The sequence below is a fragment of the Sphingopyxis sp. FD7 genome, assembly GCF_003609835.1.
GTDB lineage: Bacteria > Pseudomonadota > Alphaproteobacteria > Sphingomonadales > Sphingomonadaceae > Sphingopyxis.
Genome location: NZ_AP017898.1, coordinates 2,652,876 through 2,708,582 on the forward strand (window position 1 = coordinate 2,652,876; position 55,707 = coordinate 2,708,582).

Below are 55,707 nucleotides of genomic sequence, written 5' to 3' on the forward strand. Positions count from 1 at the left end.
CTGGGCGAGCGCCGGGTCGCGCCCGGTGTCGAGCGCGAGCAGCCGGTCGATCCACGCCTTTGCATATCCCGTTCGCGCATAGGCCGTGTCATATTTGATCGCCTTCAGCCGCGCTTCGTCGATCCGGCCCGACGCCTCGAACAGCTCGATCAGCCGCACCGCGCGGTTGGTCATATCGTCCTCGATGCCGAGCAAGGGCGAAAAGGCCGCCGCGTCGAGTTCGTCGCCCGGCCCCGCCGCGACCCATGGCGTGTTGTTCGCGTTCATCACATAGCCCGAACGCGGATTGACGAGCGCGGGCACGCGGTCGAACGGCAATGTCCGGGTCCACAGCGCCGCCGAGGTGTCGCCGGGCAGCACGCCGCGCCAGTCGAACCCCGCGGGCCGGTCGGGGAACATGGCGTTATAGAAGAGGCCGATATTGCCCCTGGCATCGGCGTAGACAAAATTGGTCGCGGGAACGCCCTGCCCCGCCATCGCCGCACGCCATTCGGCAAAGGACTTCGCCTTGTTCAACCGGTAATATTGGGTGACCATCGCCGCCTGATCCTGCCCCGCATAGCGGATCGCAAAGGCGCCCTCGTCATTCTTCACGACCGGCCCGTGCACCGAACGATAGATGGTGCGCGGCACGGGCAGGACGAAGGGACCGACCTTGATTTTCAGCCAGATGCGCTTTTCCTCGAGCGCGCGCCATTGGCCGTCGAAGCGGTATTTCCCGCCATTTTCGTCGAGCACGAGCCTGTAGACGTCGATCAGGTCGGGCCGGTTCACCGTGTTGGTCCAGCCGAGATATTGATTGTGGCCGAGGAAGGGATAGGGCGAGCCGGGGAAGGTCGCCCCGGCGAAATCCCACCCTTCTTCCGAATGGACGACCAGCTCGTACCAGGCAACGCCGCCGGTCCACGGCTGGTGCGAATTGGAGACGAGCCGCGTTGCGCCGTCGGTGGAGCGCGCGGGGGCGACCGCCATGCCGTTCGATCCATTGTCGGCCGGGTCACGGCCGACGGGCGTCAAACGATCGGCCGGGTCACGGCCGACCGGCGTCAAACGATCGGCCGGGTCACGGCCGACGGGCGTCAGCGCGCGCGGGACGAGCTTGCCGGTGGCATCGAGCGCGGGGCCGCCTTCGCGCCCGATCGGTTTGCCCTCGACGAGCGATCCCAGCACCGAATCGAGCCCGAAGAAAAAGGGCGAGCGGAGGACAAAGCCCGCGACGACATCCTCGCCCGTCACCGGGAACAGCCCCGACAAGCGCACCTCGTCGGGGTGCTTCTCGGCATAATGGTTGAGCCCCGCGGCATAGGCGGTGAACAGCGCGCGCACGTCGGCGGGCAGGCGCGGCCAGTCGCGCTTCGCGGTCGCGCGCACGCCGAGCAGCGCCGCGGCATAATCGACCTTCGCGCCTTCCTGTCCCAGCATCGCCCCGGCGCGGCCGCGCGTCATCGCCAGCACTTCCTGCAGGGTCGAAAAATCATCCTCGGCATGGGCGTAGGCGACGCCATAGGCGACGTCGGCGTCGGTCTTGCCGAAGATGTGCGGAACGCCGAAGCTGTCGCGCGCGATGCGCACGTCGGTCGGCTTGAAGGCGGGCGCCGCAGGCGCTTCTGCCGTCAACGGTTCCCAGATGGCCAGCGAGGCGGCGATCAACGCCAACAGCAACAGAAATCCCAGAAAAATCCGGCGCAGCATCGCTGGTCCTCTTCGCTTCGGCTCCCGCGCATCTGTGGCGACCATGTCGTTGGATGGCAAGCCGCTGTCGTTCGTCGAGCCGGATTTGCCGACGAGCGGGACGCGGTTATGCAGGAGACAGGCCATAAAATCGGGGAAAATCACATCATGCGCATGAAATCACTGCTTCTTTCCGCCTGTCTGTCGCTCGCCGTCGCGCCCGGCGCGATGGCGCAGGGCGTCATGGGATCGGGGGTGGTCCCGGCGAGCGCGGCGAACAGCGCCGAACGCGCGATCGGCTTCGCTTCGCGCGCGCCCGCGGGCGCCGCGCTCGTCATCGTGACGACCGACGCCGCGCTGCCGCCGCTCGATGGCGTCGCGCTCTCCGCGCCCGAGCGGCAGGCGGTCGAGGCCGCGATCGCCGCCGCCAGCTTCGACGGCAAGGCGGGATCGACGCTGTCGCTGCGCGGCATCGGCGCGCACCCGCGCATCCTGCTTGTCGGCGCAGGGGCGGTGCCCTCGTCGCTCGCGCTCGCCGAAGCGGGCGGCAAGGCGGCGCAGGAGCTGAAGGGCGAGGCGCATCCCGTCGCGATCGCCGGCGCCTTTGGCGACACCTCCGCCGCCGAAGTCGCTTATGGCTTCGCGCTCGGCCAATATCGCTTCGACCGCTACAAGACCGTCGACCGCAAGGCCCCGCCCGCCGCGCCCGTCACGCTCGTCGGCGCCAATTCCTCGGCCGCCGAAGCCGCCTTTGCGGCGCGCTGGCAGCCGCTCGTCGACGGCGTGCGCCTGTCGCGCGACCTCGCCAACGAGCCCGCGAACGTCATCTATCCCGAAAGCTTCGTCGCGCGGGTGCGCGAGGCCTTTGCGGGCGTTCCCGGCGTCAGCATCGAGGTGCTTGACGAAGCGGCGATGCGGCGGCTCGGCATGGGCACGCTCGTCGGCGTGGGCCAGGGCAGCCCGCGCGGGTCGCGGCTGCTCGCGGTGCGTTATCGCGGCGTCGGCGCCCCCGCCGCGCCAATGGCCTTCGTCGGCAAGGGCATCACTTTCGATTCGGGCGGCATTTCGCTGAAACCCGGCACGGGCATGTGGAACATGAAGGGTGACATGTCGGGCGCCGCATCGGTCGTCGGCGCGGCGCTGTCGCTCGCGAAGTCGCGCGCGCCGGTGCACGTCGTCGCGGTCGCCGCGCTCGCCGAGAATATGCCCGACGGCAATGCCCAGCGGCCCGGCGACGTTGTGCGCACGCTGTCGGGCAAGACGATCGAGATGCTCAACAGCGACGCCGAGGGTCGCCTCGTCCTCGCCGACGCCAATGAATATGTCGCGCGCGAATACAAACCCCGCGCGATCGTCAATATCGCGACGCTCACCGGTGCGATCGTCGGCGCGCTCGACGACCAATATGCGGGTCTCTTCGCGCGCGACGAAAAGCTCGCCGCCGCACTGCTCGCCGCGGGCGCCGCCAGCGGCGAAGAGCTGTGGCGGATGCCGCTGCACGAGGATTATGCCGACAAGCTCAAATCCGACATCGCCGACATCCGCAACATCGCATCGGGCCAGGGGCCGGGCGCGAGCATCGGCGCGCATTTCATCGGCTTCTTCGTCGATGAGGACATGCCGTGGGCGCATCTCGACATCGCGGGCGTCAACCGCAGCGAATCGGCGAGCCCGCTCGTCCCCAAGGGGATGACCGGCTTCGGCGTTCGCCTGCTCGACCAGCTGGCGCGCAGCGGGGAGTAGGCCTGGTCGTCGGGAAAGGCCCAGCCGCTGTTACGACAGGGACTGGGCCTTTCAGTCGCTCGGGATCGGCGTGGGGAGCGCGGCGAACAGACGGTTCATGCGCTGCACGAGTTCGCTGGAAAGCCCCTTTCGATAGCGCCGCGCCTGAATGGCGAAATGGTGGAGCAAGACCAGCAACAGCGTCACGCCTTCGATCGCATAGGGATAGGTGAACAGGTCAGTCATTTCGCTCGCCCTCCATCGCTGGACAGTTCCTTTGCGACCTCGGCTATCTGACGCAATATCTCGATTTCGCGCGAGGCGTGGTTGCTGTCGGCAACCGATCTCCAACCAATATAGGCAGCCCCGACCATCGGGATCAGAAGCACTGGCGATGCCGCGATGGAAAAAGCTCCGACCAGGGCCGATCCGAAAACGCCGACACTCAGGCCGATGCCGCCGATCCGGAACATGTCGCGCGAGTTTATCCGTTTTGCGCCTAGACTCTCCGCGCGCCGTTGCAATTTGCGCAGCGCGTCCTGGACCTGCCCTATCTGTTCCGGGTCATTGACGCCTCGCAGCGCGACGCGAACATTCTGCCGAAACTTATAGGAATCGATCTTGTCGCGAATATCTTCCAGCTCCTCTGGCGTCGCCTCGCCGTTCAACGCTTCGGTGAATTGCGCGATGAGGCTGAGAAGGTCTTCGCTCATGTCGCCTTTATCGCTACATCACCCTGCGAAGTAAAGCATCGCCCGCCCTTGTGTTGCCAAAAAGCAACACTATCTTCGCCGTCGAGAAAGGGGCTTATCCTTTATGAACCTCGAAAAATTCACCGACCGCGCCAAGGGCTTTTTGCAGGCGGCGCAGACGATCGCGATCCGCATGAATCACCAGCGGATCGCGCCCGAACATATCGCCAAGGCGCTGCTCGACGACAATCAGGGCATGGCGGCGGGGCTGATCGCGGGCAGCGGCGGCGATACCGCGCGCGCCGTGCAGGGCATCGACGCGCTGCTCGCCAAGATTCCCGCCGTGTCGGGATCGGGCGCGCAGGCGACGCCGGGGCTCGACAATGACGCCGTGCGCCTGCTCGACCAGGCCGAACAGGTCGCCGCCAAGGCCGGCAGCGAATATGTCGCCGTCCAGAATATCCTGCTCGCGATGGTGCTGGCGCCCGGCACGCCGGTGGGCAAGGTCTTTGCCGACGCGGGCGTCGCGCCCGAGGCGCTCAATGCCGCGATCGCCAAGCTGACCGGCGGGCGCACCGCCGACACCGCCTCGGCCGAGGATCGCTACGATGCGCTCCAGAAATTCGCGCGCGACCTTACCCAGGTCGCGCGCGAGGGCAGGCTCGACCCCGTGATCGGCCGCGATGAGGAAATTCGCCGCACCGTGCAGATCCTCGCGCGCCGCACCAAGAACAACCCCGTGCTCATCGGCGAACCCGGCGTCGGCAAGACCGCGATCGCCGAGGGCCTTGCGCTGCGCATCGTCAATGGCGACGTGCCCGACAGTCTGAAGGACCGCCGCCTGCTCGCGCTGGACATGGGCGCGCTGATCGCGGGCGCCAAATATCGCGGCGAGTTCGAGGAGCGCCTCAAGGGCGTGCTCGACGATGTGAAAGCCGCCGAGGGCGAAATCATCCTTTTCATCGACGAGATGCACACGCTGGTCGGCGCGGGCAAATCCGAAGGCGCGATGGACGCCTCGAACCTTTTGAAGCCGGCGCTCGCGCGCGGTGAACTGCACTGCATCGGTGCAACCACGCTCGACGAATATCGCAAGCATGTCGAAAAAGACCCCGCGCTTCAGCGGCGCTTCCAGCCCGTTTTCGTCGGCGAGCCGACGGTCGAGGATTCGATCTCGATCCTGCGCGGGATCAAGGAGAAGTACGAGCTGCACCACGGCGTGCGCATCACCGATGGCGCGATCGTCGCCGCGGCGACGCTGTCGAACCGCTATATTTCCGACCGCTTCCTGCCCGACAAGGCGATCGACCTGATGGACGAGGCCGCGAGCCGCATCCGCATGGAGGTCGAATCGAAACCCGAGGAAATCGAGAACCTCGACCGCCGCATCATCCAGATGAAGATCGAGGAAGCCGCGCTCGGCAAGGAGAGCGACGCGGCATCGAAGGATCGGCTCGCCGCGCTCCAGGCCGAGCTCGCCAACCTCGAACAGCAGTCCGCCGAACTCACGCAGAAATGGCAGGCCGAAAAGGACAAGATCCACGCCGAGGCCAGGATCAAGGAAGAACTCGACGCGGCGCGCTCGGCGCTCGAACAGGCGCAGCGCGCGGGCGACCTCGGACGCGCGGGCGAGCTGAGCTATGGCACGATCCCCGCGCTCGAAAAGAGGCTCGCCGAGGCCGAGGCCATATCGGGCAATGCGATGCTGCGCGAGGAAGTCACCGCCGACGACATCGCCGCCGTGGTGAGCCGCTGGACCGGCATCCCCGTCGACCGGATGATGGAGGGCGAGCGCGAAAAATTGCTCGGCATGGAAGAGGCGCTGGGCAGGCGCGTCATCGGCCAGGACGAAGCGGTGCGCGCCGTCTCAACCGCGGTGCGCCGCGCACGCGCGGGGCTGCAAGACCCCAATCGTCCGCTCGGCAGCTTCCTCTTTCTCGGCCCCACGGGCGTCGGCAAGACGGAGCTTACCAAGGCGCTGGCGCGTTTCCTGTTCGACGACGACAATGCGATGGTGCGCATCGACATGTCCGAATATATGGAAAAGCACAGCGTCGCGCGGCTCGTCGGCGCGCCGCCGGGCTATGTCGGCTATGAAGAGGGCGGGACGCTCACCGAAGCGGTGCGCCGCCGCCCCTATCAGGTCGTCCTCTTCGACGAGGTCGAAAAGGCGCATGGCGACGTGTTCAACATCTTGCTTCAGGTGCTCGACGACGGGCGCCTGACCGACGGGCAGGGGCGAACGGTCGATTTCACCAACACGCTCATCATCCTGACCTCGAACCTCGGCAGCCAGGCGATCGCCGCGCTTCCCGACGACGCGCCGGTCGAACAGGCCGAGCCCGCGGTCATGGAGGTGGTGCGCGCGCATTTCCGGCCCGAGTTCCTGAACCGGCTCGACGAGATCGTGCTGTTCCACCGCCTGGGGCAGCAGCATATGGGCGGGATCGTCGACATTCAGGTCGCGCGCGTGCAGAAACTGCTCGCCGACCGCAAGGTGACGCTCGATCTCACCGACGCCGCGCGCGCGTGGCTCGGCCGCGTCGGTTACGATCCGGTCTATGGCGCGCGGCCGCTGAAGCGCGCGGTGCAGAAATATCTGCAAGACCCGCTCGCCGACCTGATCCTGAAGGGCGAGGTCAAGGACGGATCGACGGTGCGGGTCGATGAGGGCGACGGCGGGCTGGCGCTGACCGCGGCCTGAAGCGGCGTCAGCCGCCGTCTTCGATGATCGTCAGTTGCTGCTGTTGACGGGTGCGCGCGTCATCGCCTCGGCGGTGTCGCGCGCATTCTGGTTGCCCTGCGCCCACGCCTGTTTCCACTGCTCGTTCGTCCGGCACACGCGGGCCTTTTTGACCCACGAGCCGATCTCCTCGATCTTGCGGCACTTGATATAATGGGGATGGGTCATCGCCAGCCCGTCATTATAGGCCTTGATCTCGGCATTGGTCATCTCCGACGGCGCCCGCGCCGGGGGTGCCCGGTCGGCGTTCGCTTCGGCCGCGGGTGCGGCGGCGAACAGCATAATGGCGACGAAGTTCATCATCGGAATATCCCTTCCCTGCTCGATCCCGGGTGGCGGATCAGTTCGAGTTACCCGCCTTGCTCGTCATCGCCTCGGCGGTGTCGCGCGCGTTCTGATTGCCTTTTGCGCTGACTTCCTTCCACTGTTCGTTGGTGTGGCAAACGCGGTTCTTCTTTACCAGCGATCCGATCTCGAGCGTCTTGCGGCATTTGATATAGGCGGGATCGGTGGGGGTCAGCCCCTCGTTATGCGCCTTGATCTCGGTGGGCGTCATCGCCGATGGCGCCTTGGCAAGCGCGGCCTGATCGGCGGCAAGGGCGGCGGAAGCCGACAGCAGGCCGACCGTGGCGAAAAAAGCAGCTGTAGTTCGGGTCATGCGATATCTCCTGTCGCGGCTATTTCCGCAGGATCATGCTCGCTATCTTATTGGCGATGCGTTCTTTCGCAAGGCCGAATCGATCTTCGCAAGCGCCTGGGGCCGATCGACATTCGGAAGCTGGCGAGTCGAAAAGGGTGGTTTTCCGCGATCCGGAGCGCAGCGTGCTTTTTGCACGCGAGCAGCGGAAGCGCACAAGGCCGCCATTTGCAGACCGCCAGAGCCGAAGGTCGATTGGTCCTAGCGCGGCACCGCATAACCCGACGCATCGGCCGACGCGAAATAGCGCAGCAGCAGTTCGCGTTCGCCCGCGGTCATGTGCGGATTCCATACGTCGAAAATCAGAACCGCACGCAGCTCGTCGCTGTCGTTCCATGCTTCATGTTCGATCGTATCGTCAAAGGCAAAGGCGACACCCTCCTGCCACTCGCGCGTCTCTCCCCCTACCCGAAAGCCGCAACCCGGCGGCACGATCAGCGGCAGATGCACGATCGCGCGCGTGTTCGTGACGCCGGTGTGCGGCGGAATGCGCGTGTGCGGTTTCAGCATCGAGAAGAAGGCGCTCGGCGCCCGGCCTGGAATGCTTGCACCCGGAACGGCGGCGAGCGCCGCCGCCGTCGCCGGGCAGCGATCGAGCACCGGCTGGTTGGGTTCGCCATATTCCCACAGAAAGCAGGCGCCCCAGTCGAGCCGGTTGTCGAGCGGCGACCAGATCGTATCCGGCGCCCCCGCCTCCATCCGCACATAGGGCCGGAGCGCGTCGCCCGGATCGGCAAGCAACGCCCGTAGTTCGGCCCGAATCGCGTCGGTTTGCGCCTCGATCTCGGCGAACCAGGGAAAATGGCCCCGATCGAAAAACTCGTCGGCGGGCAGGAAGGGATAATAGACCCCGGCGCATTCGTTGCGATAGATGCGACGGCGTCCAAGCGCGCTCGCGACAAATGCTTCACCGCGCCGCGCCTCGGTTTCGGTCAGGTCGCCGCGCATGTCTTCAAACGCCGCCGATGCGGCGGCGAACATCGCGCCCGTCGCCCGGGTGACGAAATCCTCTCCATGCGCAAGCAGCGGCGCGAGCGGCGGCGGCACCGGATCGAGCTGTGCGCCAAGGGCGACGGCGGCGCTCCACGCGGCCAGCGCCGGCCCCATCTCGCCGCGCGCTTCATGTCGTTCGCCCTTGCGTATCCATGCGATCAGATCGCGACGATCGATCGCCAGCGCTGCATCAAGCGCAGCGAGTTCCCCCGCATCGTCGCCGAGCGCACGCCACGCCGACGCCAGATTGCGCTGCAACGCGCCCGAATGCGGGTCGGCGGCGATGGCGGCGGCAAAATGCTGCGCGGCCGCTGCATGATCCCCGGCCTGCAAGGCTGCAATGCCTCGACGGTTCGCTTCGACGGCAGGGACGGGAGGAGTTGCGCTGGCCATACCCATGCTTGCCATCGGCCGGATCGATCGGCAAGGTCGATCAATGCCCGCCGCGCCATCCGTGTCCGCCGTAATCGACGACGCCGCATGGCTCGCGCATCGCTATGATCCCGACCACGACGCCTTTCACTTCCGCCGCGTCGCACGGACCGTGCGCGCGGCAACCCCCTTTCTCACCGATCAACATCTGGGCGAAGAAACTTCGCCGCTGGTGCTGCGCCGTTCCGATTGCGCCGCCGTGGCGCCGGACCAGCGGGCACCGGTCCATTTTCTGTTCCATTCGGCCTATTGCGCCTCGACAATGCTTGCGCATGCGCTCGATCAGCCGGGCGTTGCGACGGCGCTTTCCGAACCGGTCCTGCTCAATGACATGATCGGGTGGCGGCGACGTGGCGCCGATCCGCGGATGCACGGCCGCGTCATGGACGATGCGCTCGCCATGCTCGGGCGCGGTTTCGCGAGCGGCGAGGCGGTGGTCGTCAAACCGTCGAACATCTTCAACCCGCTCGCGCGCGGCGCGCTGACGCTGCGACCGCAGGCGCGCGCGATCCTGCTTCACGCGCCGCTGCGCGCTTTCCTGCTCTCGGTGGCGCGCAAGGGACTTTGGTGTCGTCTGTGGTGCCGCGAGCTTCTCGAAAATTATCTCGCCGACGGGTTCGTCCGACTGGCCTTCGAGCCGCGAGACTATTTTCGCCAATCCGACCTGCAAGTCGCGGCGGTCGGCTGGCTCGCGCAGCAACAGGCCTTCGCCACGCTGCTGGGCTGGGCGCCCGAACGAATCGCATCGCTCGACAGCGAGACGTTGACGCAGGATCCGGCTGCGGCGGTCGCGGCGGCGATGGATCATCTGCGCCTCGCGTGCGATCGCGCTGCGATCGCCGGTCATCCGGCGCTGGCACGCAACAGCAAATCGGGCGCGGCATTCGCTCCGGGCGAACGGCAGCGCGATCTCGCGGCGGCCGAGGCAGCCTATGGCGAGGAGATTTCGCAGGTCGTCGGCTGGGCCGAAGCCGTCGCCGCACAGGCGGGGATTCCGCTGACGCTGCCCGGAGCACTGGCGATACGCTGACACGCCCCGAAAGGCCGTTGCAGCCGATGGCCGCGATTGTTGGAAGGACGTGCAGAACAGACTTCGCGCCGAGTCCGCAAAGCGCGCCGACAGTCGGGACATTGTTCACACGAAGACGTGGAAATGACGAGGATGGAGCGGCAGAGCCGCTCATTACGCCGACTGTGGTCGCCGGATTATCCGATGGTCAGCCGGATTATCCGATGGTCAATCGTCCCGCGAACGCCTTACTCTCCGCATCTCCGCACGAGCCCCATTCATCGCCTCTGCGCGCTCTGCGGCCCTCTGCGCGAGTTTCATCCTGTCTCACGGGGCTCCACCCCAGCGCGGCATCGACCCGCCTCGCCGTCCGCATAGAAACTCGCCGTCCGCATAGAAAAAGGGGCGGACATTGCTGTCCGCCCCCAATTCTTGCCGAAGCTTGAGTTCGACTAGAACTTCAGCTTCGCCGACACCGCGTAGCGGCGGCCCAGCGCGTCGTAGGTCGACGGATAGGTGTTGCCGCTGTTGTAGGTGGTCGAACCGATCGTGTTGCCAAGCAGCGGCGGCTTGTTGTCGAGCAGGTTCTGCACCGTCGCGGTGAACACCAGATTCTCGCTGACGTTGAAACGCGCCGTCAGGTCGAAATAGTGCTGCGCCTTGACCGAGCGGAACTGCGGATCGACGACGCAGCCGTTCGGATCGGTCCCCGTCGGATCCGGGCAACCGGTGGTCGGGCTCGTGCCGGCAGCAACCGCCGCGGCGATGTCGTCGGCCAGCTGCTGAGGTTCGAAATCGACCCGGTCGATCCAGCGCCACAGCAGCGACAGGTCAACCTTGTCGAAGCCCAGCGTGAAGCGGTTCGAGAACTGGAACTCCGGCTGGATCGAGCCGGTGAACGAGCAGTTCACGCTGTAATAGCCGACGCATTCGCGGTTGAGCGAATCCGGGCTGGCGACATTGGCGTTGAACTTCGAGCTGTTCGTCCAGTTGCCGACGAACGACCAGTCGAGGCTGGCGAAGCCAAGGTCGGTGCTGTAGTTCATCAACAGGTCGATACCGTCGGTGAACAGGCGGCCCTGGTTGTTCGTCAGGCCAAGCAGGCCCGGCGTGATCGACGGGTCGCCGTCGAGACCGCCGGTGATCGGGTCGCGGCGGATCGACGTACAGGCGGGGTCGCTTGCGCTCGCCGCCGTGATATTGTCGAAACAGGCGGCGATGATGTCGCCCGGCAGCGGGGTGCCCAACACGTCGTTGATCTTGATGTTGTAATAGTCGATCGACATGTTGAAGCGCGGCAGGAAGTCCGGCTGCCAGACCAGACCAATCGTCCAGGTGTCCGCCTTTTCGGGCTGCAGGTTCAGGTTACCGCCGACCGTGATATTGGCCTGCGCCGCGGTCGGGTTGGTGATCGAACCGATGGTTCCGACTGGAGCGCCCTGCGCGATACAGACCGCGCGCAGGTTGGCGTCACCCGTCGGCGCCGCTCCGGCGCAGGGGTCGATGCCGAGGTTGGTGAGGCCAACCGTCTGCGGAGTGAACAGCTCGCCGATGTTCGGCGCGCGAACCGCGCGGCTGTAGTTACCGCGGAACTTGACACCCGCGCCCGGTTCCCAGCTGCCGCCGGCTTTCCAGGTCCAGGTGTCATAGCCACCGGCGCCGCGGATGCTGTAATCCGAATAGCGCACACCGGCTTCGAGGGTCAGGCTTTCAAAGAAAGGCTTGTCCTCGATCAGCGGCGCGACGATTTCGGCATAGGCTTCATAGACGTCATAGGCGCCGTCGATGTCCGGAGCCGCACCGCCGGCGCCGCCGAGTTCGCCCGGCGTCTTGGCGAGCAGGTCCGACGCCTGCTGCGCGGTATATTTGCGATATTCGCCGCCCAGCGCGAAGCCGATCGGCTGAACCGCGCCCGGCGAGGCGAAGCCGAGGTCGCCCGAGACGATCGCACGAACCTGCGCCAGCGAGGTGCGGTTGGTCGTCGTGCTGTTTTCCGACAGATAATCGGCCATTTCGGGCGTGATCGAGCCTTCGGGGCCGAACAGATTGACCGGAACGCACGCGGCATTGCCGCTCTGACAGGTCACACCGTCGTTTGAAAGCGAGGCTTCGCGGAACCGCGACTGCAGCGTATAGTTCTGAATCGTCTGGATATTTTCCGACTCACCATAAGCGCCTTCGATGCTCCAGTCGATCGAGTCGGTGATGCCGCCGCGGGCGCCGACGCGATAGTCGAAGAAGGTCGTCTGATAGTCGCTGATACGCGGACCGACTTCGGGCGTACGACGGTTCAGCGTGACGGCAGGATTGCGGTTGTAGCCTTCACCGGCCGAGATCACGCCGTCGTTGTTGACGTCGAACGCGACGAAACCGCCCTGTCCAATCTCACGATAGTTCGGATCCGAGCGCCCCGTCGCGGTCGCCGCCGCGGCGCACTCAGCCGGCGTGAAGCGTGGCGTGTAAATGTCCGGACGCGGATTGACGTCGAATGCACAGAACTGGTCGCGCAGCGTCGCCGGCAGGAAGGGGTTGTTCAGGTTGATCGGCACCGTGCCGCCGAACGAACCCGAGGGGGCGATGATCGTCGAAACGGTGTTCTTCGAGAACATGCCGCGCGTATAGACTTCAACCGAGTCCGACACTTCATAATTGGCCTGAGCGTAGATGTTGAAGCGCTCGAACGGCGTCTGGAAGATGTTGAACGGGTTGAAGTTATAGGTCGCGAAAGTACCGACGCCCGCACCCGCCGCATTGACCTGGCGCAGACCGCCGTTGGTGGCGCCACCGGGGTTCGCGACGTAGATGGGGTTGCCGTTTGCGTCATAGTTGCCCGTGAAGATCGATTCGGGCAGCGTGTTCGGCGTACCAGCCGCGGTCAGCGGACGGGTGCCGGCGAAACGCGACGGAACCGAGGTGCCCGAACCGATGAAGCTGTTCGAATAGCTGTCGAGCGTGTTCTCCGAGAAGGGACGCGCGCCTTGATAGACGGGGTCGGCCTGCTGGTAACCGATGCTCAGCACCGCGTTGCCGCGACCGTCGTCGAAGTTCGCGCCGATCGTGGCGTCGACGCGGAAGATATGGCCATCGCCGCGTTCGGTGATCTGGTTCGACGCAGTGACTTCCAGGCCCGCGAAGTCGCGCTTGGTGACGAAGTTGACAACGCCGGTGATCGCGTCGGCGCCATAGGTGGTCACCGCCGCGCCGGTCAGCGCATCGACGCGCTCGATCAGCGCGAGCGGGATGTTGTTGAGGTCGACGCGGCCGTTGACGTCCGACGGCGCAACGCGGTTGCCGTTCAGCAGCACGATGTTGCGGATCGAACCGAGACCGCGAAGGTCGACGTACGACGCACCGCCGTTACCGTTGTTGACCGCCGAACCGATGTTGGCGACGACACCCGGCAGTTCGCGCAGAACCTCTTCGGCGACGTTCGACTGCTTCAGCTCGATCGTGTCGGCGGTCGTGACGTTGACCGGCGTCGACTGTTCGAGGTTCGGGTTGCGGATCAGCGTGCCGGTGACAACGATTTCGCTGCTGCCGGTAGCGCCTTCCTCGGCGTCCTGCGCATAGGCAGGAGCCGAAACCAGGGCGACGCTCAGCACGAGCGGCGCAGCACCCAGTTTCAGCTTGGAATAGTGGGTTTTCTTCACAGTGCAGTCCCTTGCTACTGGTGGATTGAACTACCCGGACCCTGTTGCGGCGGACCAAAGCCGACGCGTGCAGATGCCCCGATAGGGTGCGGGATGACCCCTCGTTCAGTTCGAGTAAAGGAAATTTGCCCAGCTAACCGCGGTTTCGCGGCGCATTGTGACGTATTTGCAACATCCGCCGAAAGCCGCGACACACAAGATGCCACGCGGCCGTATTTCGCGACATATTGTTTCAATGGTTACGATTTCACGGCGCGGTCGCCGCGATCGGGGGTCAATCGCCGATCGGTCCCGCGAGCTTGCCGGGGTCGAGCCGCTTGCCCCGCCACGTCAGCCCCCAGTGCATGTGCGGCCCCGTCGCGCGCCCGGTGCGGCCGACGGTGCCCAGCCTTTGCCCCTGCACGACACGATCGCCGACCTTCACGTCGAGCCGCTGGCAATGGAGGAAGGCGCTCGACAGCCCCATGCCGTGATCGACGATCAGCAGATGGCCCTCCAGCGTGAAGGGCGTCTCGGCGGCGAGCGTGACCACCCCGTCGGCCGGCGCGACGAAGGGCGTTCCCGCGGGGACCGCGATGTCGGTGCCGCTGTGATAGGCGCCCGCCTTGCCCCGATAGATGCGCTGCGCCCCGAAAAAGCCCGACAATCGCCCCGTCACCGGCCAGCGGAACGCCTGCCGCCAGCCGTCCGATTCGACCGCCTTCGCACGCGCCGCCGCGATCGCCGCCAGTTCGGCGGGGCGGCGGCGCGCGAAATCGGCGTCGCTCGTTGCGCCGCCGCGCCAGGGCGCATCCACATGCTCGATTCGCCAGCGTCCCGCGGCGACCGCGATCGGCCGCACGATACGCTGCCCGTCGGCAAAGGTCGCGACCAGCTCGGCCTCGGTCCCCGCATCGCGATCGAAGCCGAGCAGGAAAGCCCCGTCGCGCGCCACCGGGACCGGCGCGCCGTCCAAGGTCAGGCTGCGCACGCCGGGCGACGCGCGCCCGGTGATGACGGCGCCCTGTTCGGCGGCGCCCGTCAGGACGAGATCATGGCGCACCCGCTGGGGCGGCGGCGGTGCGGGAACGGGCGGCGCAGCGGGCGGCGGCGCGGGACGGCTTTCGCGCTCCGCCACGGGAACGCAGGCTGCCGTCGCCAACAGCGCGACGACCGCACCGCGGCGCCAGTGCGTCCACAAGCTCATTCCGTGCGCGCGGCGTCCAGTTCCGCCTGCACCGATATCGCCGCGCTCGCATAGGCTTCCTGCCGCGCCACCGACCAGTAGCGAAGCTCGTCGAGCCCGATCGGCACGCCGGTCACCGCGCACAGCACATGGTCGCCGGGCGCCAGCACGCGAAAGCCGTTCGGCCCATAGTGGAGGCGGGCAAGGCGGTTACGGCTGGCGATCAACATGGCGCATATATCCGGTGAGCGGGGGAGGGTTGGCGGCGACTATAGCAGGATCGCCCGCGCGAGCCACCCCTGCGCGCTCAGAACAGCTCGCCCTGCCCCGCTTTCGGCGCAGACGGCGATGCCTTGCGCGCCGGGCGCGGTCCAGACGATGGCGCCGGATCACCCCCCTCCCCGACCGTCACGGGCAGCTCGCCGTCGGCGAACTGGAGCCGCAGATGCCCCGCGTCGCGCGCCTTCGCCGCGCTGGTCACGATCGCTCCGCCAGCATCGCGCACCATCGCATAGCCGCGCGACAAGAGTGCGCGCGGGTCGAGCGAGGCGAGCAGGCGCCCCAGCCCGTCGAGCTTCGCGCGGTCGCGGTCCCACGCGCGCGCAAGCAGGGCCGGGCGCAGCGCCGCGCCGCGCGCGCCAAGCCGCTCGCCCAGCATCGCCAGCCGCTGCCTTTGTCCGCGGCCCAGCCGCTCGCCGACATCGTCGAGCCGCTGGCGCTGCGGCGCATAGAGCGCGTCGCGCCGCGGCAGGTGCCGCGCGAGCGCCGTCAGCCGCTCGCCCCGCAAAGCCTGCTGCCGGTTCGCGGCGCCGATCATCCGCCCGCCCCACGTCGCCAGCTGCGCTTGCAGTTCGGCGCGCACCGGCACCGCCATCTCGGCGGCGGCGGTCGGCGTCGGCGCGCGCATATCGGCGGCATAGTCGGCGAGCGTCACGTCGGTTTCATGCCCCACCGCGCTGATCGTCGGGATGCGGCAATCGGCGATCGCGCGCACGACGACCTCCTCGTTGAACGCCCACAGATCCTCGATCGACCCGCCGCCGCGCGCGACGATCACCAGGTCGGGGCGGGCTACCTTCCCGCCGGGCGCGAGCGCGTCGAAACCGCGAATCGCCGCCGCGACCTGCGCCGCGGCGCCTTCGCCCTGCACGAGCACCGGCCAGACGATCACATGGCTGGGGCAGCGGTCGGCGAGGCGGTGGAGAATGTCGCGGATCACCGCGCCGGTGGGGGAGGTCACGACGCCGATCGTGCGCGGCAGATAGGGAAGCGGCTGCTTTCTGTCGCGATCGAACAGCCCCTCGCCGCCCAGCCGCGCCTTCAATTTCTCGAAGAGCAGCATCAGCGCGCCTTCGCCCGCGACCTCCATGCTTTCGACGACGAGCTGATATTTGGAGCGCCCCGGATAGGTGGTGAGCTTACCCGTAGCGATCACCTCGATTCCGTCCTCGGGCCGGAAGGCGAGCCGCGCCGCCTGCCCCTTCCACATCACCATGTCGATGAGGGCATTGTCGTCTTTCAGCGCCGCATAAAAATGCCCCGATGCCGCGCGCTTCGCCCCCGACAGCTCGCCGCGCACGCGCACGCGCGCGAAACCGTCCTCGACGGTGCGCTTGATTGCCGCCGACAATTGGCTGACGGACAGCGGCGGCACATTGTCGCCGGGCGCCGCCTCGGCTAACAGCCGCGCGTCGGTGCCGTCGCCGGGCGCCTCATCGGGAAAAGGAACTGCCATGAATATCCTGCTCATCGGGTCGGGGGGCCGCGAACATGCGTTGAGCTGGCAACTGGCACAATCGCCAAGCTGCGCCAAGCTCTATGCCGCGCCGGGCAACCCGGGAATCGAACTCCACGCCGAATGCGTGCCGATCGCCGCCGACGATCTCGATGGCCTGATCGTCTTCGTGCGCGCGCACGCGATCGACTTCGTCGTCGTCGGTCCCGAAGCGCCGCTCGTCGCGGGCCTTGCCGACCGGCTGCGCGCCATCGGCGTGTCGGTCTTCGGTCCCTCGGCCGCCGCGGCGCGACTCGAAGGGTCAAAGGGCTTTACCAAGGATCTGTGTGCGCGCGCGGGCATCCCCACCGCCGTCTATGTCCGCTGCACCGGCGCCGACGAAGCGCTTGCCGCCCTCGACCGCTTTGCGATTCCCGTGGTCATCAAGGCCGACGGCCTCGCCGCGGGCAAGGGTGTCGTCATCGCCGAAACGCGCGCCGACGCCGAGGCGGCGATCGCCGACATGTTCGCCGGCGCCTTCGGCGGCGCGGGCGCTGAGGTGGTGATCGAGGAATATATGACCGGCGAGGAGGCGAGCTTCTTCGCGCTCTCCGACGGCCAGGACGTGATCGCCTTTGGCAGCGCGCAGGACCACAAGCGCGTCGGCGACGGCGATACCGGCCCGAACACCGGCGGCATGGGCGCCTACAGCCCCGCCCCCGTGCTCACCCCCGATCTCGAAGCCGCGGTGATGGACCGCATCATCCGCCCGACGGTGGGGACGCTCGCCGCCGACGGCACGCCCTATGTCGGCGTCCTCTTTGCCGGGCTGATGCTCACCGCCGACGGGCCGAAGCTCATCGAATATAATTGCCGTTTCGGCGATCCCGAATGCCAGGTGCTGATGATGCGCTTCCGCGGCGATCTTGCCGCGCTGCTCCACGCCGCCGCGACGGGCGCGCTCGCCGCGGCCGAACCGCCCGCCTTTTTGCACGACTATGCGCTCACCGTCGTGATGGCGGCCAAAGGCTATCCGGGCGCCCCCGAAAAAGGCGGCGCGATACGCCGCATCGCCGATGCCGAGGCGGGGGGCGTGCGCGTCTTCCACGCCGGCACCGCGCGCGAGGATCGCACGCTCGTCGCCGCGGGCGGGCGCGTGCTGAATGTCACCGCGACGGGAAAAAGCGTGACCGAGGCGCAGACGCGCGCCTATGCCGCGCTCGACCGGATCGACTTTCCGACCGGCTTCTGCCGCCGCGACATCGGCTGGCGCGAAGTCGCGCGCGAGGCGAAATAATCCGTCTCGTTCCGCCCGGTCGAAACCGGCCAGGACTGGACGCGAGGATCGCGCGCGCATAATCTGGCCCGCAAAACAGGGAGATCGTGATGACCTGGCTTCAGGAAAACTGGATGATTGCGGTCGTCGGCCTCGTCGTGGCCGTCGCGCTGCTCTGGTGGCTGTTCGGCCGCGCCAGGCCTGCCGAGGTCGCGCCGCCGACCATCGAACCGGCCAAGCCCGCCAAGCCGCTCGAACCGGCAAAGCCCGACATCATCGCCGCCGAACCCGCGCGCTTCAAGCCGATCGAGCCCAAACCGGCACCCGTCGCGCCCGCGCCGCCGCCAGCGCCCGGACCCGCCGCCACGCCGCCCCCGGCCCCTGTGGCCGAGGCGCCGACCAAGCCCGCCGCCAAGCCCAAACCGGCGGCAAAGAAGACGGCAACCAAAGCCCCGGCCGCGAAAGCCACGGTGAAAAAGGCCGCGGCCAAACCGCCAGCCGACGCCGCGGCAATTCCCGCCGAGCCGACCGTCCCGCCGCCGCCTGCACCTGCGCCAACGGTCGCCAAGGCCGACAATCTACAACTGCTGAAGGGCGTCGGCCCCAAGCTCGTCGTCCTGCTGAACGGCCTCGGCGTTACGCGTTTTCAGCAGATCGCGGAGTGGACCGACGCCGACATCGCGCGCATCGACGCGCAGCTCGGCGCCTTCCAGGGCCGCATCGCGCGCGACAATCTCGTCGACCAGGCCAGCTATCTCGCGCGCGGCGACAAGGCCGGGTTCGAGGCGAAATATGGCGCGCTGGGAGGCGAGCTTTAAGGGCAGGTTTCGACCGGTAGTTGCCCTCAACTTTATCGTCATCCCGGCGAAGGCCGGGATCTCACCCTATCGGTTTGCCGCACCGGCGAGATCCCGGCCTGCGCCGGGATGACGGATAAGGGAAAGGCAGGAATCCACCCCAAAACCGCCGCCTCAAAAAAGCCTTTCCTACACAGCTCCGCTATGCTCCAAACTCGTGAATGGACCCCACACCCCCCGCCCCGCCGCTGCTCGCCGGCACCAGCCTCGCCTTCCACCCCGTCGCGCAGCAGCGCAAGCGCGCCGACGGCTGGACGCCCGAGGTGCAGCAATGCTTCATCCGCGCGCTCGAAGCGATGGGTTCGGTCGGACAGGCGGCCCGCGCAGTGGGGATGGGCCGCCGCTCCGCCTATCGCCTGCGCGAACGCCCCGATGCCGCGAGTTTCGCGGCCGCGTGGGACCGCGCCATCGCCATGGGGCGAATGCGGCAATTCGACTATGCGATGGACCGCGCGATCAACGGCATCACCACGGTCCGCATATTGCGTGGCGGTGCGATCGACGTCACCGGCGGACCCGACATGGCCATTGTCCATTCGGCGCTGCGCGAGGATGCGGCACCGCTTAAAGCCACAAAGGACACAGTTTGAGTGCGCACGTGCGGGGCTTTTGTGGCTTTAAGCCCGGCCTATTCGGCCTCCGCCCCTTTCGGCTTGCGGACTTCGGTAACGAGCAGCTTGTCGATCTTGCGCCCGTCCATGTCGATAATCTCGAACTTCCAGCCCTTGTCGGTGAAGCTTTCGCCCTCTTCGGGCAGATGTTTCAGGATCGCGAGCGCGTGGCCCGCCGCGGTGGCATAGTCGCGATCGTCGGCCAGCTCGATCCCCAGTCGCTCGGCCATCTGGTCGGCGGGCATCGCCCCGGCGATCAGCAGGCTGCCGTCATCGCGCTCGACCACGAAAGGTTCGCTGCCGATGTCCTGGTCCGACGCAAATTCGCCCGCGATCGCCGAGAGCAGGTCGGCCGGCGTCACCAGCCCGTCGAAATGGCCATATTCGTCGTGGACGAGCAGCATCGGGACTTCGGCGACGCGCAGGGCTTCGAGCGCGTCCATCGCGTCGATCTGGTCGTGGATGACCTTGGCCGGACGCATCAGCTGTTCCAGATCGAGCGTCTGCCCGGCGAACAGCGCCGCGGCGATGTCGCGCGCCTGCACCACCCCCGCAATCTCGTCGACCGACCCCCGCGCGACGGGCAGGCGGCTGTGCGGCGTTTCGAGCAGCCGGTCGCGCAGCGCGCGCGCGTCGAGCGACATATCGATCCAGTCGACATCCTTGCGCGGCGTCATCACCTCGCGCACCGGCCGGTCGGCAAGGCGCACGACGCCCGAAATGATCGCGCGCTCGCTTTCCTCGATCACCCCCGATTTCGACGCTTCGGCGACGATCAGATGCAGCTCCTCGGCGGTCACCCGCTCTTCCGATTCGCGGCTGAGGCCGAGCAGGCGGAACACCAGCCCCGAACTGTTGTCGAGCAGCCAGACGAGCGGCGCCGCGATGCGCGACAGCCAGAACATCGGCACCGCGACAAGGATCGCGATCGGTTCCGGCGCCCGCAGCGCGAACTGTTTGGGGACAAGCTCGCCCGCGATCAGCGAGACATAGGTGGTGAGCGCGATCACCGCGGCGAACCCCGCCGCCTCGGCGGTTTCGGCATCGAGCCCCAGCCAGGCGGCGAGCCGGTCGGCGACCGGCTGGCCCAGGCTGGCGCCCGAATAGGCGCCGGTAAGCACGCCGATCAGCGTGATGCCGACCTGTACCGTCGACAGGAAGCGGCCGGGGTCCGACGCCAGCTGGCGCGCGATCTTCGCGCCGCGGCTGCCGCGCTTTTCGGCCGCCTGCAACCGCGGCTGCCGCGCTGACACGATCGCCAGTTCGGACATGGCGAACAGGCCGTTGAAGAGGATGAGGATCGCGATGATCGCGACGTCGGACCAGGGAAAAGGGGTCATCGGGCGGCAATGCGGCGCGTCGGCGCCCGGCCCCTGTCGGCTTCGGTCATGGCTCCCTATAGGCGAAAGGCGCGGCACTGCACAATGGCGCAACGCTGAACGCCCGGCTCAGCCGCCATTCAGTCATATTCTGGAACCAGAACGCCCACCATATGTTATCGGCAAGTAGCGGCGTGCACAGGACCAGAGGCATCCGCCCGAACAAGGGAGCGACATGATGAAAAGCAGGACGACCAGGCTCGCAATTCTGACCGGTCTCGGCGCGATCGCGCTGACCGGCTGCGTCACCGATCCGGTGACCGGCGAACGCAAGATTTCCAAGGCCGCGATCGGCGGCGTCGGCGGCGCGCTCGGCGGCTATCTGCTCGGCGACCTGATCGGCGGGCGCAGCGACCGCACCGAAAAGATCGTCGGCGCGGGCATCGGCGCGGTCGCCGGCGCGGGCGTCGGCTATTATATGGACCAGCAGGAAAAGAAGCTGCGCGAACGCACCGCGGGCACCGGCATCGACGTCGAGCGCCAGGGCGACCAGCTCGTGCTCAACATGCCCGGCGACGTCACTTTCGACTATAACAGCGCGCTCGTGAAACCGCAGTTCCGCAGCGCGCTCGACAATGTCGCCGCGACGCTCGCCGAATATCCGAGCACCTATATCGACGTCTATGGCCACACCGATTCGACCGGCAGCGAAACCTATAACCAGGGCCTGTCCGAACGCCGCGCCGCCTCGGTCGCCGACTATCTCGCCGGCCGCGGCATCCAGCGCGCGCGGATGGCGACGCTGGGTTATGGCGAATCGCAGCTGAAATGCGCGCCCGAACGCAGCGAGGCCGATTATCAGTGCAACCGCCGCGTCGAAATCCGCATCGCGCCGGTGACGCAGGCCGACGTGAACGCGGCGGGGTAAACGGTTTTCCGGCTAACGCCGGAAGCGGCACCGGCCCGCTCCCCCACCCGGCCTCCCATAGGCTATTATCGTCGGGGAGGCCGGGTGGGGGAGCGGGCCGGTGCCGCCGCTTTCCGCGCAGCGGAAAGCGCACTCACGTCAGCGTCGGAAAGCTCGCCTTCAGCCCGTCGATCACGAACTGCGCCGCGAGCGCGGCGAGCAGCACGCCGAGCAGGCGCGTGATCACCGCCTCGCCCTTGTGGCCGATCAGCCGCATCAGCGGCCCCGCCGCCAGCAACGCCGCCAGCGTCAGAAGGAGGACGAGCAGCAGCGCGCCAAAGATGACGAAGGCGCGCTCGATCCCGCTGTTCTGCGACACGAGCAGCATCACCGAGGCGATCGACCCCGGCCCGGCGAGCATCGGCATCGCCATCGGGAACACCGACACATCCTCGACCTCCGGGGTCGCCTTGATCTTTTCGGCGCGCTGCTCGCGGCGTTCGGTGCGTTTCTCGAACACCATGTCGATCGCGATGATGAACAGCATGATGCCGCCCGCGATGCGGAAACTGTCGAGGTCGATGTGCAGGAAGCCGAGCAGCGCCTCGCCGAACATCGCGAAAAAGACGAGGATCGCCCCGGCGATGATCGTCGCGCGAATCGCCATCGACCGGCGCTGTTGCGCGCTCGCCCCGCTCGTCAGGCTGGCATAGATCGGCGCGCAGCCCGGCGGGTCGATCACGACGAACAGCGTGACAAAGGCCGAGACGAACAGGTCGATCATGGCTGCTTCGGCGCCGCGACCCGGTCGTCGATAACCACCGCCATATCCTTGCCGTCCCACAGGCGGACGGTGACGCGCCGCGACCTGTCGGCGCGGACGGTCGAGGTCCAGCTGAGCGTCTGGTCGGGCGCCAGGCCGACCGCCATATCCTCGCCCTCGCCGCCCGCCTCGATCGGGACGGCGGGACGCGACCCGCACGCCGCCTGTTTCGACGCGATGAACTCGGGCGCCGGGCGCGGGCTCGCCAACCCGTCGCCATGGTCGAGAATCCACTCGGTCTTGCCGCTTCGGGGGTCGCGCAACCAGACGGTCGTGAAATAGCCGTTCGCCGTCCCCTTCTGCCACGCCCCGGTCGTCGCCGCGGCGTTGCCGTCGCAGCTGACATAGACGGCGTGCGGCTGCCACTTCACGGCTTCGGCAGGATCGGTCTGCGCCTTCAGCCAGTCCCGCGCCCTGACCCGCTCGGGCACGAACATGACGGCGTCGGGATGCGCGGTTTCGCGGAACGCGGTCCACTGCCCTTTTTCCTGCGCGAGCCGCGCAAAGGCGATTTCGGCCGCGATGAAACCACTGGGGTTGGCGGCGAGCGGCCGGTTGCGCGGCCCGCCCTGCGGCCCCGCACAAGCAGCCAGCATCAGGGCGACAACCATCGCAGGCAGCAGGCGCATCAGAAGCCCTCCGGATCGGCGAGCCCCGCGCGGCGGTGCGCGGCGACGAGCGTGTTGCGCAGCAGGCAGGCGATGGTCATCGGCCCGACCCCGCCCGGAACCGGAGTGATCGCGTCGGCGACCTCCGCCACCCCGGCATAATCGACATCGCCGACCAGCCGACCCTTCGCCGCGCCCTCGGCGGGCGGAAGGCGGTTGATTCCGACGTCGATCACGATCGCGCCGGGCTTGATCCAGTCGCCCTTCACCATCTCGGCGCGGCCGACCGCGGCGACGACGATGTCGGCACGGCGGACGAGCGCGGGCAGATCGCGCGTCCGGCTGTGTGCCATCGTCACCGTGCAATTGGCGCCGAGCAGCAGCTGGCCCATCGGCTTGCCGACGAGGATGGAGCGGCCGACGACGATCGCCTCCTTGCCCGAAAGATCGCCGAGCCGGTCCTGGAGGAGCAACAGGCAGCCATAGGGGGTGCAGGGCACCATGCCGGGGATGCCGAGCGCAAGCCGCCCGGCGCTCACCGGGGTCAGCCCGTCGACATCCTTGTCGGGATCGATCGTCGCCACCGCCGCCTGTTCGTCGAGATGGCCGGGCAGCGGCAGTTGCAGCAGGATGCCGTCGACCGCGTCGTCGGCGTTGAGCTGGCGAAGCAGCACCTCGACCTCATCCTGCGTCGCCGTCGCGGGCAGGCGATGCTCGAAGCTTGCCATGCCCGCTGCGAGCGTCGCCTTGCCCTTCGAGGCGACATAGACCGCGCTCGCCGGATCGTCGCCGACGAGCACGACGGCAAGCCCCGGAACGCGGCCCGTCGCCGCCTTGAACGCGGGAACCGCGTCGGCGATCCGCGCGCGCAGCCCGGCGGCGAACGCCTTGCCGTCGATCGCTTTGACGTCGGTAACGGCGCTGGTCATGCGTCAGGCCATCCCCGTCTGCATACCGAGCCGGTAGAGATAGGTCATCACGGGCCCCTGAAGGATGATGAGCAGGATCAGCACCACCATCGGCGTCAGGTCGATGCCGCCGAAATCGGGCATGATGCGACGAAAGGGGCGATAGAGCGGCTCGGTAATCCGGTCGAGCACATACCAGAGCTGCCCCACAAAATCATTGTGCGTGTTGATGACGTTGAAGGCGATCAGCCACGACATCACCGCCTGGACGATGATGATCCACCACAGGATGTTGAGCAGGATCGACAGAATATCGAGAAGCATGAAATACAAGGACAGTCTCCGGCCGAAAGGTCGATGGCGGCGATGTTAGCGGTGAATGAGCGTCCCCGCACCCCTTGCGGTGAAAATTTCGAGCAGCATCGCGTGCGGGATGCGCCCGTCGAGGATGACCGCAGCCTCGACCCCGGCATCGACCGCGGCGACGCAGGTTTCGACCTTGGGGATCATGCCGCCGGTGATCGTCGCATCCTCCTTCAGCGCATCGATCGCCGCGCGGTCGAGGTCGGTGAGCAGTTCGCCCGCCTTGTCGAGCACCCCGGCAACATCGGTCAGCAGGAAGAAACGCCTGGCGCCAAGCGCTCCGGCGATCGCCCCCGCCATCGTATCGGCGTTGATATTATAGGTTGCGCCATCGGCGCCGAGCGCGACCGGCGCCACCACGGGGATGAAATTGTCGCTCGCCAGATTTTTGAGGATCGTCGGATCGACCGCGACGGGCTCGCCGACGAAGCCCAGGTCGACGTGGCGCTCGATCCCCGAATTGGGGTCGGCCTCGGTGCGCTTCACCTTTTCGGCGAGGACGAGATTGGCGTCCTTGCCCGAAATGCCGACCGCACGGCCGCCAAGCCCCGCGATCCAGCCGACGATTTCCTTGTTGATCCTGCCCGCGAGCACCATCTCGGCGACCTCGGCGGTCGCCGCGTCGGTAACGCGGAGGCCCCCGACAAAGGTCGATTCGATCCCCAGCTGTTTCAGCATCGCGCCGATCTGCGGCCCGCCGCCATGGACGACGACGGGGTTGATCCCGACGGCCTTCAGCAGCACGACATCCTCGGCGAAGTCGCGCTGCGCCTCGGGATCGCCCATCGCGTGGCCGCCATATTTGATGACAAAGGTTTCGCCCGCATAGCGCTGCAGATAGGGCAGCGCCTCGACGAGCGTTTCGGCCTTGGCGAGCAGGTCGGGCATTTTCGAGGGATCGGTCATCGATATCATCCGGCGTTCTTCGCATCGAGGCTGCGGCCCAGCGCGACCAGCCCGGTGATGACGAAAGGAATGACGAGCACCGACAGCACCACCTTGGCAAGCATCTGCCCGCCCATCAGGTTGGCGATCGGGAACACGCCGTAAAAAGCGATCGTCACGAACAGCAATGTATCGACGATCTGGCTCAAGGCGCTGGCGATCGCGCCGCGGATCGCGAGCCAGGTCGTTCCGGTGCCGGCGCCATCGCGCCCGCGCAGCTTGGAAAAGATGGTGACGTTCAGGAATTGCGAGGTGCCATAGGCGACGATGCCGGCGGCCATCAGGCGCGGGCTTTGCCCAAGGATCGTGTCAAAAGCCGCCAGCCGTTCGGGCTGCATTTCGGGAGAGGCCGGAAGCGCGAGGACAAGGGCGGTCAGCATGATCGACAGCACCAGCGGAACGAAACCCCACAGGACGATCCGGTTCGCGACCGATTGCCCATGCAGTTCGGACACGGCGCTCGACAGCGCGACGAGCATCAGGAAGGCAAAAATCCCGGCCTCGACCGCCAGCCAGTCGCCGAGCGCGACCTGCTTGTTGCCGAGCACCCCCGCGAGCACCACCATGCCGCCATAGACGATCGAGAAAAGGAAGAGCGAGGGCGAGAGCGTGCGCGGCAGCGCCGCCGAGGTCGTGTCGGTCATGCCGCCCGATAGTCGCTTTTGCGCAGCGTGGAAAGATGCCGGTCAATCGGGCGGATTATGCTTGGCGAGAAAGGTCTCGATCGAGGTCAGCAGCGTCATCCGGTCGGCCTCTCGGGTGAAATAATGGTCGGCGAGCGGGATCGAGACGAATTCCACCACCTTGCCGGCCTTGCGCATCGCGCCATACATCTTCGCCGACTGGGCATGATCGACGGTGACGTCCTTCTTGCTGTGAATCAGCAGCAGCGGCGTCTTGATCCGGTCGATCGCGTTGATCGGCGACACCGCGGAAAAATCGGGCGTCATCTTCTGCCATTGGGTCCGATAGAGGCGGGCGCGGACATCGTTACCGAAATCATTGACCTCGCGGCGCAGGTTGGAAACGCCGTTGATCGAGATCGCGCAGCGATACTGGTCGGGATCCTTGGCGATCCCCCACATCGCGGCATAGCCGCCATAGGAGGCGCCGACGATGCACACGCGCTTCGGGTCGACGATCCCCTCGGCCACCGCCCAGCGCACGCCGTCGCTCACATCGTCCTGCATCGCAAAACCCATCTGCCCCTGCCCGGCCTTCAGGAATTTTTCGCCATAACCGGTCGAACCGCGAAAATTGGGCTGGAGCACGGCATAGCCGCGCTCGGCCAGAAACTGCGCCCAATAGTCATAGGTCAGCTCGTCATGCCCCCACGGCCCACCGTGCGGCATGACGATGAAGGGCAGGTTTTTCGTCGCCCGGCCGCGCGGCATCGTCAGCACGCCCTCGATCTCGAGCCCGTCGCGCGCCTTGTACTGGACGAGCCGGGCGCGCGAGAGCCGCTTGGCGCCGATCACCTCGTTCACCGCGGCAAGCCGATCGAGCGACCCTGTCGCGGCGTCGAAGAAATAAAAGAGGCCCGGATTGTCGGGCGTGCTGATCCGGACCAGCAACTTGGACAGATCGCGGCTATAGCTTTCGATGCGGACGCGTGAGCGCGGCGAAGCGGCATCGAGCGTCGCTTGATGCGCGGCCATTTTAGGATCGATCCAATGGATCGGCCGCGCATCGTCCGACGTATAATAGCCAAGGAGCCCCGCCCCGTCGGACGACAGAATCGCGCCTTCAATATCGGCATTTTCGGCCGTGTAAGCGATCCGCACCTCGCGCCCGGTCGTCAGATCGATTTCGGCGATCGCCGTCCGGCCGTCGGCGGATTCCTTGTAGACCAGGCCATGGTCGGTGCCGGGCACGAAGAGGAAGGGGATCGTCAGTTCCTCCTCGTCGCGCAGCGACGCGCTGTCGATCGAGCGGAAGGCGCCGCCGCCGTCGCGGCGATAGAGCAGGGTCGCCTTGGTCGACTGGTCGCGGTAGCCGATCCCGTAGCGAACGCGGCCGAGATGGTCGGCGCCCCAGTCCATGACGCTCGTCCGCCCGTTCACCTCGGTCTTCTTGCGGCCGGTCGCGACATCGACGCGATAGACGGCGGGCCAGAAATCGTCGCCCTCATAGATGCTGTTCTGCCCGGCGACCAGAATCTCGCGGCTGCCGTCGGTCGGCACCCAGAGCAGGTCGGCAGCATTCTGGCCCTTGAGATCCCACAACAGCCGCGTCGCCTTGCCCGTCGTGCGACTGAGTCCGAGCAGGCGCGTGATATACCAGTTTTCGGCCTCGACCGGCAGCAGCGCCCGCAATCCGATGACGATGTCGTCGTCGCCGACCCAGCGCAGCCAGTCGATTTCGGTCTGGTCGGGCACCCCGATAAAGACCGCGGCCGCCGTATCGCCGCGCAGCGGCAGAATGCCGATGCGCTGCTCGCCCTTGACCCCGAAAAGCCCTGCGACATGCCGGCCGTCGGGCGAAATTTCGGGCATTTCCATGAACGGCAGCCGCGCGAAAGCGGCGGTAGGAAGCGGCTCGAACGTCGCCGCAGCGCGCGGCGCAGCTGGTGCGGCGCCCCCCTCTTGGCCAAGCAGCGGCGACGAAAAGGCGAGCGCGACCCCCGCCAGGATGAAACGAAGCATGCTTACCCCCGACGCCAACGCCCCAATCTAAAACGGAAATTCCGGGAGGCCAAGTCGATTTGCATCGACCCAGTCGACGGGAGGCCGAATTTCTTGCCCTGACGCCAAAGCCCGCTAGACAGGCGCATTAACTTGCGGGGGACGCATCGACATCATGGAACGCCTGATCGGTCTTGCCGGCATCGTCGCTTTGCTTGCGATTGCCGTGCTTTTTTCATCGAACCGCCGCTGGATTCGCCTGCGCGTCGTCATCCCCGCCTTTCTGCTCCAGGCCGGGTTCGCGGTGCTCGTCATCGGAACGCCGTGGGGCCGCGCGGTGATCCAGGCGATGTCGAACGGCGTGTCGAACCTGCTCGGCTATGCCAAGGCGGGCACGGATTTCATCTTCGGCCCGCTCGCCTCGCCCGAAATGGGGGCGAACAGCTTTGCGATCGCCGCGCTGCCGGTGATCGTCTTCTTCGCCTCGCTCATCTCGATCCTCTATTATCTCGGCATCATGCAGCTCGTCATCAAATGGGTCGGCGGCGCGATCCAGAAGGTCACGGGCATCACCAAGGTCGAAAGCCTGGGCGCCGCGGCGAACATCTTTGTCGGCCAGTCCGAATCGCCGCTCGTCATCCGCCCCTATCTCGCGGGCCTCACCCCGTCGCAGCTGTTCACGGTGATGACCGTCGGGATGGCGGGAGTCGCGGGCACGATCCTTGGCGCCTATGCGAGCATGATCGGCGAACAATTGCTGCCCTATCTGCTCGCCGCCAGCTTCATGTCGGCGCCGGGCGGCATATTGATGGCCAAGATCATGATGCCCGACGATCCCAAGGATCTGGGCATCGAACCCGTCATCATGCCCGAGGCGAGCCATGACGAGGAAAAGCCCGCGAACATCATCATGGCGGCGGCGCAGGGCGCGCAAACCGGCGTGAAGCTGGCGGTCGCGGTCGGCGCGATGGTCCTCGCCTTCGTCGCGCTCGTCGCGCTCGCCAACGGCCTGCTCGCGGGCATCGGCGGCTGGTTCGGCTATCCGGACCTGTCGTTCCAGGCGGTGATCGGGGCGATTTTCCGCCCGGTGATGTGGCTGATGGGCGTGCCGTGGGACGAAAGCGCCATCGTCGGCGGCCTGTTCGGCAGCAAGGTCGTGCTCAACGAATTCGTCGCCTTCATCGATCTTGGCCGCGTGCAGGGCGACCTGTCGATGACCGGGGTGGCGATCGCGACCTTTGCGCTGTGCGGTTTCGCCAATTTCAGCTCGATCGCGATCCAGATGGCGGTGACGGGGGGGCTGGCGCCCAACCAGCGGCCGATGATCGCCAGGCTCGGGCTGAAGGCGCTGCTTGCGGGCAGCCTGTCGAACCTGATGTCGGCGGCGCTCGCCGGGTTGATGATCGGGCTGGTTCCTCCGATCGGATAATCGGCCGGAAACAGGCGTGATGATTGCGGGTCACGGACAAATGACTTAAACTCGGCACAAAAGACGTGTCCCGGGTCGCATTCGTCAACAGGGAGGCTGTCATGAAATCCGCTTATGCCTTGTCGCTGCTTGCCGCGGTTGCGGCGGGCTGGCTCGCCACCGCGAACGCTCAGCCCCCCGAAGACAAAATGTATCGCCCGCCGGAGGCGACCATCTATCGCGATGCCGGTTTCCGCGGTCCCGCGGTCTTCGTCGGCGAGGCCAAGCCGAATCTCGGTCTCGCCTGGCCGGTCAATTCGGTCCGCGTCGCGAGCGGCCGCTGGGAGCTTTGCGAGCGCACGCGCTATCGCGGAAATTGCCGGACGATCGACCGCGACACACCGATGCTCAACAATATCCTGCGCGGCCTGACGATCCAGTCGATCCGCCCGGTCGGCAATGGCGGCGGCTGGAGCCCGCATCCGCCTGCCAACGATCAGAGCGTACGGGGCAATTTTGCCGAGTTCCATACCCAGCCGTCGAGCGGCAACACTCGCGTCCCTGCCTGCACGCAGGGATCGGCAACCGCCAATTGCGCGGCGCGCGCTGCCGACAACTGGTGCCGTTCGATCGGCTGGAACGGGTCAGCGCGCGAGCATATGGAAACGGTCGGCGGGCGCGTCTATCTCGCCGATGTGCTGTGCGTCCGCTCAGGCTATTGAGGAGACAGAGCATGGCTGGTTTCAAAATCCTCACCGGCGGCGGAGCGGCCGTGCTGCTCCTGTCGGCCTGTGCCTCGGTCGGCGGCCCCGGCGTCAGCACCTATTATGAATGCGACCGCGGAACGCGGTTGAAGGTCGATTTTGTGGGCAACCGCGCGCTCGTCGGCGTCAACGGCGCGCGTGCCGTCGCGATGCGGCAAACCCCGGCGGCGAGCGGCGTCATCTACGAAAATAATCAGGGCTGGCGCCTGCATACAAAGGGCAATGAGGCGATGTGGAACACCGCCGCGCGCTCGGCACCCGAAAGCTGCCGGCAGGTTGCCGTTCCCCGCTAATAGCGTCAGGGCCGGGCCGGCGCCTTGCAGCCGCGCTCCAGCCCGACGCCTTTCAGGAAGCCGCGGCGCACCGTTCCCGCATAAACGGCGAGCGCGTAGCGCCGCCGCTCGGCGTTGGCGCCTGTAATCTCGCCGATCAGGCCACGGAAGGGAATGATCGAACCCGCAACGGTGCCGGCGACGCGGCCCGCGGTTTCCTCCCGCTTTTCGGCGCGGCTCTTGTCGACCTGTTCGTTGACGTCGGGACCGAGCACCGCGTCGAGTTCCTGCACTTCGCGGATGATCGCCGCACAGCGGCCGAGGCCCGCCAGCGAATATGGGGCCTCCTGGATTTCAAGCAGCTTCGGCGGCACTTCCTTGCCGTCGAACGGCTCGGTCACCTGGTTCGCGGTATCCTCGATCGTCGAATCCTCGGGCGCGCCCTGCTGAGCGTTGGCGGGCACGGCCATGGCCGAACAGATGGCGGCCGCAAAAAATAGAGCCTTGTTAAGCATGGTGATGTCGATTCCCGGTTTTCTCAACAATCCAACGCATCAGACGCCTTTCGGCTCCGCCGAGCCGCTCACCGCGTCGGCACGGGTTCGGCGCCGGTCCAGTCATAGAAGCCGCGCCCGGCCTTTTTGCCGACCCAGCCCGCCTCGACATATTGGACGAGCAGCGGCGCGGGGCGGAACTTGGGGTCGCCGGTGCCCGATTGCAGCACGCGGATGATTTCGAGGCAGGTGTCGAGGCCGATGAAGTCGGCGAGCGTGATCGGTCCCATCGGGTGATTGAGGCCGAGGCGGCAACCGGCGTCGATGTCCTGCATCGTCGCGACCCCCTCGCCCAGCGCGAAGATCGCTTCGTTGATGAGCGGCATCAGCACGCGGTTGACGATGAAGCCCGGCGCATCGTTCGCGTGGACGATTTCCTTGCCGAGCCCGCGGCCAAAGGCTTCGACCCTGGCCAGCGTGTCGTCGCTCGTCGCGAGTCCGCGGATCAGTTCGATAAGGCCCATCACCGGCACCGGATTGAAGAAATGGACGCCGATGAAGCGCGCCGGGTCGGGCGCCGCCTGCGCGAGACGGGTGATCGGGATCGAGCTTGTGTTGCTCGCGAGGATGGCGGTCGCCGAGAGATGCTGGCCGACGCTGGCGAAGATCGCGCGCTTGATTTCCTCGCGCTCGGTCGCCGCCTCGATCACCAGATCGGCGGGCGCAAAGGCGGCGTGATCGGCGACCGGGGTGATGCGGCCGAGCAGCGCATCGGCGTCGGCCTGCGCCATCTTTTCCCTGGCAACGAGGCGGGCGAGCGCCTTGGCAATGCCCACCTTGCCCGCTTCGGCGCGCGGGAGGTCGATGTCGGCGAGCAGCACGTCATGCCCCGCGCCCGCCGACACCTGCGCGATGCCCGCGCCCATCTGTCCTGCCCCGATAACGCCGACGATCATGCCCTTATTCTCCAATAGAAATCCTGAGACCCATCGTCATCCCGGCGAAGGCCGGGATTCCGCCGTTTCCGTGAGCCGCACGGGCGAGATCCCGGTCTTCGCCGGGATGACGACAGGGATGATTGCCCTACGTGATCGACCGTCTCCGTCAAGAGGCGCGGATCAGGGGGCGGAACGAAACTCGGTCGCTTCGGCGAGGATCAGCGCAAAGGCCGGATCGGCGTCATCCCACGTCGCGATCGGGGTCCAGCCGCCCGCGCGGAGCAGCAGATTGGCGTCGCGCGGGCCATATTTATGGCTGTTCTCGCTGTGGATCGTCTCGTCCTTAGCCATGTGATAGGCTTTTCCATCGACGGTGAAGTCCATGTCGCACGTCGCGACGAGGTGCATTTCGACGCGCGCATGGGTGTCGTTCCACACCGCGCGATGCGCGAAATTGTCGGTCGCCATATTGCCGCCAAGCTCGCGGTTGATGCGCTCGATGAGGTTGAGGTTGAACGCCGCGGTCACCCCCGCCGGATCGTCATAGGCGCGTGTCAACACCGTCACATCCTTGATCCGGTCGATGCCGATCAGCATCAGCGACCCGTCGCCCAGCACCGCGCGCCAGCCGCGCAGCAGGTCGATCGCGGTGCGCGCGACCATGTTGCCGATCGTCGAGCCTGGAAAGAAGCCGAGCTTGGGCAGTGCGCAGATTTCGCGCGGCAAGGCCACTTTCTGCGTGAAGTCGGCTTCGACCGGATAGACAGGAAGGCGCGGAAAGCGCGCCGCGAGCGCCTCGGCGCTGCCGCGCAGGAAATCGCCCGAAATATCGACGGGCACATAGGCAGCAGGGTCGATGGCGGAAAGGAGCAGCGGCGTCTTGGTCGAACTGCCCGATCCCAGCTCGACCACCGCGCGGCCGGGCCCGATTGCGCCCGCGATGTCGGCGGCGTGCCGCGTCAAGAGATCGGTTTCGCTGCGCGTCGGATAATATTCGGGGAGTGCGGTAATATCCTCGAACAGCGCCGAGCCCGTCGCATCGTAGAACCAGCGCGCGGGAATCGCCTTCGGTGTCTGCGAAAGCCCGGCATGGACATCGGCGCGGAAAGCGACATCGACGCCCGCATCATCCGCGGAAACCTGCCGAAGTTGACGCACAACGCCCATGATCAAATGTCTTTCGCAAGGCGCAGGCCGGTGAACTGCCAGCGCTGGTGGGGATAGAAGAAATTGCGATAGGAGGCGCGGCAGTGGCCGCGCGGGGTGGCGCAGCTGCCGCCGCGCAGCACGAACTGGCCGCTCATGAACTTGCCATTATATTCGCCGACCGCGCCCGGCGCGGTGCGGAAGCCGGGATAGGGGCGATAGGCGCTGCCGGTCCATTCCCACACGCTGCCGAACATCTGTTGCAATCCGGTGTCGCCGTTGGCCCCAGCTGGTTGCACCGGCCCCGCGGCGTCGAGCTGGTCGCCGCCGCCGGGATCGAGCGCGGTGGCCGCCGCCTCCCATTCATACTCGGTCGGCAGGCGCGCACCGGCCCAGCTGGCAAAGGCGTCGGCCTCGAAAAAACTGATATGTGTCACGGGCGCTGCGGCGTCGATGTCCTGCCAGCCCGACAGGGTGAAATGTTGGTCCTCGCGCCAATAGGCGGGCGCGTCGACGCCCTCCGCCTGCACCCACGCCCAGCCGTCGCTGAGCCAGAGCGCGGGGGTGCGATAGCCGCCATCGGCGATAAATTGCTGCCACTCGCCATTGGTGACGGGACGGTTGGCGAGCGCGTGCGGGGCGAGCAGCACCTCGTGGCGCGGGCCTTCGCAGTCGAAGGCGAAGCCCTCGCCCGCATGGCCGACTGCGGCGATCCCCGCCTTGCCCTCGATCCATTTCATGGCGGAAAACTGCGCAACTTCACTCGCAATTGCGCTTTTTTGCCACGCCGCCGGGCCGAGCGGGTTTTGCGCGAAGAGATGCTTGAGATCGGTGAGCAGCAGTTCCTGATGCTGTTGCTCGTGATGGATGCCGAGATCGACCAGCGCAAGCGCCGCCGGGGGCAGGCCGGGCAAGGCGTCCGCGACCGCCGCATCGACATGCGCGCGCCACGCACGCACTTCGTCCAGCGACGGGCGCGTCAGGAGGCCGCGCTGCGGACGCGCGTGGCGCGGCCCCTCGGCCTCATAATAGCTGTTGAAGAGATAGGGGAAGCGGTCGTCGAAGAGCGTATAGCCCGGCACATGATCGCGCAGCACGAAGGTTTCAAAAAACCATGTCGTGTGCGCGAGATGCCATTTGGCGGGCGAGGCGTCGGGCATCGACTGCGCGCTGGCGTCGGCGTCGGACAGCGTCGCCACGAGGTCGAGCGAGAGTTGCCGGGTTGCCGCGAAGCGTCCGGTCAGCGCCCCAATCGGGTCGGCAAGAGGCGAAGCGTCGGTGCGGCTGGCCATGCTGAAACAATTCCCCGAGGTGCGATTCGGTTTCGCAGTTCGACGGATTATGGTTACGCCGCAGCGAGTTGTCTAGAACATTTAGGGAACAAGAATCGTCGCCCCCGCGAAGGCGGGGGCGACGGTCTTTACCGCGTCGCGCCCGGTTTCCAGAGTATGTCGCCGCCCGCCCCGGCGTTGATGTGGCGTGCGAGCACGAACAGATGGTCCGACAGGCGGTTCAGATAGGTGAGCGCGAGCGGATTGAGGTCGCGTGTCGCCGCCGCGGCGACCGCCGACCGCTCGGCGCGGCGCGTCACCGCGCGCGCGAGGTGGAGCCGCGCCGCGGCGTCGGTGCCGCCCGGCAGGATGAAGCTTTTGAGCGCGCCGAGCGAGGCGTTCATCGCGTCGATCTCTTGCTCCAGCCGCGCGATCTGGGCGGGGACGATGCGCAGCGCCATGTCGTGCGCACCGAAGCCGCGCTCGGCGTCGGGCGGGGTCGCGAGATCGGCGCCGAGGTCGAACAGCTCGTTCTGGATGCGCGTGAGCATCGCCGCCTCGTCGGGCGCGTCGTCGAGCGCGACCGCCGCGAGGCCGATCCAGCTGTTCGCTTCGTCGACATCGCCGATCGCCGCCATCAGCGGCGCCGATTTGGCGATGCGCGATCCGCCGACGAGGCCGGTGGTGCCGTCGTCGCCGGTGCGCGTGTAGATTTTGTTGAGCTTGACCATCGATCGGCGTCGGGCGTCGCCCGATTATGAACTGCCCGCGGCGAACAGGCCGATGAGCACAAGCAGGATGATGGTGATCGCCTGCCATTTGACGCGCGCCATCATCATCCGGTTCTGCATCAGATGATTTTCCTGCACCGTGCCGTCCATCTGCGCGCGGTGCCCCTGCGAGAAATAGAAGAGTCCGCGCGCGAGCGCGAACAGGACGAGACCGGCGGCGATGACGACGCCAAGGACGAGCAGGATTTCCATGACCCCTATTTAGGGCATTTGCAGCGAATATCCAGCGGGAAGCCGTCCGCCCCGCAAATCGGCGGCGAGCGCCCGGCCGTCGACACCGGCGGCGCGCAGCGAAGCGAGCGAGGCTGCGGCGTCGCGCTTCGCCAGCCTTTTGCCGTCGGGACCACAGACGAGCGCATGATGACGATAGAGCGGCACCGGCAGATCGAGCAACGCCTGGAGCAGCCGGTGAACGTCGGTCGATGCGATGAGGTCGGCGCCGCGGATGACATGCGTGATCCCCATGGCGGCATCGTCGAGCGTGCTCGCGAGATGATAGCTTGCGGGCGCATCCTTGCGCGCGAGGACGATGTCGCCGTGCGCGGCCGCATCGGTGGCGCGCAGCCCCTGCCCTGTCTCTTCCCGGAAAAGAGCGCCTGTCTCCGCCACCGCGCGCGCCATGTCGAGCCGCCAGCAATGCGGTTCGACCGCCATGCGCCGCATACGCTCGCGCGCTGGCAGATTGCGGCAGGTGCCGGGATAGACGGCGCCCGACGGCCCGTGCGGCGCCGACAGGCTCGCGGCGATGTCGGCGCGGGTGCAGAAACAGGGATAGACGAGGTCACGCATTCGCAGCGTGTCGAGCGCGGCGGCATAATGTGCGAGCCGGTCCGACTGGCGCACCGGATCACCGTCGCGGTCCAGCCCGAGCCAGTCGAGGTCGGCGAGCGACGCCGCGACATATTCCTCGCGCGAGCGGCGGCCGTCGATATCGTCGATGCGGATCAGGAACCGTCCGCCCGCCGCGCGCGCGGCCTGATGCGCCTGCACGGCGCTATAGGCGTGGCCGAGGTGAAGCTCGCCGGTCGGGCTGGGCGCGAAGCGGGTCAGCATATTGCTCCCATGAATCCATATGCTGTGGCGAGTCAAAGCGAATCATTCCATATCTTGCGGCACATGCCCCCTTGACGCCAGATTCTGATGCGGCATGTAATGATGTTGTCACTCGGGAAAGGCAGTGGCGCGCCATCCCGCGCAGCAAAGGGGGCAGCGTTACCCAGCCATGTTCCATCCCGATCTTGCCCGGCATCCCGATAGCTGTCCGGCGCTCGTCCTCAACGCCGATTACACGCCGCTGAGCTATTATCCATTGAGCCTTTGGCCCTGGCAGACCGCGGTGAAGGCCGTTTTTCTCGATCGCGTCACCATCGTTGAAAATTACGAGCGCGAGATTCATTCGCCGACGCGGACGATGCCGATCCCCAGCGTCATCGCGCTGCGTCAATATGTGAAACCGTCGGAGCATCCGGCCTTCACGCGCTTCAACCTGTTCCTGCGCGATCGTTTTGCGTGCCAGTATTGCGGATCGGGCAAGGATCTGACCTTTGATCATGTCGTGCCGCGACGGCTGGGCGGGCGGACGACGTGGGAGAATGTCACGACCGCCTGCGCGCCATGCAATCTGAAAAAGGGCGGCCGCACGCCACAACAGGCGCATATGCCGCTCCATCGCCAGCCGTGGCGCCCGACGAGCTGGCAGCTCCAGGACAATGGCCGGGCCTTCCCGCCCAATTATCTGCATGAAAGCTGGATCGACTGGCTCTATTGGGATGTCGAGCTGGAGGGTTAGGCCGCTCCCCTCTCGTCATTGCTGCCCTTAGCTCATCCGTCATCCCGGCGAAGGCCGGGATCTCGCCGGTGCGGCAAACCGAAAGGGTGAGATCCCGGCCTTCGCCGGGATGACGATCGAATGAAGGTCGTCTTTCGGCGGAAACGCGCCTTCCATCTCCAGCTTGCGCACTGTAGACCTTCGCCTTCGGAGAAGGTTTCGAGGAGAGGGAATATGGTTCGCACGGTCTTTCTCGGGCTATCGCCCCTCGCGCTCGCCGCGTGCGCCACCACGCCCGCCGAGCAGCCCGTGACCGTCACCGGCAGCATCACCTATCGCGAGCGGATCGCCCTGCCGCCGACGGCGCAGGTCGAAATCACCCTCGCCGACGTCAGCCTGGCCGATGCGCCGTCACGGACGATCGCGCAGCAAGCCTTTACCGCCGACGGGCGGCAGGTGCCCTTTGCCTTTTCGCTGACCATCGACCAGCGCCAGCTCGACCCGCGGCACAGCTATGCCGTGTCGGCGCGCATCACCGACGCGTCGGGCAAGCTGATGTTCATCACCGATACGCGTAATAGTGTTGCGTTCGATGGACGCCGCGCGATCGATATGGACATGTTGACCCTCATCAAGACGCATTGATCTAACCCACGCATAGCTATGCGCGGCTTGACCCTGCACCTTCGCAGGTGCAGCAAGCGGCGCATGGGCCCACCGATCCAGATCTCGCAAAATCCGGACATCCGCTATCTGGGGCGGATCCTCGGCGACGTCATCCGCGCCTATGGCGGCGACAAATTATTCCGCCAGACCGAATATATCCGTTCGTCGAGCGTCGACCGGCATCGCGGCATCGCCGGGGCGGAGGCGATCGACCCGGGCCTCGACGCGCTGAGTCTCGACGACACCATCGCCTTCGTGCGCGGCTTCATGCTGTTTTCGATGCTCGCCAATCTGGCCGAGGATCGGCAGGGCGTCGCCGCGGAGCCCGAAGCGACGGTTGCGGCAGCGCTGGAGACGCTTAAGGGCGACGGGATTGGCAGTGAAGCGATCGCCGCGCTGCTGAACGCGGCACTGATCGCGCCCGTGCTGACCGCGCACCCGACCGAGGTGCGCCGCAAGTCGATGCTCGACCACAAGAATCGCATCGCCGAACTGATGCGGATGCGCGATGCCGGGCTCGACGAAACGCCCGAGGGCGATGTGATCGAGGACGCGATCCGGCGGCAGGTGGTGCTGTTGTGGCAGACGCGCCCGCTGCGCACGCAGAAATTGTTCGTCGCCGACGAGATCGACAATGCGCTCACCTATTTGCGCGACGTCTTCCTGCCCGTGGTGCCCAAGCTTTATGCGCGCTGGGAAAAGGAGCTAGGGACGCGCCCCGCAAGTTTCCTGCGCGTCGGCAGCTGGATCGGCGGCGACCGCGACGGCAATCCCTTCGTCACCGCCGAGACGTTGCGCATGGCGACCAGCCGCAACGCCGCGGCGGTGATCGGCCATTATATCGACCAGGTCCACGCGCTCGGCGCCGAACTGTCGGTGTCGTCGGCGCTCGCCCCGGTGCCCGAAGCGGTCGAGGCGCTGGCCGAGGCGAGCGGCGATACCGCACCGAGCCGCAGCGACGAACCCTATCGCCGCGCGCTGTCGGGCATCTATGCGCGGCTGTCGGCGACTTATGCCGCGATCACGGGCAGGGCGCCGCCGCGCCCCGGCGCGCTGAAGGGCGAGCCCTATGCCGCGCCCGCCGATTTCCGCCGCGACCTCGTCACCATCGCCAGCGGCCTGTCGTCGAGCGGCAAGGGCCAGCTCGCGGGCATCGGCGCGCTGGGACGGCTGATCCGCGCGGTCGAGGTGTTCGGATTCCACCTCGCGACGCTCGACATGCGGCAGAACAGCGCGGTCCACGAGCGCGTGCTCGCCGAGTTGCTCGCGGTGTCGGGGGTCGAAGCCGATTATCTGGCGCTCGACGAGGCGGCGCGCGTCGCGTTGCTGCGCCGCGAACTTGGCGTCAACCGGCCGCTCGCCGCGCCGTGGCACGCATGGAGCGACGAGACCGCGGGCGAACTCGCGATCGTCCACGCGGCGGCGGACGTGCGCAAGAGGCTGGGCAATGACGCGATCGTCCAGTGGATCATCAGCAAGGCCGAAAGCCTGTCCGACCTGCTCGAAGTGCATGTGCTGGCACGCGAGGGCGGGCTGTGGTCGGCCGAGGGCCACGACAATCTGATGGTCGTGCCGCTGTTCGAGACGATCGCCGACCTCGATGACGCGCCGGCGATCATGGCGGCCTATTTCGCGCTGCCCGAAATCGCACCGCATGTCGCGGCGCGCGGGCATCAGGAAGTGATGATCGGCTATTCGGATTCGAACAAGGACGGCGGTTATCTGACCTCGACCTGGGGGCTGCATCAGGCATCGGCGGCGCTGACCCCGGTGTTCGAGGAAGCCGATACGGCGATGCAGCTGTTCCACGGGCGCGGCGGCGCGGTCGGGCGCGGCGGCGGCAGCGCCTTTGCCGCGATCCGCGCGCAGCCCGCAGGCACGGTGCAGGGGCGCATCCGCATCACCGAACAGGGCGAGGTGATCGCGGCGAAATATGGCACGATCGACAGCGCGGCGACCAATCTGGAAGCGATGGTGTCGGCGAGCCTGCTGGCGAGCCTCGAACCCGAGGCAATGGGCGCGAAAGAAGCGGCGCGCTTTACCGCGGCGATGGATGCGCTGTCGGACACCGCCTTCGCCGCCTATCGCGGGCTGGTTTACGACACGCCGACCTTCAAGGATTTTTTCCGCGCGATGACGCCGATCGCCGAGATTGCGACGCTCAAGATCGGGTCGCGGCCGTCGAGCCGCACCAAGTCGAGCGCGATCGAGGATCTGCGCGCGATCCCCTGGGTGTTCAGCTGGGCGCAGGCGCGCACGATGCTGCCCGGCTGGTACGGCACCGGCGAGGCATTCGCGGGTTTCGACGACAAGGCGCTGTTGGCGGACATGGCGGCGAGCTGGCCCTTCTTCGCCGCGCTGCTCGGCAATATGGAGATGGTGCTCGCCAAATCAGACATGGGGATCGCGGCGCGCTACGCCGGGCTTGCGGGGCATGTCGACGGTCACGACATGATCTTCGGGCGGATCAAGGACGGATGGAACCGCGCGCACGACGGGCTGCTCGAGATTACCGGCCAGACGCGGCTGCTTGAGAAGAACCCGGCGCTCGAGGCGTCGATCCGGCTGCGGCTGCCCTATATCGAGCCGCTCAACCTGCTCCAGATCGAACTGATGAAGCGCCACCGCGCGGGCGAGACCGATCCGCGCATCGCCGAGGGCATCCAGCTGACGATCAACGCGATCGCGACGGCGCTGAGGAACAGCGGGTAGGCTCTTTCTGCGCTCGCAATGACGAGGTGATTGGGGCCGCCTCAGCTCTTGCTGATCAGCACCTCGCCCTTCGACGCCTTGCCGTCGGGGGCGAAGCGGATCGTGAAATTATCACCGTCTTTCGCCCGCCCCGCCAGCGTGTCGCCGCTGCGCGTGACCTTGATTCCCTTTTTCGCGAACTCGCCCGCCATCCAGTCGGCCGCGACCCCGGGCGCGGCGGGGGCGGTGAAGCCGAGCTTCACGGCGGCGGTATCGGCGCCCTTGCGGTCGTTCGCGTCGATGTCGACCCGCGTCACCTTGCTGCCCGGATAGAGTTTCACGCCATCGATGTCGAAATCGCTTTCGATGTCGAGGTCGACAAGGTCGGGGACGTCGATGTTGATCGCGGCGTCCTGGCCGCCGATGCTGATCCTGCTGCCATCCGCGCCGGTCCGGATCTTCACCCCGCCCTCGCCGCCGGCATTGATCGAAACCTGAGGGTCATCGCCGGCCTTTGTGCCCTCCGCGCCGCACGCGGCGAGGAGCATCATCGGGGGAATGAGGAACGCAAGACGCATGGAGACTCTCCTTGGTGCATTAGTTGAATAATACACCTTGGCGATGGGCGAGTCAACTTGCCGTTCGTCATGCTGAACTCGTTTCAGCATCCATGGCCGGACGCCGCCGCAACCACGGCGTCGATTTCGACGGCAGGCCATGGACCCTGAAACAAGTTGGCGATTATCCCCTTACCATAAGGAGACCCCACTCGTCATTGCGAGGACCCCGGACTTGATCCGGAGGACGAAGCAATCTCCAGCCATCGTTCGCGTGCTACGCAAGCTGGAGATTGCTTCGCTGCGCTCGCAATGACGCCTACGGATGCGAGCGGGATAAGCGCCAAACAAGTTCAGGGTGGCGGGGAAACGGAAGACGGCCTTACGCGTCGATGCTCGTTTTCAGGTCGCCGTGGACGAGGCCGCCATCGACCGTGATCGTGTCGCCGACGACATAGTCGCCCGCTTTCGACGCGAGGAAGATCGCGGCGCCCGCCATGTCTTCCGGCACGCCGATGCGCTTGACCGGGATGCTCTTCGCGACCGCGTCGCCATGGTCGCGCGCGGCCTTGTTCATGTCGGACTGGAAGGCGCCGGGGGCGATCGCGGTGACGAGGATATGATCGGTGACGAGCCGCGCGGCGAGGCGCTTGGTGAGGTAGAGGATCGCCGCCTTCGACGCGTGATAGCTGTAGGTTTCCCACGGATTGAGGCGCATGCCGTCGATCGAGCCGATGTTGATGACCTTGGCGGGGCGTTCGTGCGAACCGCCCGCCTTGAGCAGCCCGTGCAGCGCCTGCGTCAGGAAGAAGGGCGATTTGACGTTGATGTCCATCACCTTGTCCCAGCCCGCTTCGGGGAAGCCCTCGAAGGGTTCGCCCCACGCCGCGCCGGCGTTGTTGACGAGGATGTCGAGCCGTTCCTCGCGCGCTTCGAGTTCCTTGGCGAGCGCGCGGCAGCCTTCGACCGACGACAGGTCGACAGGAAGCCCGATAACCTTGCCCGGATAGCGCGTTTCGAAATCGGCGACGGCTTCCTCGATCTGCGCCGTCTTGCGCGCCGAGATATAGACGCGCGCGCATCCTGCGGCGAGATAGCCCTCGACGATCATCTTGCCGATGCCGCGCGAGCCGCCGGTGACGAGGGCGATGCGGCCGTCGAGGCCGAACATGTCCTGGAGGTTCATAAAACTTTCCTTTCGACTCCCTCCCCTTCAGGGGAGGGTTGGGGTGGGGCCTGTGGGCCGTCTGCCCTCCCCGCTGCGACTAGGGAACAAGTTCCCAAGTCTCGCTGCCCCTCCCGCAAGCGGGAGGGGATGGATTCAATTCAATAGCCGTTCATCCGCGCGACCTGGTCGATGTGATAATGCACATCGCCCATATATTCGGCGAGCGCGCGGTCGCGTTTCATGTAGAGGCCGATGTCATATTCGTCGGTCATGCCGATGCCGCCGTGCATCTGCACGCCCTCGCGCACCGCAAGATTGGCGGCGCGGCCGGCCTTGGCCTTGGCGACCGAGACCATCAGCTTCGCGCCGTCGCTGCCGTCGTCCAAAAGCTGCTGCGCCTTCATCACCGCGGCGCGCGCGACTTCCATCTCGCCATAAAGATGCGCGGCGCGGTGCTGGAGCCCCTGAAACTCGCCGATCAGCCGCCCAAACTGCTTGCGTTCCTTGAGGTAGGCGACGGTCATGTCCATCGCCCCCTGCCCGACGCCGACCATTTCGGCGGCGGCGCCGGTGCGCGTTGCGGCGAGCAAGGCATCGAGGATCTCCCCGCCCGCATCGACTTCGCCGATCACCGCATCGGCATCGACCTCGACGCCGTCGAGCGTGACATGGCTTGCGAGCGACGAGTCGACGAGACGGCGCGGATCGGCGGTCACGCCCTTGGCATCCTTCGGCACCGCGAACAGCGTGATGCCGCCGCCACTCTTGGCCGCGACGATGCTCATGTCGGCGACATGGCCGTGGAGGACGAAGCTCTTTTTGCCGTCCAGCCGAAAGCCGTTTCCGGCGCGCGTCGCGGTGGTGGCGATGCGGTCGGGGCGGTGCTTCGCTCCCTCGTCGATCGCGAGCGCGACGATTGCCTCACCGCTGGCGATGGCGGGGAGCCAGCGGCCCGCCTGCGTGCCGCCCGCCTTCGCCAGCGCGGCGACCGCGCCGACGCTTGTCGACAGGAAGGGCGACGGGGTCAGGTTGCGGCCGATTTCCTCGAGCACGATGCCCGCCTCCATATGCCCCATGCCGAGCCCGCCATGCGCCTCGGGAACCAGCATCCCCGGCAGGCCCATTTCGGTGAACTGCGCCCAGAGGTCGCGCGAGAAGCCGGTGGCGTCGGCGCTGTCGCGCAGGTGGCGCAGGTGCGACACCGGCGCCTGTTCGGCGACGAAGGGCGCAACGCTGTCCTTGAGCATCGCCTGGTCGTCATTGTGGTAGAGTGGCATATTTTGTTTCTCCAGTTCCCCTCCCGCAGGCGGGAGGGGTTAGGGGTGGGCCAGCGACGTCGCATTTGCCCACCCCGCTGCGGCTAGCGAACAAGTTCGCAAGCCTCGCTGCCCCTCCCGCAAGCGGGAGGGGAGAATGGTCAGGCCCCCGGCAACTCCAGGATCCGCTTGGCGATGACGTTGAGCATGACTTCGCTCGTCCCGCCTTCGATCGAATTGGCCTTGGTTCTGAGCCAGCTGCGCGCACGCGCGCCGCCCTTGCTTTCGGTGCTGTCCCATTCGAGCGCGTCGCTGCCGCCGCCCGCCATGACAAGCTCGTGGCGGCGCTTGTTGAGCTCGGTGCCGACATATTTCATCATGTTCGATGATGCGGGATGCGCGCGGCCGGTCTTCCACATGTCCATGAAGCGCTCGCCCATCGCGCGATAGGCGAAGACGTCGGTGTCGAACGCCGCCATTTCGGCGCGCAGGATCGGGTCGTCGAGTTCGCCCGCCGCGTTGAGGCCGAGCGACTTCGCAAACAGCGCGCCGACGCTCACCATGTCGCCGCCCGCGCCGCCGCCCGAGATCATCTCGCGTTCGTGGCCGAGCAGATATTTGGCGACGTCCCAGCCGCGGTTCACCTCGCCGACGAACTGGTCTTTCGGCACCTTCACATCGTCGAAGAAGGTTTCGCAGAAGGGCGAATTGCCCGAGATGAGAAGGATCGGCCTGGTGGTGACGCCGGGGCTTTCCATGTCGAAGAGCATGAAGGTGATGCCCTGATATTTGTTCGCCTTGTCGGTACGGACGAGACAGAAGATCCAGTCGGCCTTGTCGGCATAGCTCGTCCAGATTTTCGACCCGTTGACGACCCAATGGTCGCCCTTGTCCTCACCGAAAGTCTGCAAGCTCACGAGGTCGCTGCCCGAACCGGGTTCGCTATAGCCCTGGCACCAGCGGATTTCGCCGCGCGCGATCTGGTTCAGATAATGGACCTTCTGCTCCTCGGTGCCGAACTTGAGCAGCGCGGGGCCGAGCATCCAGATGCCGAAGCTGTCGAGCGGCGAGCGCGCCTTGATGCGCTTCATTTCCTGTTTGAGGATCTTGGTCTGTTCGGGGGTCAGCCCGGCGCCGCCATAGGCCTTGGGCCAGTCGGGGACGGTATAGCCCTTCGATACGCAGGCTTCGAGCCACGCCTTCTGGGCGTCATTCTTGAACACCCATTTGCGCCCGCCCCAGCAGACATCGTCCTCGTCGCGCACGGGCTCGCGCATTTCGGGGGGGCAATTGGCCTCCAGCCATTCGCGCACCTCGGCGCGGAAAGCGTCCAGTTCGCTCATCCTTTTCGGCTCCTCTTCTCTGCGGCGAACCTACGTCCGCTTCGCTGCTTTACGCAAGCGTCAACTTGGCACGCCGCACTTGCCGTTACGGCGCCGTAACGTCGGACAGGCCAGCGTTGACGCGGCTTCCCGCGCGCCTAAGCTGAGTAGCAAAAGAAAACGGGAGAATGGGTGATGCGATTCGCGGGCAAGATTGCCGTCGTCACGGGTGCGGCGTCGGGCATCGGCAAGGCAGCGGTGCTGAAACTGGCGGGTGAGGGCGCGCATGTCTTTGCCGCCGACATCGATGAAGCAGGCGGCCGCGCGCTCGCCGAAGCGTCGAACGGCAGGATCGACTTCGTCCGCTGCGACGTCACCGTGCCTTCGGACATCGAGGCGCTGATGAACGAAGCGGCGGCGAAGGGCGGCGGTATCGACATCGTCTTCAACAATGCCGCCGCGGGCGGCGATCGCGCGCCGATCGACGAGATCACGCCCGAGGGCTGGGACCGGACGATGGACCTGGTGCTGAAATCGGTCGCAATGGGCATCCGCTATGCCGCGCCGCACATGAAGGGCCGCAAAGGGGCGAGCATCGTCAACACCGCGAGCGTCGCGGCGCTCGGCGCGGGCTATTCGCCGATCGCCTATGCCGTCGCGAAGGCGGGCGTGCTGCACCTCAGCAAGGTCGCGGCGACCGATCTGGCCCAATATGGCATCCGGGTGAACGCGATCTGCCCCGGCTTCATCAACACCAATATCTTCACCGCGTCGCTCGATGTGCCCAGCGAACTCAAGGCGCAAGCCAATGCGGTGATCGCCGAGATGAGCGCCAAGGCGCAGCCGGTCGCGCGCGGCGGCCAGCCCGAGGATATCGCCAACGCCGTCGCCTATCTTGCGAGCGACGAGTCGAGCTTCATGACGGGCACCCACCTGCTCGTCGACGGCGGGCTGACGATCGGCCAGCGCCATGCGTGGGACAAGGAAACGCCGGGGATGTTCGACGCGCTGGTGGCGATGGAGGAAGCGGCGAAGGCCGGAGCCGCAGCGTGAGCGCGGCGACGGCCGCGGTCCCGCGTCGCGAGCGCCTGCCCGTCTGGCTGAAGGTCACGCACGGGCTCGGCAGCATCGCCTATGGCGTCAAGGATAATGGCTTTTCGACCTTTCTGCTGCTCTTTTACAATCAGGTGATCGGGCTCGACGCGGGAATCGTCGGGCTGGCGATCATGGTCGCGCTGATCGCCGACGCCTTTGTCGACCCGGTGATCGGCGAGCTGACCGACCGCACGCGCAGCCGCTGGGGCCGCCGCCTGCCCTGGCTCTACGGCGCGCCGATTCCGCTGGCGATCATGTGGATGCTGCTGTGGAACCCGCCCGAAATGAGCGACACGATGACCGTCGCCTGGCTGATCGGTTTCGCGATCATCGTGCGTTCGCTCGTGTCGATGTGCGAGGTGCCGTCGGTCGCGATCGTCCCCGAACTCACCGCCGATTATGACGAGCGCACCGCGGTGATGCGCTATCGCTTCCTGTTCGGCTGGGGTGGCGGGCTGCTGATCCTGCTGCTCGCCTATGGCGTCTTTTTCGGCGGCGCGAAGGGGCTCGTCGATCCCGACGGCTATTTCCCCTATGCGCTGACCGGCGCGCTGCTGATGACGGGGGCGGTGATGCTGTCGGCGGCGGGGCAGCACAAGCGCATCGCGGTGTCGAACCTTGCCGACGTCAAACCCGGGACGACGCTGCGCCGGGTGCTCGGCGAAATGCGCGATACGCTGTCGAACCGCGCTTTTCTGTGGCTGGTGTTCGCGGCGCTGTTCGGCTTCGTCAATCAGGGAATCACCTTTTCGATGAACAATTATCTGCTCGGCTTTTTCTGGCAGTTCACGCAGGGCGAGATGGTCGCTTATGTCTTCCTGCTCTTTGCCACGATGGTCGCGGCGTTCATTCTGGTCGCGCCGATCTCGACGCGGCTCGGCAAGCACGACGGCGCGATTTTTGCCGGCGCGGTCGCGCTGCTCGTCAACAGCGGCATCTATTTCGCCTATATCCAGGGCATTTTCCCCGGCCTGCCGGGCAAGCCCAGCGTGGCGACGATGTTCGCGCTGGTGTTCGTGAGCAATACATTTTCGATCATCCTGATGATCCTGTCGTCGTCGATGATGGCCGATGTCGTCGAGGCGTCGCAGAGCGAAACGGGGCGGCGGTCCGAAGGCCTGTTCTTCGCCGGCTATTTCTTCATGCAGAAATGCGCGACGGGCATCGGCATCTTCGTCGCGGGGCTGATCCTGTCGCTCGCGGCCTTTCCGGCGAATGCAAAGCCGGGCGAGGTCGGCGCGGACGTGCTCGGCAATCTTGCGCTCGGCTATGCGCTCGCGATCCTGGTCATCGGCACGCTGGGGCTGATCGTGATGCGCCGGTTCCCGATCTCGCGCGCCGACCATGAAGCGCGGCTCGCGATATTGAGCGATGCAGCGCGCGCCGAGCCGGATGCGAGCGGCGCGCATCCGTGAGCGAAAACTGCGCGGTGTGACCAAATGAGGTAATTTTCGGACCGCAGGACTTGGCAAGGCCGCCGAATCGGTCCAAGGGTTTACGTGAACGTAAAGGGAAAGGATGCGTCGCATGGATTTCGATCTCACCGAACGACAGAAGCACTGGCAGGGCCGCGTGCGCGAGTTCATCGAGCGAAAGGTCCGCCCCGCGGTGCCGACCTATTATGAACAGGATGCGCAGGGCGACCGCTGGAAGGTGATCCAGGTCGTCGAGGATCTGAAGGCCGAGGCGAAGGCCGCGGGCATCTGGAACCTGTTCATGCCGCCGCGCAGCGCCGCGCACCATCATGTCGACGAGACGTTCGAGTTCGAGGGGCCTGGCCTCACCAACCTCGAATATGCGCTGTGCGCCGAGGAGATGGGGCGCATCGGCTTTGCGAGCGAGGTCTTCAACTGCTCGGCGCCCGACACCGGCAATATGGAAGTGTTCCACCGTTACGGGACGCGCGCGCAGAAGGACAAATGGCTGAAGCCGCTGATGAACGGCGAGATCCGCTCGGCCTTCCTGATGACCGAGCCCGCGGTCGCTTCGTCCGACGCGACGAATATCGAGACGCGAATCGAGCGCGACGGCGACGATTATGTCATCAACGGCACCAAATGGTGGTCGTCGGGCGCGGGCGATCCGCGTTGCTCGGTGGCGATCGTCATGGGCAAGACCGATTTCGGCGCCAAGCGCCACCAGCAGCAGTCGATGCTCGTCGTGCCGCTCGACGCGCCGGGGATCACCATCAAGCGCCACCTGCCCGTCTTCGGCTATGACGATGCACCGCACGGCCACATGGAAATCGAGCTGAAGGACGTGCGCGTCAACGCCGAGGAAGCGATGCTGCTCGGCGAGGGCCGCGGCTTCGAGATCGCGCAGGGGCGCCTTGGGCCGGGCCGCATCCATCACTGTATGCGCACGATCGGCGTCGCCGAAGAGGCGCTGGAGAAGATGTGCAAGCGGCTCCAGTCGCGCGTCGCCTTCGGCAAGACGATCGCCGAGCACAGCATCTGGGAACAGCGGATCGCGCGCGCGCGCATCGACATCGAGATGACGCGCCTGCTGTGCCTGAAGGCCGCCGACATGATGGACAAGATCGGCAACAAATCGGCCGCGGCCGAGATCGCGATGATCAAGGTTCAGGCGCCGAACATGGCGCTGCAAATCATCGACGACGCGATCCAGGCACATGGCGCGGGCGGCGTCAGCGAGGATTTCGGGCTCGCCAAGGCCTATGCGCACCAGCGCACCTTGCGCATCGCCGACGGCCCCGACGAAGTTCATGCGCGCGCGATCGCGCGGATCGAGTTCGCGAAACATTCGCCCGCGGCCGACCCCGGTTTCTCGTCGGGCGACATCGGGGTTTCGCGGTAAACACGCTCCCCTCCCGCTTGCGGGAGGGGAATGATACGGAGCTATAAATGACCAAAGCCGCGATCCTGATCGAACCGGGCAAGCCGCTCGTCATCGAGGACATCGTCGTCGACAGGCCCGGCCCGCACGAGGTACGCATCCGCACCGCCGCGTGCGGCCTCTGCCATTCGGACCTACATTTCATCGACGGCGCCTATCCGCACCCCCTGCCCGCGATTCCAGGCCATGAGGCGGCGGGCATCGTCGAGGCGGTCGGCAGCGAAGTGCGAACGGTGAAGGTCGGCGACGCGGTCGTCACGTGCCTCAGCGCCTTTTGCGGCCATTGCGAGTTCTGCGTCACGGGCCGCATGTCGCTGTGCATGGGCGGCGACACCCGGCGACCCGCCGGGTCGGCACCGCGCATCACGCGCCCCGACGGATCGCCGGTCAATCAGATGCTGAACCTGTCGGCCTTTTCGGAGACGATGCTGGTCCACGAACATGCGTGCGTCGCGATCGACCCCGACATGCCGCTCGACCGCGCGGCGGTGATCGGCTGCGCGGTGACGACGGGCGCCGGAACGATCTTCAACGCGTGCAAGGTAACACCGGGCGAAACGGTTGCGGTGGTGGGTTGCGGCGGCGTGGGCCTCGCCACGATCAACGCCGCGAAGATCGCGGGCGCGGGGCGAATCATCGCCGCCGACCCGATTCCCGAGAAGCGCGAACTCGCGATGAAGCTGGGCGCGACCGATGTGGTCGATGCGATGGACGGTGATGCCGCGAAGCAGATCGTCGAGCTCAGCAAAGGCGGGGTCGACCATGCGATCGAGGCAGTCGGACGTCCCGCCTCGGCAAGCCTCGCGGTCGCGTCGCTGCGCCGCGGCGGCACCGCGACGATCCTGGGCATGATGCCGCTTTCCGAAAAGGTCGGGCTGGGTGCGATGGACCTGCTTTCGGGCAAGAAATTGCAGGGCGCGATCATGGGCGGCAACCGCTTCCCGGTCGACATCCCCCGGCTGGTCGATTTTTACCTGCGCGGGCTGCTCGACCTCGATTCGATCGTCGCCGAGACGATCCCGCTCGAGAAGATCAACGAAGGGTTCGACAAGATGAAGAAAGGCGACGCCGCACGGTCGGTGATCGTTTTCGATCAATGAACGCCCTGACACCCCAGCAATCCTCCCCGTCGAAGATGGGGAGGGGGACCGGCCGCAGGCCGGTGGAGGGGCAGCGAGCGCAGCTCGCCGACTTCGTCGGCGGCCCCTCCACCATGCTTCGCATGGTCCCCCTCCCCACGCTTCGCGCAGGGAGGAACAAATGACTCTCGACGCCCAGAAAGCCTTTAGCGGCACCGTCGCGCCCGAAGGGGCGGACGTGCTCGACGAGGCGAAGCTGACCCAGTGGATGGAAGCCAATGTCGAGGGTTTCCAGGGACCGCTGACGCAGAGCAAATTCGCCGGCGGCCAGTCGAACCCGACCTATAAAATCTCGTCGCCGTCGGGAAATTATGTCCTCCGCCGCAAGCCCTTCGGCCCGCTGCTGCCCTCGGCGCACGCGGTCGACCGCGAATATAAGGTGCAGGCGGGCCTGTATAAGATGGGCTTTCCCGTTGCGCGCCAATATGGGCTTTGCACCGATGATGATGTCATCGGCAGCTGGTTCTATGTCATGGACATGGTCGATGGTCACACGATCTGGGACGGGTCGATGCCCGGATCGACGCCGGAGAACCGCCGCGCGACCTATGAGGCGATGATCGACACGCTCGCCGCGCTGCACAAGGTCGATGTCGAGGCGGCGGGCCTGTCCGATTTCGGCAAGCCGGGCAATTATTTCGGGCGCCAGGTCGACCGCTGGACCAAACAGTACAAGCTCGCCGAAACCGAGACGATGGACGAGATGGAACGGCTGATCGCCTTTCTGCCCGCCAGCCTGCCCGAACAGACGCGCACCAGCGTCGTTCATGGCGATTATCGCATCGACAATATGATCTTCGCCAGGGACCGGCCGGAGGTGCTCGCGGTGCTCGACTGGGAATTGTCGACGCTGGGCGATCCGCTCGCTGATTTCACCTATGTCGCGATGGCGTGGGTCACCGAAAACGGCGGGCGATCGGGGGTGATGGACCTTGACCGGAAAGCGCTCGGCATCCCGGAACTCGACGAAATGGTTGAGCGTTATTGCACCATCACCGGGCGCGAGGGCGTGCCCGACATGAACTGGTATTTCGCCTATAATTTCTTCCGCCTTGCGGGGATCATGCAGGGCATCAAGAAGCGCGTCATCGACGGCACGGCTTCCTCCGCCCATGCCAAGGCGATGTCGGAGCGCGTGCAGCCGCTCGCGCAAAAGGCGTGGCAATTTGCACGAAAGGCGGGCGCATGAGTCTGTTCGACATGAGCGGCCAGGTCGCGCTGATCACCGGATCGTCGCGCGGCATCGGCAAGGCGACGGCGGAAGCGATGGCCGAACAGGGTGCGAAGGTCGTGATTTCCAGCCGCAAGCAGGACGCGTGCGACGCGACCGCGGCGGAGATCAACGCGAAGTTCGGCGAAGGCACCGCGATCGCGGTCGCCGCCAATATCTCGTCGAAGAACGATCTTCAGAACCTCGTCAACGAAACGCGCGCGGCCTTCGGCAAGATCACAACGCTCGTCTGCAACGCCGCGTCGAACCCCTATTATGGTCCCGGCCTGGGGATCAGCGACGAGCAGTTCCGCAAGATCATGGACAATAATATCCTGTCGAACCACTGGCTGATTTCGATGGTCGCGCCCGAAATGCTCGAACGCGGCGACGGGTCGATCATCATCATCAGCTCGATCGGGGGCCTGAAAGGATCGCCGATCATCGGCGCTTACGGGATTTCAAAGGCCGCCGACATGCAGGTCGCGCGCAATTTTTCGGTCGAGTTCGGGCCGCGTGGCGTGCGCGTCAACTGCATCGCGCCGGGCCTCATCCGCACCGACATGGCCCGCGCCTTGTGGGAAAATGAAGAGAATCTGCGACGCTCGACCGCCGCCTCGACCCTGAAGCGCATCGGCGAGCCGCACGAGATCGCGGGCGCCGCGGTCTTCCTCGCCAGCAAGGCGGGGGCATTCACCACCGGCCAGACCATCGTGTGCGATGGCGGTGCCACGATTTCGGGAGGCGCATGATGGGCGCATTGGACGGCAAGGTTGCGATCATCACCGGCGCGGGCAGCGGCATCGGCCGCGCGAGCGCGCTGCGCTTCGCCGCCGAGGGCGCGAAGCTGGTGCTCGGCGACAAGACGGCGGCGGTGCATGAAACGGCGCAGCTGGTGAAGGACGCCGGGGGCGATGCGGTCGCGATGGAGATCGACGCGGGGGTCGAGGCCGACGTCGCGGCGATGGTCGCCGCCGCGAAGGAGCGCTTCGACGGCCTCGACGTCGCTTTCGCCAACGCCGGGATCATCGGCGACATGGGCGGTATTTTCGATTTCGATCCCGCCGCCTGGGCCGAGACTTTGCGCGTCAACCTGATCGGCCCCGCGCTGATGGTGAAACATGCAGGCAAGGCGATGGTCGACCAAGGCCGCGGCGGCGCGATCGTGCTGACCGCGAGCGTGGCCGGGCTCAATTCGGGCGCCGGTCCCGGCGCCTATTCGGCGTCGAAGGCGGGGGTCATCAACCTCGCCAAGGTCGCCGCGCAGCAGCTGACCACCAGCGGCGTGCGCGTCAACGCCATCTGTCCCGGCCTCACCGAAACGGGGATGACCAAGCCGACCTTCGATTATGCGCGCGCCAAGGAGGTTACGCACAAGCTCGGCCAGCTCAACCCGCTGAAGCGCGCCGCGCAGCCCGAGGAGCTGGCCAATGTCGCGCTGTTCCTGGCAAGCGATCAGGCGAGCTATGTCAACGGACAGGCGATCGCGGTTGACGGCGGACTCACCAGTTCGCATCCGGTGACGCGCCAGCTGCTTGGCCAGACATCGCATTGATGGGTGGCTCGCAAATGATGCGCCTTGTTATAAGCCGTGTATCCCCGCGAAAGCGGGGATCCATCTCCGACCGGTTCAAACTGGCACCATCCGGTGATGGGCACCCGCCTTCGCGGGTGCGCACAATCTGTTCAGTTCGGATTTGATCGCATGACCCAAGGCTTCGACCCCGCGCGCCTCGACCGCATTCCCGCCTTTCTCGAGGCGAAATATGTCGGCACCGGCCGCCTGCCGCATGCGGCGACACTCGTGTCGCGGCGCGGCGAGATCGCGCATCTCTCGTGCATCGGCGAGGCGCGGCCCGGCGAGCCGCTGAAAGAGGACGCGATCTTCCGCATCGCGAGCATGACCAAGCCGATCACCAGCGTCGCCTTCATGATGCTGGTCGAGGAAGGCAAGGTCGCGCTCGGCGATCCGCTCGTGAAATTCTGCCCCGAGTTCAGAGATACCGGCGTTTTTGTCGCGGGCGGCGGCAATGTCCCCTTTGTGACGCGACCGCCGACGCAGCCGATCCGCATGGTTGATTTGCTGCGCCATACAACGGGGCTGACCTATGGTTTCCAGGAGCGCACGCCGGTCGATGCGGCGTACCGCAAGGCGCGCATCGACGACTTCGACGCCGATTATACGATGGACAGCTTCATCGCCGCGCTCGCCAAAATCCCGCTCCAGTTCGACCCGGGCGCGCACTGGAATTATTCGATGGCGACCGACGTGCTCGGCGCGGTGATCGAGCGGATCGAGGGCAAACCGTTCGCAGAGGTGTTGCAGGAGCGCATTTTCGGCCCGCTCGGCATGGTCGACACCGGATTCAAGGTGCCCGCCGAGCAGCAGCACCGGCTCACCGACGCTTACGCCTTTCACCCCAGGGACAAGATGCAGGGCTTCGACGAAGGCAAGCGCAGCCGCTGGGCGAAGGACAGGAGCTTCCATTCGGGCGGCGGCGGGCTCGCTTCGACGCTCGCCGACTATCACCGCTTCTGCCTGATGCTGCTCGGCGGCGGCAAGCTGGACGGCACGCGCATCATCAGCCGCAAGACGCTCACTCTGATGACGTCGAACCACCTCGTCGGCGGCGGCGACCTGACCGAACACAGCGTCGGCGTGTTCAGCGAGGATGAAAATGCCGGGGTCGGCTTCGGGCTCGGCTTTGCGGTGACGCTCGATCCGGCGCGCGCGGGCATTCCGGGATCGGCGGGCGATTTTTACTGGGGCGGCATGTTTTCGACCGGCTTCTTCGTCGATCCGGTCGAGGAAATCTGCATGGTGTTCATGACCCAGCTGATGCCCTCTTCCACCTATCCCGTGCGGCGCGAGGTCAAGACATTGATCCACGCGGCGCTTGATGACTGAAGATGCAACACCCGCTTTCCGTTCGTGTCGAGCGAAGTCGAGACACCCATCGACCGGATGCCTAGCTCGATGGGCATCTCGACTTCGCTCGATGCGAACGGACCTATTTGAAGGAGTTCTCCCATGACCGAAGACACCCCCGTATCCGTCACGATGGAAAAGGATGGCGAAATTGCCGTCATCATCGTGAACAACCCGCCGGTGAACGCGCTGAGCTGGCACGTCCGGCAGGGCCTCGAGGATAATTTCAAGGCCGCGCTCGCCGACGACAGCGTGAAAGCCATTGTCCTGCGCTGTGCAGGGGCGACTTTCATCGCGGGCGCCGACATCAGCGAGTTCGGCAAGCCGCCGCGCGGCCCCGATTTCAACGCGGTGCTCAACAGCATCGAAGCGGCATCGAAGCCCGTCGTCGCGGCAATCCACGGCACCGCGCTCGGCGGCGGCTTGGAAACCGCGCTCGTCTGCCACTACCGCATCGCGGTGCCTTCGGCGAAGCTCGGCGTTCCCGAAGTCAAGCTCGGCCTGCTCCCCGGCGCGGGCGGCACGCAGCGCCTGCCGCGCATCGTCGGCGTCGAAGCCGCGGCGACGATGACCTCGACCGGCGATCCGGTTCCGGCGCCGAAGGCGAAGGACATGGGGCTCGTCGACGAACTGGCGGGCGAAGCCAGCCTGGCCGCCGACGCCATCGCCTTCGCGCGCGCGAAGATCGCCGACGGCCCGCGCCCGACGCGCGAACGCCCGGTGTTCGGCGACGTTGCCGTCATCGAAGAGCTGAAGGCGAAGAACGCCAAGCGCTGGCGCGGTTTCGAGGCGCCCTACGCCAACCTCGCCTGCGTCGAGGCCGCGACGCGCCTGCCCTTCGACGAAGGCCTGGCCTTCGAGCGCGAGCAGTTCATGAAGCTGATGTTCGGCAGCCAGTCGGCGGCGCAGCGCCATATCTTCTTTGCCGAGCGCCAGGCCGCGAAGATCGACGGCCTGCCCAAGGATACGCAGCTGCGCGACATCAAGAAGGTGGGCATCATCGGTGCCGGGACGATGGGCGGCGGCATCATGATGAACTTTCTGCAAAAGGGCATCCCCTGCACGATCGTCGAAATGGCGCAGGATGCGCTCGACCGCGGGCTCGGCGTCGTGCGCAAGAATTACGACGCCTCCGCCGCCAAGGGCCGCTTCACGCCCGAACAGGTCGATGCGATGATGGGGCTGATCACCCCGTCACTCAGCCTCGACGACCTTGCCGACTGTGATCTCATCATCGAGGCGGTCTATGAGAATATGGACGTCAAGAAGGATATTTTCGGCAAGCTCGACAAGATTGCCAAGCCCGGCGCGATCCTCGCGTCGAACACCTCTTATCTCGACATCGACGAGATCGCGACCGCGACGAACCGCCCCGGCGACGTGCTGGGGATGCACTTCTTCTCGCCCGCCAATGTCATGAAGCTGCTCGAAGTCGTGCGCGGCGACAAGACCGCGCCCGATGCGCTGGCGACGGCGATGGCGATCGGCAAGAAGATCGGCAAGGTCGCCGTCGTCGCGGGGGTGTGCGACGGCTTCATCGGCAACCGGATGCTGAAACCCCGCCAGATGGAGGCGATGAAGCTGCTGCTCGAAGGCGCGACCCCGGCGCAGGTCGACAAGGTGCATGTCGATTTCGGCATGCCGATGGGGCCGTTCCAGATGAGCGACCTCGCCGGCGTCGACATCGGCTGGCACCGCGACCCGAACCGCATCGAAAGCATCCGCGACGCGCTGTGCGCCGAAGGCCGCTGGGGGCAGAAGAAGCAGGCGGGCTTTTACGACTATGACGACAGGCGCCAGCCGTCGGAAAGCCCGCGCGTCGCCGAGATCATCGAGGAGTTCCGCCAGAAGGCGGGGGTCGAAAAGCGCGAGATCACCGATCAGGAGATCATCGAACGCACCCTCTATCCGATGGTCAACGAAGGCGCATTGATTCTCGAGGAAGGCAAGGCGCAGCGCGCGAGCGACATCGATGTCGTGTGGATCTATGGCTATGGCTGGCCGGTCTATCGCGGCGGCCCGATGTTCTGGGCGGGGCTGGAAGGCACTGACAAGATCGCCCAGGCGCTGGAAAAGCACGGGTTCGAGATCGCGCCGTTGCTCAAGGAGAAGGCGGAGGCGAAGTCGGGGTTCTAAGCCCGCCTGGGCTTACGAAACCAAGGCCGTCTGTCCCGCTGCGGGGCAGGCGGCCTTTGCTTTGCCTTGGGAACGCCGAAGGCGTGACCGAAAAGCTGCGA

At 66.2% G+C, this 55,707-nt stretch carries 51 protein-coding genes (1 of these 51 cut by a window edge); 22 read left to right on the forward strand and 29 right to left on the reverse strand.

Annotated elements, in window-relative coordinates; translation table 11 throughout:
- On the reverse strand, positions 1-1,692 hold the 5' portion of the coding sequence (locus tag SPYCA_RS12620; RefSeq protein WP_172595064.1) for an acylase. Its footprint begins 531 nt before the window's first position; 1,692 of the gene's 2,223 nt are visible here — the first part of the coding sequence; the start codon lies at positions 1,690-1,692; the stop codon falls past the left edge of the window.
- Between the two features lie 153 nt (positions 1,693-1,845).
- On the opposite strand from SPYCA_RS12620, the gene SPYCA_RS12625 reads away from it, so the two are divergent.
- Positions 1,846-3,414, forward strand: a complete 1,569-nt coding sequence (locus SPYCA_RS12625; RefSeq protein WP_120220913.1) for a leucyl aminopeptidase — start codon at positions 1,846-1,848, stop codon at positions 3,412-3,414.
- 51 nt (positions 3,415-3,465) lie between these two features.
- Here SPYCA_RS12625 and SPYCA_RS19285 read toward each other — a convergent pair whose 3' ends face one another.
- Entirely contained in the window at positions 3,466-3,639 is a 174-nt protein-coding gene (locus tag SPYCA_RS19285) for a hypothetical protein (protein ID WP_172595065.1), read from the reverse strand.
- Entirely contained in the window at positions 3,636-4,106 is a 471-nt protein-coding gene (locus SPYCA_RS12630; RefSeq protein ID WP_120220915.1) for a hypothetical protein, read from the reverse strand. The genes SPYCA_RS19285 and SPYCA_RS12630 overlap by 4 nt, the downstream gene beginning before the upstream one ends.
- Before the next feature lie 103 nt (positions 4,107-4,209).
- On the opposite strand from SPYCA_RS12630, the gene clpB reads away from it, so the two are divergent.
- The gene (clpB, locus tag SPYCA_RS12635) at positions 4,210-6,789 is read left to right on the forward strand and encodes an ATP-dependent chaperone ClpB (RefSeq protein ID WP_120220917.1); all 2,580 of its coding nucleotides are present in this window, start codon (positions 4,210-4,212) and stop codon (positions 6,787-6,789) included.
- 30 nt (positions 6,790-6,819) lie between these two features.
- Here the strand turns inward: clpB and SPYCA_RS12640 are convergent, their stop codons facing one another.
- The 3 genes from SPYCA_RS12640 to SPYCA_RS12655 all read right to left on the reverse strand — a co-directional run bounded on the left by SPYCA_RS12640 (position 6,820) and on the right by SPYCA_RS12655 (position 8,926).
- Positions 6,820-7,131, reverse strand: a complete 312-nt coding sequence (locus SPYCA_RS12640) for a hypothetical protein (RefSeq protein ID WP_120220919.1) — start codon at positions 7,129-7,131, stop codon at positions 6,820-6,822.
- Positions 7,132-7,168: 37 nt separating this feature from the next.
- Complete coding sequence (locus tag SPYCA_RS12645; protein ID WP_120220921.1) at positions 7,169-7,486, reverse strand: hypothetical protein; 318 nt, start codon at positions 7,484-7,486, stop codon at positions 7,169-7,171.
- A 240-nt stretch (positions 7,487-7,726) separates the two neighbouring features.
- Complete coding sequence (locus SPYCA_RS12655; protein ID WP_120220924.1) at positions 7,727-8,926, reverse strand: aspartyl/asparaginyl beta-hydroxylase domain-containing protein; 1,200 nt, start codon at positions 8,924-8,926, stop codon at positions 7,727-7,729.
- Positions 8,927-8,972: 46 nt separating this feature from the next.
- Between SPYCA_RS12655 and SPYCA_RS12660 the strand changes: the two genes are divergently transcribed.
- On the forward strand, positions 8,973-9,980 hold the full coding sequence (locus SPYCA_RS12660) for a hypothetical protein (RefSeq protein ID WP_331852500.1): 1,008 nt from the start codon (positions 8,973-8,975) through the stop codon (positions 9,978-9,980).
- 431 nt (positions 9,981-10,411) lie between these two features.
- On the opposite strand, the gene SPYCA_RS12665 is transcribed toward SPYCA_RS12660, so the two are convergent.
- From SPYCA_RS12665 to xseA, 4 genes are all read right to left on the reverse strand, one after another.
- Entirely contained in the window at positions 10,412-13,609 is a 3,198-nt protein-coding gene (locus SPYCA_RS12665) for a TonB-dependent receptor domain-containing protein (protein ID WP_120220929.1), read from the reverse strand.
- Between the two features lie 274 nt (positions 13,610-13,883).
- Positions 13,884-14,795, reverse strand: coding sequence for a M23 family metallopeptidase (locus SPYCA_RS12670; RefSeq protein ID WP_120220931.1), 912 nt, complete (start codon positions 14,793-14,795; stop codon positions 13,884-13,886).
- Entirely contained in the window at positions 14,792-15,004 is a 213-nt protein-coding gene (locus tag SPYCA_RS12675) for a DUF2093 domain-containing protein (RefSeq protein ID WP_120220933.1), read from the reverse strand. The genes SPYCA_RS12670 and SPYCA_RS12675 overlap by 4 nt, the downstream gene beginning before the upstream one ends.
- A gap of 77 nt (positions 15,005-15,081) precedes the next feature.
- Positions 15,082-16,509, reverse strand: a complete 1,428-nt coding sequence (gene xseA, locus SPYCA_RS12680; protein ID WP_120220935.1) for an exodeoxyribonuclease VII large subunit — start codon at positions 16,507-16,509, stop codon at positions 15,082-15,084.
- On the opposite strand from xseA, the gene purD reads away from it, so the two are divergent.
- From purD to SPYCA_RS12695, 3 genes are all read left to right on the forward strand, one after another.
- Entirely contained in the window at positions 16,508-17,785 is a 1,278-nt protein-coding gene (purD, locus tag SPYCA_RS12685; protein WP_120220936.1) for a phosphoribosylamine--glycine ligase, read from the forward strand. The two genes, xseA and purD, sit on opposite strands and share 2 nt — an antisense overlap.
- A gap of 89 nt (positions 17,786-17,874) precedes the next feature.
- On the forward strand, positions 17,875-18,582 hold the full coding sequence (locus tag SPYCA_RS12690) for a hypothetical protein (protein ID WP_120220938.1): 708 nt from the start codon (positions 17,875-17,877) through the stop codon (positions 18,580-18,582).
- A 200-nt stretch (positions 18,583-18,782) separates the two neighbouring features.
- Positions 18,783-19,211, forward strand: a complete 429-nt coding sequence (locus SPYCA_RS12695) for a hypothetical protein (protein WP_232003297.1) — start codon at positions 18,783-18,785, stop codon at positions 19,209-19,211.
- Between the two features lie 38 nt (positions 19,212-19,249).
- Here SPYCA_RS12695 and SPYCA_RS12700 read toward each other — a convergent pair whose 3' ends face one another.
- Entirely contained in the window at positions 19,250-20,572 is a 1,323-nt protein-coding gene (locus SPYCA_RS12700) for a hemolysin family protein (RefSeq protein WP_120220940.1), read from the reverse strand.
- A 217-nt stretch (positions 20,573-20,789) separates the two neighbouring features.
- On the opposite strand from SPYCA_RS12700, the gene SPYCA_RS12705 reads away from it, so the two are divergent.
- The gene (locus tag SPYCA_RS12705; RefSeq protein ID WP_172595066.1) at positions 20,790-21,479 is read left to right on the forward strand and encodes an OmpA family protein; all 690 of its coding nucleotides are present in this window, start codon (positions 20,790-20,792) and stop codon (positions 21,477-21,479) included.
- A gap of 133 nt (positions 21,480-21,612) precedes the next feature.
- Here SPYCA_RS12705 and SPYCA_RS12710 read toward each other — a convergent pair whose 3' ends face one another.
- Genes SPYCA_RS12710 through SPYCA_RS12740 form a run of 7 tightly spaced genes read right to left on the reverse strand, consistent with a single transcriptional unit; the run spans position 21,613 to position 27,750 of the window.
- On the reverse strand, positions 21,613-22,242 hold the full coding sequence (locus SPYCA_RS12710; RefSeq protein ID WP_120220944.1) for a MarC family protein: 630 nt from the start codon (positions 22,240-22,242) through the stop codon (positions 21,613-21,615).
- The gene (locus SPYCA_RS12715) at positions 22,239-22,910 is read right to left on the reverse strand and encodes a hypothetical protein (protein WP_331852501.1); all 672 of its coding nucleotides are present in this window, start codon (positions 22,908-22,910) and stop codon (positions 22,239-22,241) included. Before SPYCA_RS12715 ends, SPYCA_RS12710 begins: the two co-directional genes overlap by 4 nt.
- Complete coding sequence (folD, locus tag SPYCA_RS12720; protein WP_120220946.1) at positions 22,910-23,818, reverse strand: bifunctional methylenetetrahydrofolate dehydrogenase/methenyltetrahydrofolate cyclohydrolase FolD; 909 nt, start codon at positions 23,816-23,818, stop codon at positions 22,910-22,912. Before folD ends, SPYCA_RS12715 begins: the two co-directional genes overlap by 1 nt.
- Positions 23,819-23,821: 3 nt before the next feature.
- Positions 23,822-24,121 carry a YggT family protein gene (locus SPYCA_RS12725; protein WP_172595157.1) on the reverse strand — a complete coding sequence of 100 codons (300 nt, stop codon included), beginning with the start codon at positions 24,119-24,121 and terminating at the stop codon, positions 23,822-23,824.
- 45 nt (positions 24,122-24,166) lie between these two features.
- Positions 24,167-25,075 carry an acetylglutamate kinase gene (gene argB, locus SPYCA_RS12730; protein ID WP_443029485.1) on the reverse strand — a complete coding sequence of 303 codons (909 nt, stop codon included), beginning with the start codon at positions 25,073-25,075 and terminating at the stop codon, positions 24,167-24,169.
- Entirely contained in the window at positions 25,072-25,749 is a 678-nt protein-coding gene (locus tag SPYCA_RS12735) for a queuosine precursor transporter (protein WP_120220950.1), read from the reverse strand. The genes argB and SPYCA_RS12735 overlap by 4 nt, the downstream gene beginning before the upstream one ends.
- A gap of 42 nt (positions 25,750-25,791) precedes the next feature.
- Positions 25,792-27,750, reverse strand: coding sequence for an alpha/beta hydrolase family protein (locus SPYCA_RS12740; RefSeq protein WP_120220952.1), 1,959 nt, complete (start codon positions 27,748-27,750; stop codon positions 25,792-25,794).
- A 154-nt stretch (positions 27,751-27,904) separates the two neighbouring features.
- Between SPYCA_RS12740 and SPYCA_RS12745 the strand changes: the two genes are divergently transcribed.
- The 3 genes from SPYCA_RS12745 to SPYCA_RS12755 all read left to right on the forward strand — a co-directional run bounded on the left by SPYCA_RS12745 (position 27,905) and on the right by SPYCA_RS12755 (position 30,194).
- Positions 27,905-29,158: a NupC/NupG family nucleoside CNT transporter gene (locus SPYCA_RS12745; protein ID WP_120220954.1), complete on the forward strand. Its 1,254-nt coding sequence runs from the start codon at positions 27,905-27,907 to the stop codon at positions 29,156-29,158.
- A 101-nt stretch (positions 29,159-29,259) separates the two neighbouring features.
- Positions 29,260-29,859: a beta/gamma crystallin-related protein gene (locus tag SPYCA_RS12750; protein ID WP_120220956.1), complete on the forward strand. Its 600-nt coding sequence runs from the start codon at positions 29,260-29,262 to the stop codon at positions 29,857-29,859.
- An 11-nt stretch (positions 29,860-29,870) separates the two neighbouring features.
- Entirely contained in the window at positions 29,871-30,194 is a 324-nt protein-coding gene (locus SPYCA_RS12755; RefSeq protein ID WP_120220958.1) for an MliC family protein, read from the forward strand.
- Positions 30,195-30,199: 5 nt separating this feature from the next.
- On the opposite strand, the gene SPYCA_RS12760 is transcribed toward SPYCA_RS12755, so the two are convergent.
- The 7 genes from SPYCA_RS12760 to gluQRS form a co-directional block, all read right to left on the reverse strand.
- Entirely contained in the window at positions 30,200-30,643 is a 444-nt protein-coding gene (locus SPYCA_RS12760; protein WP_232003298.1) for a hypothetical protein, read from the reverse strand.
- Positions 30,644-30,756: 113 nt separating this feature from the next.
- On the reverse strand, positions 30,757-31,623 hold the full coding sequence (locus SPYCA_RS12765; RefSeq protein WP_120222325.1) for a 3-hydroxyacyl-CoA dehydrogenase NAD-binding domain-containing protein: 867 nt from the start codon (positions 31,621-31,623) through the stop codon (positions 30,757-30,759).
- A gap of 162 nt (positions 31,624-31,785) precedes the next feature.
- The gene (gene egtD / locus SPYCA_RS12770) at positions 31,786-32,772 is read right to left on the reverse strand and encodes an L-histidine N(alpha)-methyltransferase (RefSeq protein WP_120220960.1); all 987 of its coding nucleotides are present in this window, start codon (positions 32,770-32,772) and stop codon (positions 31,786-31,788) included.
- Positions 32,773-32,774: 2 nt separating this feature from the next.
- Complete coding sequence (egtB, locus tag SPYCA_RS12775; protein WP_120220962.1) at positions 32,775-34,043, reverse strand: ergothioneine biosynthesis protein EgtB; 1,269 nt, start codon at positions 34,041-34,043, stop codon at positions 32,775-32,777.
- A gap of 128 nt (positions 34,044-34,171) precedes the next feature.
- Positions 34,172-34,753 (reverse strand): cob(I)yrinic acid a,c-diamide adenosyltransferase, encoded by a 582-nt coding sequence (locus SPYCA_RS12780; protein ID WP_120220964.1) that lies wholly within the window; start codon positions 34,751-34,753, stop codon positions 34,172-34,174.
- A 24-nt stretch (positions 34,754-34,777) separates the two neighbouring features.
- A complete protein-coding gene (locus SPYCA_RS12785; protein WP_120220966.1) occupies positions 34,778-35,005 on the reverse strand; it encodes an HIG1 domain-containing protein in 228 nt (75 codons plus the stop codon).
- Positions 35,006-35,014: 9 nt separating this feature from the next.
- The gene (gene gluQRS, locus SPYCA_RS12790; RefSeq protein WP_172595067.1) at positions 35,015-35,866 is read right to left on the reverse strand and encodes a tRNA glutamyl-Q(34) synthetase GluQRS; all 852 of its coding nucleotides are present in this window, start codon (positions 35,864-35,866) and stop codon (positions 35,015-35,017) included.
- A 169-nt stretch (positions 35,867-36,035) separates the two neighbouring features.
- Between gluQRS and SPYCA_RS12795 the strand changes: the two genes are divergently transcribed.
- The 3 genes from SPYCA_RS12795 to ppc all read left to right on the forward strand — a co-directional run bounded on the left by SPYCA_RS12795 (position 36,036) and on the right by ppc (position 39,959).
- Positions 36,036-36,602 carry an HNH endonuclease gene (locus tag SPYCA_RS12795; protein WP_120220967.1) on the forward strand — a complete coding sequence of 189 codons (567 nt, stop codon included), beginning with the start codon at positions 36,036-36,038 and terminating at the stop codon, positions 36,600-36,602.
- 213 nt (positions 36,603-36,815) lie between these two features.
- Positions 36,816-37,226: a YbaY family lipoprotein gene (locus SPYCA_RS12800; RefSeq protein ID WP_120220969.1), complete on the forward strand. Its 411-nt coding sequence runs from the start codon at positions 36,816-36,818 to the stop codon at positions 37,224-37,226.
- 63 nt (positions 37,227-37,289) lie between these two features.
- Positions 37,290-39,959 carry a phosphoenolpyruvate carboxylase gene (gene ppc / locus SPYCA_RS12805; RefSeq protein ID WP_120220971.1) on the forward strand — a complete coding sequence of 890 codons (2,670 nt, stop codon included), beginning with the start codon at positions 37,290-37,292 and terminating at the stop codon, positions 39,957-39,959.
- A 41-nt stretch (positions 39,960-40,000) separates the two neighbouring features.
- Here ppc and SPYCA_RS12810 read toward each other — a convergent pair whose 3' ends face one another.
- From SPYCA_RS12810 to SPYCA_RS12825, 4 genes are all read right to left on the reverse strand, one after another.
- Positions 40,001-40,606: a hypothetical protein gene (locus SPYCA_RS12810; RefSeq protein ID WP_232003300.1), complete on the reverse strand. Its 606-nt coding sequence runs from the start codon at positions 40,604-40,606 to the stop codon at positions 40,001-40,003.
- Between the two features lie 271 nt (positions 40,607-40,877).
- Positions 40,878-41,681: an SDR family oxidoreductase gene (locus tag SPYCA_RS12815; RefSeq protein ID WP_120220974.1), complete on the reverse strand. Its 804-nt coding sequence runs from the start codon at positions 41,679-41,681 to the stop codon at positions 40,878-40,880.
- Between the two features lie 140 nt (positions 41,682-41,821).
- Positions 41,822-42,940 (reverse strand): acyl-CoA dehydrogenase family protein, encoded by a 1,119-nt coding sequence (locus SPYCA_RS12820; protein ID WP_120220976.1) that lies wholly within the window; start codon positions 42,938-42,940, stop codon positions 41,822-41,824.
- Between the two features lie 140 nt (positions 42,941-43,080).
- A complete protein-coding gene (locus SPYCA_RS12825; RefSeq protein WP_120220978.1) occupies positions 43,081-44,262 on the reverse strand; it encodes an acyl-CoA dehydrogenase family protein in 1,182 nt (393 codons plus the stop codon).
- 174 nt (positions 44,263-44,436) lie between these two features.
- Here SPYCA_RS12825 and SPYCA_RS12830 point away from each other — a divergent pair, with 174 nt between their 5' ends.
- The 9 genes from SPYCA_RS12830 to SPYCA_RS12870 all read left to right on the forward strand — a co-directional run bounded on the left by SPYCA_RS12830 (position 44,437) and on the right by SPYCA_RS12870 (position 55,606).
- Positions 44,437-45,294, forward strand: a complete 858-nt coding sequence (locus SPYCA_RS12830; RefSeq protein ID WP_120220980.1) for an SDR family NAD(P)-dependent oxidoreductase — start codon at positions 44,437-44,439, stop codon at positions 45,292-45,294.
- Positions 45,291-46,751 carry an MFS transporter gene (locus SPYCA_RS12835; protein ID WP_172595068.1) on the forward strand — a complete coding sequence of 487 codons (1,461 nt, stop codon included), beginning with the start codon at positions 45,291-45,293 and terminating at the stop codon, positions 46,749-46,751. Before SPYCA_RS12830 ends, SPYCA_RS12835 begins: the two co-directional genes overlap by 4 nt.
- 112 nt (positions 46,752-46,863) lie before the next feature.
- Positions 46,864-48,153, forward strand: coding sequence for an acyl-CoA dehydrogenase family protein (locus SPYCA_RS12840; protein ID WP_120220984.1), 1,290 nt, complete (start codon positions 46,864-46,866; stop codon positions 48,151-48,153).
- A gap of 47 nt (positions 48,154-48,200) precedes the next feature.
- Positions 48,201-49,292: a Zn-dependent alcohol dehydrogenase gene (locus tag SPYCA_RS12845; RefSeq protein ID WP_120220986.1), complete on the forward strand. Its 1,092-nt coding sequence runs from the start codon at positions 48,201-48,203 to the stop codon at positions 49,290-49,292.
- A gap of 160 nt (positions 49,293-49,452) precedes the next feature.
- Positions 49,453-50,520, forward strand: coding sequence for a phosphotransferase family protein (locus SPYCA_RS12850; protein ID WP_120220988.1), 1,068 nt, complete (start codon positions 49,453-49,455; stop codon positions 50,518-50,520).
- Entirely contained in the window at positions 50,517-51,293 is a 777-nt protein-coding gene (locus SPYCA_RS12855) for an SDR family NAD(P)-dependent oxidoreductase (RefSeq protein ID WP_120220989.1), read from the forward strand. The genes SPYCA_RS12850 and SPYCA_RS12855 overlap by 4 nt, the downstream gene beginning before the upstream one ends.
- On the forward strand, positions 51,293-52,096 hold the full coding sequence (locus SPYCA_RS12860) for an SDR family NAD(P)-dependent oxidoreductase (protein ID WP_120220991.1): 804 nt from the start codon (positions 51,293-51,295) through the stop codon (positions 52,094-52,096). The genes SPYCA_RS12855 and SPYCA_RS12860 overlap by 1 nt, the downstream gene beginning before the upstream one ends.
- Positions 52,097-52,246: 150 nt before the next feature.
- Positions 52,247-53,449, forward strand: coding sequence for a serine hydrolase domain-containing protein (locus SPYCA_RS12865; protein ID WP_120220993.1), 1,203 nt, complete (start codon positions 52,247-52,249; stop codon positions 53,447-53,449).
- 123 nt (positions 53,450-53,572) lie between these two features.
- On the forward strand, positions 53,573-55,606 hold the full coding sequence (locus tag SPYCA_RS12870) for a 3-hydroxyacyl-CoA dehydrogenase NAD-binding domain-containing protein (protein WP_120220995.1): 2,034 nt from the start codon (positions 53,573-53,575) through the stop codon (positions 55,604-55,606).
- Positions 55,607-55,707 lie beyond the last annotated feature (101 nt).

Bases quoted from the DNA above. Each gene is read 5' to 3' on its own strand.
- folD (WP_120220946.1), bottom strand. From the start codon at position 23,818: ATGACCAGCGCCGTTACCGACGTCAAAGCGATCGACGGCAAGGCGTTC.
- SPYCA_RS12630 (WP_120220915.1), bottom strand. From the start codon at position 4,106: ATGAGCGAAGACCTTCTCAGCCTCATCGCGCAATTCACCGAAGCGTTG.
- egtD (WP_120220960.1), bottom strand. From the start codon at position 32,772: ATGGGCGTTGTGCGTCAACTTCGGCAGGTTTCCGCGGATGATGCGGGC.
- SPYCA_RS12670 (WP_120220931.1), bottom strand. From the start codon at position 14,795: ATGAGCTTGTGGACGCACTGGCGCCGCGGTGCGGTCGTCGCGCTGTTG.
- SPYCA_RS12735 (WP_120220950.1), bottom strand. From the start codon at position 25,749: ATGACCGACACGACCTCGGCGGCGCTGCCGCGCACGCTCTCGCCCTCG.
- SPYCA_RS12825 (WP_120220978.1), bottom strand. From the start codon at position 44,262: ATGAGCGAACTGGACGCTTTCCGCGCCGAGGTGCGCGAATGGCTGGAG.
- SPYCA_RS12855 (WP_120220989.1), top strand. From the start codon at position 50,517: ATGAGTCTGTTCGACATGAGCGGCCAGGTCGCGCTGATCACCGGATCG.
- SPYCA_RS12765 (WP_120222325.1), bottom strand. From the start codon at position 31,623: ATGATCGTCGGCGTTATCGGGGCAGGACAGATGGGCGCGGGCATCGCG.
- SPYCA_RS12815 (WP_120220974.1), bottom strand. From the start codon at position 41,681: ATGAACCTCCAGGACATGTTCGGCCTCGACGGCCGCATCGCCCTCGTC.
- xseA (WP_120220935.1), bottom strand. From the start codon at position 16,509: ATGGCAGTTCCTTTTCCCGATGAGGCGCCCGGCGACGGCACCGACGCG.
- SPYCA_RS12860 (WP_120220991.1), top strand. From the start codon at position 51,293: ATGGGCGCATTGGACGGCAAGGTTGCGATCATCACCGGCGCGGGCAGC.
- SPYCA_RS12800 (WP_120220969.1), top strand. From the start codon at position 36,816: ATGGTTCGCACGGTCTTTCTCGGGCTATCGCCCCTCGCGCTCGCCGCG.
- SPYCA_RS12640 (WP_120220919.1), bottom strand. From the start codon at position 7,131: ATGATGAACTTCGTCGCCATTATGCTGTTCGCCGCCGCACCCGCGGCC.
- SPYCA_RS12865 (WP_120220993.1), top strand. From the start codon at position 52,247: ATGACCCAAGGCTTCGACCCCGCGCGCCTCGACCGCATTCCCGCCTTT.
- SPYCA_RS12785 (WP_120220966.1), bottom strand. From the start codon at position 35,005: ATGGAAATCCTGCTCGTCCTTGGCGTCGTCATCGCCGCCGGTCTCGTC.
- SPYCA_RS12655 (WP_120220924.1), bottom strand. From the start codon at position 8,926: ATGGCAAGCATGGGTATGGCCAGCGCAACTCCTCCCGTCCCTGCCGTC.
- SPYCA_RS12740 (WP_120220952.1), bottom strand. From the start codon at position 27,750: ATGCTTCGTTTCATCCTGGCGGGGGTCGCGCTCGCCTTTTCGTCGCCG.
- SPYCA_RS12725 (WP_172595157.1), bottom strand. From the start codon at position 24,121: ATGCTTCTCGATATTCTGTCGATCCTGCTCAACATCCTGTGGTGGATC.
- SPYCA_RS12745 (WP_120220954.1), top strand. From the start codon at position 27,905: ATGGAACGCCTGATCGGTCTTGCCGGCATCGTCGCTTTGCTTGCGATT.
- SPYCA_RS12850 (WP_120220988.1), top strand. From the start codon at position 49,453: ATGACTCTCGACGCCCAGAAAGCCTTTAGCGGCACCGTCGCGCCCGAA.
- SPYCA_RS12840 (WP_120220984.1), top strand. From the start codon at position 46,864: ATGGATTTCGATCTCACCGAACGACAGAAGCACTGGCAGGGCCGCGTG.
- SPYCA_RS12625 (WP_120220913.1), top strand. From the start codon at position 1,846: ATGAAATCACTGCTTCTTTCCGCCTGTCTGTCGCTCGCCGTCGCGCCC.
- SPYCA_RS12830 (WP_120220980.1), top strand. From the start codon at position 44,437: ATGCGATTCGCGGGCAAGATTGCCGTCGTCACGGGTGCGGCGTCGGGC.
- SPYCA_RS19285 (WP_172595065.1), bottom strand. From the start codon at position 3,639: ATGACTGACCTGTTCACCTATCCCTATGCGATCGAAGGCGTGACGCTG.
- SPYCA_RS12645 (WP_120220921.1), bottom strand. From the start codon at position 7,486: ATGACCCGAACTACAGCTGCTTTTTTCGCCACGGTCGGCCTGCTGTCG.
- SPYCA_RS12705 (WP_172595066.1), top strand. From the start codon at position 20,790: ATGAAAAGCAGGACGACCAGGCTCGCAATTCTGACCGGTCTCGGCGCG.
- SPYCA_RS12675 (WP_120220933.1), bottom strand. From the start codon at position 15,004: ATGTTGATCGCCAGCCGTAACCGCCTTGCCCGCCTCCACTATGGGCCG.
- SPYCA_RS12810 (WP_232003300.1), bottom strand. From the start codon at position 40,606: ATGCTGAAACGAGTTCAGCATGACGAACGGCAAGTTGACTCGCCCATC.
- SPYCA_RS12760 (WP_232003298.1), bottom strand. From the start codon at position 30,643: ATGGCCGTGCCCGCCAACGCTCAGCAGGGCGCGCCCGAGGATTCGACG.
- SPYCA_RS12750 (WP_120220956.1), top strand. From the start codon at position 29,260: ATGAAATCCGCTTATGCCTTGTCGCTGCTTGCCGCGGTTGCGGCGGGC.
- argB (WP_443029485.1), bottom strand. From the start codon at position 25,075: ATGATATCGATGACCGATCCCTCGAAAATGCCCGACCTGCTCGCCAAG.
- SPYCA_RS12755 (WP_120220958.1), top strand. From the start codon at position 29,871: ATGGCTGGTTTCAAAATCCTCACCGGCGGCGGAGCGGCCGTGCTGCTC.
- SPYCA_RS12695 (WP_232003297.1), top strand. From the start codon at position 18,783: ATGGACCCCACACCCCCCGCCCCGCCGCTGCTCGCCGGCACCAGCCTC.
- purD (WP_120220936.1), top strand. From the start codon at position 16,508: ATGAATATCCTGCTCATCGGGTCGGGGGGCCGCGAACATGCGTTGAGC.
- gluQRS (WP_172595067.1), bottom strand. From the start codon at position 35,866: ATGCTGACCCGCTTCGCGCCCAGCCCGACCGGCGAGCTTCACCTCGGC.
- SPYCA_RS12710 (WP_120220944.1), bottom strand. From the start codon at position 22,242: ATGATCGACCTGTTCGTCTCGGCCTTTGTCACGCTGTTCGTCGTGATC.
- ppc (WP_120220971.1), top strand. From the start codon at position 37,290: ATGGGCCCACCGATCCAGATCTCGCAAAATCCGGACATCCGCTATCTG.
- egtB (WP_120220962.1), bottom strand. From the start codon at position 34,043: ATGGCCAGCCGCACCGACGCTTCGCCTCTTGCCGACCCGATTGGGGCG.
- SPYCA_RS12690 (WP_120220938.1), top strand. From the start codon at position 17,875: ATGACCTGGCTTCAGGAAAACTGGATGATTGCGGTCGTCGGCCTCGTC.
- SPYCA_RS12715 (WP_331852501.1), bottom strand. From the start codon at position 22,910: ATGCGCCTGCTGCCTGCGATGGTTGTCGCCCTGATGCTGGCTGCTTGT.
- SPYCA_RS12820 (WP_120220976.1), bottom strand. From the start codon at position 42,940: ATGCCACTCTACCACAATGACGACCAGGCGATGCTCAAGGACAGCGTT.
- SPYCA_RS12870 (WP_120220995.1), top strand. From the start codon at position 53,573: ATGACCGAAGACACCCCCGTATCCGTCACGATGGAAAAGGATGGCGAA.
- SPYCA_RS12795 (WP_120220967.1), top strand. From the start codon at position 36,036: ATGTTCCATCCCGATCTTGCCCGGCATCCCGATAGCTGTCCGGCGCTC.
- SPYCA_RS12700 (WP_120220940.1), bottom strand. From the start codon at position 20,572: ATGACCCCTTTTCCCTGGTCCGACGTCGCGATCATCGCGATCCTCATC.
- clpB (WP_120220917.1), top strand. From the start codon at position 4,210: ATGAACCTCGAAAAATTCACCGACCGCGCCAAGGGCTTTTTGCAGGCG.
- SPYCA_RS12780 (WP_120220964.1), bottom strand. From the start codon at position 34,753: ATGGTCAAGCTCAACAAAATCTACACGCGCACCGGCGACGACGGCACC.
- SPYCA_RS12845 (WP_120220986.1), top strand. From the start codon at position 48,201: ATGACCAAAGCCGCGATCCTGATCGAACCGGGCAAGCCGCTCGTCATC.